Annotated in this window: 56 protein-coding genes and 1 other RNA gene (2 of these 57 cut by a window edge); 24 read left to right on the top strand and 33 right to left on the bottom strand. The window is 43.4% G+C overall.

The features are described from left to right. The 10 genes from ACYQ0H_RS08035 to ACYQ0H_RS07990 all read left to right on the top strand — a co-directional run. Window positions 1-833 carry the final stretch of an FtsK/SpoIIIE family DNA translocase gene (locus ACYQ0H_RS08035; RefSeq protein ID WP_459812326.1) on the top strand. 1,750 nt of this gene lie to the left of the window's left edge, so the window shows 833 of its 2,583 coding nt (coding positions 1,751-2,583); the start codon falls outside the window, past its left edge; the stop codon is at window positions 831-833. A gap of 80 nt (window positions 834-913) precedes the next feature. Next, window positions 914-1,864 carry a ComEC/Rec2 family competence protein gene (locus ACYQ0H_RS08030; RefSeq protein WP_459812325.1) on the top strand — a complete coding sequence of 317 codons (951 nt, stop codon included), beginning with the start codon at window positions 914-916 and terminating at the stop codon, window positions 1,862-1,864. Between the two features lie 36 nt (window positions 1,865-1,900). After that, window positions 1,901-2,110, top strand: coding sequence for a DUF3006 domain-containing protein (locus tag ACYQ0H_RS08025; protein WP_459812324.1), 210 nt, complete (start codon window positions 1,901-1,903; stop codon window positions 2,108-2,110). A 55-nt stretch (window positions 2,111-2,165) separates the two neighbouring features. Beyond that, a complete protein-coding gene (locus ACYQ0H_RS08020; protein ID WP_459812323.1) occupies window positions 2,166-3,020 on the top strand; it encodes a MurR/RpiR family transcriptional regulator in 855 nt (284 codons plus the stop codon). Window positions 3,021-3,089: 69 nt separating this feature from the next. Next, entirely contained in the window at window positions 3,090-4,313 is a 1,224-nt protein-coding gene (locus ACYQ0H_RS08015; RefSeq protein ID WP_459812322.1) for a BaiN/RdsA family NAD(P)/FAD-dependent oxidoreductase, read from the top strand. A 27-nt stretch (window positions 4,314-4,340) separates the two neighbouring features. Continuing rightward, window positions 4,341-5,693, top strand: coding sequence for a (d)CMP kinase (cmk, locus tag ACYQ0H_RS08010; RefSeq protein WP_459812320.1), 1,353 nt, complete (start codon window positions 4,341-4,343; stop codon window positions 5,691-5,693). Continuing rightward, entirely contained in the window at window positions 5,694-7,658 is a 1,965-nt protein-coding gene (locus tag ACYQ0H_RS08005) for a bifunctional 4-hydroxy-3-methylbut-2-enyl diphosphate reductase/30S ribosomal protein S1 (protein ID WP_459812319.1), read from the top strand. It abuts the gene before it with no gap. 276 nt (window positions 7,659-7,934) lie between these two features. Then, entirely contained in the window at window positions 7,935-10,133 is a 2,199-nt protein-coding gene (locus ACYQ0H_RS08000) for a transglycosylase domain-containing protein (RefSeq protein WP_459812318.1), read from the top strand. Between the two features lie 71 nt (window positions 10,134-10,204). Next, window positions 10,205-11,320, top strand: a complete 1,116-nt coding sequence (locus ACYQ0H_RS07995) for a THUMP domain-containing class I SAM-dependent RNA methyltransferase (RefSeq protein WP_459812317.1) — start codon at window positions 10,205-10,207, stop codon at window positions 11,318-11,320. A 28-nt stretch (window positions 11,321-11,348) separates the two neighbouring features. Then, the gene (locus tag ACYQ0H_RS07990; RefSeq protein WP_459812316.1) at window positions 11,349-12,017 is read left to right on the top strand and encodes an HAD family hydrolase; all 669 of its coding nucleotides are present in this window, start codon (window positions 11,349-11,351) and stop codon (window positions 12,015-12,017) included. Window positions 12,018-12,093: 76 nt separating this feature from the next. Here the strand turns inward: ACYQ0H_RS07990 and asnB are convergent, their stop codons facing one another. Further along, window positions 12,094-13,941, bottom strand: a complete 1,848-nt coding sequence (asnB, locus tag ACYQ0H_RS07985) for an asparagine synthase (glutamine-hydrolyzing) (protein WP_459812315.1) — start codon at window positions 13,939-13,941, stop codon at window positions 12,094-12,096. Window positions 13,942-14,229: 288 nt separating this feature from the next. Between asnB and ACYQ0H_RS07980 the strand changes: the two genes are divergently transcribed. Continuing rightward, complete coding sequence (locus ACYQ0H_RS07980) at window positions 14,230-14,442, top strand: hypothetical protein (protein WP_459812314.1); 213 nt, start codon at window positions 14,230-14,232, stop codon at window positions 14,440-14,442. 65 nt (window positions 14,443-14,507) lie between these two features. On the opposite strand, the gene nrdG is transcribed toward ACYQ0H_RS07980, so the two are convergent. From nrdG to ACYQ0H_RS07965, 3 genes are all read right to left on the bottom strand, one after another. Then, complete coding sequence (nrdG, locus tag ACYQ0H_RS07975) at window positions 14,508-15,023, bottom strand: anaerobic ribonucleoside-triphosphate reductase activating protein (protein WP_459812313.1); 516 nt, start codon at window positions 15,021-15,023, stop codon at window positions 14,508-14,510. A 149-nt stretch (window positions 15,024-15,172) separates the two neighbouring features. Continuing rightward, window positions 15,173-17,428, bottom strand: coding sequence for an anaerobic ribonucleoside triphosphate reductase (locus ACYQ0H_RS07970; protein ID WP_459812312.1), 2,256 nt, complete (start codon window positions 17,426-17,428; stop codon window positions 15,173-15,175). A 624-nt stretch (window positions 17,429-18,052) separates the two neighbouring features. Continuing rightward, window positions 18,053-20,734, bottom strand: coding sequence for a cation-translocating P-type ATPase (locus ACYQ0H_RS07965; protein WP_459812311.1), 2,682 nt, complete (start codon window positions 20,732-20,734; stop codon window positions 18,053-18,055). A gap of 246 nt (window positions 20,735-20,980) precedes the next feature. On the opposite strand from ACYQ0H_RS07965, the gene ACYQ0H_RS07960 reads away from it, so the two are divergent. After that, entirely contained in the window at window positions 20,981-22,330 is a 1,350-nt protein-coding gene (locus ACYQ0H_RS07960) for a citrate/2-methylcitrate synthase (RefSeq protein WP_459812310.1), read from the top strand. 67 nt (window positions 22,331-22,397) lie between these two features. Here the strand turns inward: ACYQ0H_RS07960 and ACYQ0H_RS07955 are convergent, their stop codons facing one another. From ACYQ0H_RS07955 to ACYQ0H_RS07925, 7 genes are all read right to left on the bottom strand, one after another. Next, a complete protein-coding gene (locus tag ACYQ0H_RS07955) occupies window positions 22,398-23,141 on the bottom strand; it encodes a YebC/PmpR family DNA-binding transcriptional regulator (RefSeq protein ID WP_459812309.1) in 744 nt (247 codons plus the stop codon). Window positions 23,142-23,211: 70 nt separating this feature from the next. After that, window positions 23,212-23,610 carry a Mini-ribonuclease 3 gene (locus ACYQ0H_RS07950; protein WP_459812308.1) on the bottom strand — a complete coding sequence of 133 codons (399 nt, stop codon included), beginning with the start codon at window positions 23,608-23,610 and terminating at the stop codon, window positions 23,212-23,214. A 22-nt stretch (window positions 23,611-23,632) separates the two neighbouring features. Further along, window positions 23,633-24,910, bottom strand: coding sequence for a GTPase ObgE (obgE, locus tag ACYQ0H_RS07945; protein ID WP_459812307.1), 1,278 nt, complete (start codon window positions 24,908-24,910; stop codon window positions 23,633-23,635). A 216-nt stretch (window positions 24,911-25,126) separates the two neighbouring features. After that, window positions 25,127-25,408 (bottom strand): 50S ribosomal protein L27, encoded by a 282-nt coding sequence (gene rpmA, locus ACYQ0H_RS07940; RefSeq protein ID WP_459812306.1) that lies wholly within the window; start codon window positions 25,406-25,408, stop codon window positions 25,127-25,129. A 36-nt stretch (window positions 25,409-25,444) separates the two neighbouring features. Further along, window positions 25,445-25,765, bottom strand: coding sequence for a ribosomal-processing cysteine protease Prp (locus ACYQ0H_RS07935; RefSeq protein WP_459812305.1), 321 nt, complete (start codon window positions 25,763-25,765; stop codon window positions 25,445-25,447). 3 nt (window positions 25,766-25,768) lie between these two features. Beyond that, the gene (gene rplU / locus ACYQ0H_RS07930) at window positions 25,769-26,080 is read right to left on the bottom strand and encodes a 50S ribosomal protein L21 (RefSeq protein ID WP_459812304.1); all 312 of its coding nucleotides are present in this window, start codon (window positions 26,078-26,080) and stop codon (window positions 25,769-25,771) included. Between the two features lie 168 nt (window positions 26,081-26,248). Next, window positions 26,249-26,542 carry a helix-turn-helix domain-containing protein gene (locus ACYQ0H_RS07925; protein ID WP_459812303.1) on the bottom strand — a complete coding sequence of 98 codons (294 nt, stop codon included), beginning with the start codon at window positions 26,540-26,542 and terminating at the stop codon, window positions 26,249-26,251. A 302-nt stretch (window positions 26,543-26,844) separates the two neighbouring features. On the opposite strand from ACYQ0H_RS07925, the gene ACYQ0H_RS07920 reads away from it, so the two are divergent. Then, complete coding sequence (locus ACYQ0H_RS07920) at window positions 26,845-27,027, top strand: hypothetical protein (RefSeq protein ID WP_459812302.1); 183 nt, start codon at window positions 26,845-26,847, stop codon at window positions 27,025-27,027. Window positions 27,028-27,070: 43 nt separating this feature from the next. On the opposite strand, the gene glpK is transcribed toward ACYQ0H_RS07920, so the two are convergent. The 3 genes from glpK to ACYQ0H_RS07905 are packed head-to-tail and all read right to left on the bottom strand — an operon-like array spanning window position 27,071 to window position 31,071. Continuing rightward, window positions 27,071-28,558, bottom strand: a complete 1,488-nt coding sequence (glpK, locus tag ACYQ0H_RS07915; protein ID WP_459812301.1) for a glycerol kinase GlpK — start codon at window positions 28,556-28,558, stop codon at window positions 27,071-27,073. A gap of 42 nt (window positions 28,559-28,600) precedes the next feature. Beyond that, complete coding sequence (gene radA / locus ACYQ0H_RS07910) at window positions 28,601-29,977, bottom strand: DNA repair protein RadA (protein ID WP_459812300.1); 1,377 nt, start codon at window positions 29,975-29,977, stop codon at window positions 28,601-28,603. Between the two features lie 59 nt (window positions 29,978-30,036). Further along, entirely contained in the window at window positions 30,037-31,071 is a 1,035-nt protein-coding gene (locus ACYQ0H_RS07905) for a glycoside hydrolase family 5 protein (protein ID WP_459812299.1), read from the bottom strand. 214 nt (window positions 31,072-31,285) lie between these two features. Between ACYQ0H_RS07905 and ACYQ0H_RS07900 the strand changes: the two genes are divergently transcribed. The 3 genes from ACYQ0H_RS07900 (at window position 31,286) to xylB (ending at window position 33,808) form a co-directional block, all read left to right on the top strand. Next, the gene (locus tag ACYQ0H_RS07900; protein ID WP_459812298.1) at window positions 31,286-31,477 is read left to right on the top strand and encodes a hypothetical protein; all 192 of its coding nucleotides are present in this window, start codon (window positions 31,286-31,288) and stop codon (window positions 31,475-31,477) included. Window positions 31,478-31,492: 15 nt separating this feature from the next. After that, window positions 31,493-32,101: a flavin reductase gene (locus ACYQ0H_RS07895; protein WP_459812297.1), complete on the top strand. Its 609-nt coding sequence runs from the start codon at window positions 31,493-31,495 to the stop codon at window positions 32,099-32,101. 183 nt (window positions 32,102-32,284) lie between these two features. After that, window positions 32,285-33,808 carry a xylulokinase gene (xylB, locus tag ACYQ0H_RS07890; RefSeq protein WP_459812295.1) on the top strand — a complete coding sequence of 508 codons (1,524 nt, stop codon included), beginning with the start codon at window positions 32,285-32,287 and terminating at the stop codon, window positions 33,806-33,808. A 169-nt stretch (window positions 33,809-33,977) separates the two neighbouring features. Here xylB and spoVG read toward each other — a convergent pair whose 3' ends face one another. Further along, entirely contained in the window at window positions 33,978-34,280 is a 303-nt protein-coding gene (spoVG, locus tag ACYQ0H_RS07885; RefSeq protein WP_459812294.1) for a septation regulator SpoVG, read from the bottom strand. Between the two features lie 247 nt (window positions 34,281-34,527). Here spoVG and murC point away from each other — a divergent pair, with 247 nt between their 5' ends. From murC to ACYQ0H_RS07870, 3 genes are read left to right on the top strand one after another with little or no spacing between them, the layout of a single operon-like run. After that, window positions 34,528-35,949 (top strand): UDP-N-acetylmuramate--L-alanine ligase, encoded by a 1,422-nt coding sequence (gene murC, locus ACYQ0H_RS07880; protein ID WP_459812293.1) that lies wholly within the window; start codon window positions 34,528-34,530, stop codon window positions 35,947-35,949. A 58-nt stretch (window positions 35,950-36,007) separates the two neighbouring features. Then, window positions 36,008-36,592 (top strand): transcriptional repressor LexA, encoded by a 585-nt coding sequence (gene lexA, locus ACYQ0H_RS07875; protein WP_459812292.1) that lies wholly within the window; start codon window positions 36,008-36,010, stop codon window positions 36,590-36,592. A gap of 13 nt (window positions 36,593-36,605) precedes the next feature. After that, window positions 36,606-37,214 carry a zinc-ribbon domain-containing protein gene (locus tag ACYQ0H_RS07870; protein ID WP_459812291.1) on the top strand — a complete coding sequence of 203 codons (609 nt, stop codon included), beginning with the start codon at window positions 36,606-36,608 and terminating at the stop codon, window positions 37,212-37,214. Between the two features lie 62 nt (window positions 37,215-37,276). On the opposite strand, the gene ACYQ0H_RS07865 is transcribed toward ACYQ0H_RS07870, so the two are convergent. The 5 genes from ACYQ0H_RS07865 to ACYQ0H_RS07845 form a co-directional block, all read right to left on the bottom strand. Next, window positions 37,277-38,566, bottom strand: a complete 1,290-nt coding sequence (locus ACYQ0H_RS07865) for an aspartate aminotransferase type Ic (RefSeq protein ID WP_459812290.1) — start codon at window positions 38,564-38,566, stop codon at window positions 37,277-37,279. A 218-nt stretch (window positions 38,567-38,784) separates the two neighbouring features. Further along, window positions 38,785-39,501 (bottom strand): LiaF transmembrane domain-containing protein, encoded by a 717-nt coding sequence (locus ACYQ0H_RS07860; RefSeq protein WP_459812289.1) that lies wholly within the window; start codon window positions 39,499-39,501, stop codon window positions 38,785-38,787. Continuing rightward, on the bottom strand, window positions 39,491-39,952 hold the full coding sequence (locus ACYQ0H_RS07855) for a LytTR family DNA-binding domain-containing protein (RefSeq protein ID WP_459812288.1): 462 nt from the start codon (window positions 39,950-39,952) through the stop codon (window positions 39,491-39,493). Before ACYQ0H_RS07855 ends, ACYQ0H_RS07860 begins: the two co-directional genes overlap by 11 nt. Before the next feature lie 152 nt (window positions 39,953-40,104). Continuing rightward, on the bottom strand, window positions 40,105-41,565 hold the full coding sequence (proS, locus tag ACYQ0H_RS07850; protein WP_459812287.1) for a proline--tRNA ligase: 1,461 nt from the start codon (window positions 41,563-41,565) through the stop codon (window positions 40,105-40,107). Beyond that, the gene (locus ACYQ0H_RS07845; protein WP_459812286.1) at window positions 41,537-41,845 is read right to left on the bottom strand and encodes a hypothetical protein; all 309 of its coding nucleotides are present in this window, start codon (window positions 41,843-41,845) and stop codon (window positions 41,537-41,539) included. Before ACYQ0H_RS07845 ends, proS begins: the two co-directional genes overlap by 29 nt. 524 nt (window positions 41,846-42,369) lie before the next feature. On the opposite strand from ACYQ0H_RS07845, the gene ruvX reads away from it, so the two are divergent. Then, window positions 42,370-42,795: a Holliday junction resolvase RuvX gene (ruvX, locus tag ACYQ0H_RS07840; RefSeq protein WP_459812285.1), complete on the top strand. Its 426-nt coding sequence runs from the start codon at window positions 42,370-42,372 to the stop codon at window positions 42,793-42,795. Further along, window positions 42,764-43,654, top strand: coding sequence for a metallophosphoesterase (locus ACYQ0H_RS07835; protein ID WP_459812284.1), 891 nt, complete (start codon window positions 42,764-42,766; stop codon window positions 43,652-43,654). Before ruvX ends, ACYQ0H_RS07835 begins: the two co-directional genes overlap by 32 nt. Here the strand turns inward: ACYQ0H_RS07835 and ACYQ0H_RS07830 are convergent. The 6 genes from ACYQ0H_RS07830 to ACYQ0H_RS07805 all read right to left on the bottom strand — a co-directional run bounded on the left by ACYQ0H_RS07830 (window position 43,618) and on the right by ACYQ0H_RS07805 (window position 46,941). Beyond that, window positions 43,618-44,022 (bottom strand): sulfite exporter TauE/SafE family protein, encoded by a 405-nt coding sequence (locus ACYQ0H_RS07830; RefSeq protein ID WP_459812283.1) that lies wholly within the window; start codon window positions 44,020-44,022, stop codon window positions 43,618-43,620. The genes ACYQ0H_RS07835 and ACYQ0H_RS07830 overlap by 37 nt on opposite strands. Window positions 44,023-44,025: 3 nt before the next feature. Further along, window positions 44,026-44,388, bottom strand: a complete 363-nt coding sequence (locus ACYQ0H_RS07825) for a sulfite exporter TauE/SafE family protein (RefSeq protein ID WP_459812282.1) — start codon at window positions 44,386-44,388, stop codon at window positions 44,026-44,028. Between the two features lie 65 nt (window positions 44,389-44,453). Next, entirely contained in the window at window positions 44,454-44,687 is a 234-nt protein-coding gene (locus ACYQ0H_RS07820; RefSeq protein ID WP_459812281.1) for a KH domain-containing protein, read from the bottom strand. Window positions 44,688-44,793: 106 nt separating this feature from the next. Continuing rightward, complete coding sequence (gene rpsP, locus ACYQ0H_RS07815) at window positions 44,794-45,036, bottom strand: 30S ribosomal protein S16 (protein ID WP_459812280.1); 243 nt, start codon at window positions 45,034-45,036, stop codon at window positions 44,794-44,796. 99 nt (window positions 45,037-45,135) lie between these two features. Beyond that, window positions 45,136-46,512: a signal recognition particle protein gene (gene ffh, locus ACYQ0H_RS07810; protein ID WP_459812279.1), complete on the bottom strand. Its 1,377-nt coding sequence runs from the start codon at window positions 46,510-46,512 to the stop codon at window positions 45,136-45,138. A gap of 36 nt (window positions 46,513-46,548) precedes the next feature. Next, window positions 46,549-46,941, bottom strand: a complete 393-nt coding sequence (locus ACYQ0H_RS07805; RefSeq protein WP_459812278.1) for a putative DNA-binding protein — start codon at window positions 46,939-46,941, stop codon at window positions 46,549-46,551. A gap of 268 nt (window positions 46,942-47,209) precedes the next feature. Between ACYQ0H_RS07805 and ACYQ0H_RS07800 the strand changes: the two genes are divergently transcribed. Then, window positions 47,210-48,181, top strand: a complete 972-nt coding sequence (locus ACYQ0H_RS07800; RefSeq protein WP_459812277.1) for an aldo/keto reductase — start codon at window positions 47,210-47,212, stop codon at window positions 48,179-48,181. A 63-nt stretch (window positions 48,182-48,244) separates the two neighbouring features. Here ACYQ0H_RS07800 and ACYQ0H_RS07795 read toward each other — a convergent pair whose 3' ends face one another. From ACYQ0H_RS07795 to ACYQ0H_RS07785, 3 genes are all read right to left on the bottom strand, one after another. Further along, window positions 48,245-48,754, bottom strand: a complete 510-nt coding sequence (locus ACYQ0H_RS07795) for a GNAT family N-acetyltransferase (protein WP_459812276.1) — start codon at window positions 48,752-48,754, stop codon at window positions 48,245-48,247. A 172-nt stretch (window positions 48,755-48,926) separates the two neighbouring features. After that, a non-coding RNA gene (gene ssrS / locus ACYQ0H_RS07790) (6S RNA) lies at window positions 48,927-49,134 on the bottom strand. A gap of 153 nt (window positions 49,135-49,287) precedes the next feature. Next, window positions 49,288-49,611, bottom strand: a complete 324-nt coding sequence (locus tag ACYQ0H_RS07785; protein ID WP_459812275.1) for a DUF1292 domain-containing protein — start codon at window positions 49,609-49,611, stop codon at window positions 49,288-49,290. Window positions 49,612-51,354: 1,743 nt separating this feature from the next. Between ACYQ0H_RS07785 and ACYQ0H_RS07780 the strand changes: the two genes are divergently transcribed. Continuing rightward, on the top strand, window positions 51,355-52,176 hold the full coding sequence (locus tag ACYQ0H_RS07780) for a cache domain-containing protein (protein ID WP_459812274.1): 822 nt from the start codon (window positions 51,355-51,357) through the stop codon (window positions 52,174-52,176). An 18-nt stretch (window positions 52,177-52,194) separates the two neighbouring features. Then, window positions 52,195-53,574 (top strand): putative bifunctional diguanylate cyclase/phosphodiesterase, encoded by a 1,380-nt coding sequence (locus ACYQ0H_RS07775; RefSeq protein WP_459812273.1) that lies wholly within the window; start codon window positions 52,195-52,197, stop codon window positions 53,572-53,574. 78 nt (window positions 53,575-53,652) lie between these two features. Here the strand turns inward: ACYQ0H_RS07775 and ACYQ0H_RS07770 are convergent, their stop codons facing one another. From ACYQ0H_RS07770 to ACYQ0H_RS07755, 4 genes are all read right to left on the bottom strand, one after another. Continuing rightward, entirely contained in the window at window positions 53,653-54,996 is a 1,344-nt protein-coding gene (locus tag ACYQ0H_RS07770; RefSeq protein ID WP_459812272.1) for an MATE family efflux transporter, read from the bottom strand. Window positions 54,997-55,230: 234 nt separating this feature from the next. Beyond that, a complete protein-coding gene (locus ACYQ0H_RS07765) occupies window positions 55,231-56,202 on the bottom strand; it encodes a glycoside hydrolase family 113 (protein ID WP_459812271.1) in 972 nt (323 codons plus the stop codon). Window positions 56,203-56,284: 82 nt separating this feature from the next. Next, complete coding sequence (locus ACYQ0H_RS07760) at window positions 56,285-57,109, bottom strand: putative RNA methyltransferase (RefSeq protein ID WP_459812270.1); 825 nt, start codon at window positions 57,107-57,109, stop codon at window positions 56,285-56,287. A gap of 162 nt (window positions 57,110-57,271) precedes the next feature. Further along, window positions 57,272-57,323, bottom strand: the 3' end of a protein-coding gene (locus tag ACYQ0H_RS07755; RefSeq protein WP_459812269.1) for a hypothetical protein. The gene runs 224 nt beyond the window's last position; 52 of the gene's 276 nt are visible here — the last part of the coding sequence; the start codon falls outside the window, past its right edge — the gene reads right to left on this strand; it ends in the stop codon at window positions 57,272-57,274.

Below are 57,323 nucleotides of genomic sequence, written 5' to 3'. Positions count from 1 at the left end.
CGTTAAAGGCGGCGGGAGCGCTTGGCTGGGCAGTAAATGAAATGATGAGAAGATATAAGCTTTTTGAGGCTAACGGAACGAAAAATCTTGAGGATTATAATCAGTTTGTTGATGAAAATCCGGAGCTCGAAAGAACAAAGCTTGCTCAGATAGTAATAGTAGTAGACGAATTTGCAGATCTTATGCTTGCGGCAAAATCCGAGGTAGAGGAATCGGTAATGCGTCTTGCACAGCTGGCAAGAGCGGCGGGAATGCATATGCTTATCGCTACTCAGTCGCCCAGAGTAGACGTTCTTACCGGTCTTATCAAAGCCAATATCCCCAGCAGAACTGCGCTTTCGGTATCTAACAATACCGATTCGAGAGTAATACTTGATGAAATAGGAGCTGAAAAGCTTCTCGGCAAGGGAGATATGCTGTATAAGCCGGTAGGTATGCCTAAGCCTCTGCGTATACAGAGCGGCTTTGCTTCTACCGCTGAAATAAGAAATCTTGTTAAGTTTCTTAAAAGTGAGCATAAAACAGAATATAATGAAGAGGTTATTCATGAGGTTGAGCAGAATATTCCTCAGCCTAAAAATAAAGGCGCTGACTGCGACGTTTCTGTCAATACTGACGACGATCTTACCGCTCAGGCTATATCAATAATCGTGGAAACCGGCAATGCGTCTACAGCGTTTTTGCAGAGAAAGCTCAAGCTTGGTTTTCCACGGGCAGCCAGGATAATGGACGAGATTGAAGAAATGGGCATAATAGGTCCTCAGGAAGGCTCTAAGCCGAGAAAAATAAATATTTCCAAGGAAGAATGGCTTGAACGTCAGGCAATGAAATAGAAAACACCGGTTCAATACTGTAGAAACTGCGGCCTTGGAATTTAATGGAGCGAAGGAAAAGCGCAGACGGGAGGTATTTTATGTCTAATACACGCAAACGTAAGAAGTTCGGTCATTCTGCAAACGTGTTCAGACATAAGCTTACGTTTGCTGCGCTGATCGTTACGGCGCTGGCTGCGGCAGCTTTGTTTGTGCTTGACAGGACGGGGGTCTTTACCTACAGCGACTGGAGAATAAAGCTGGGGCTTGAGGAAAAGCCGGCTGTAGTTGAAAACTCGGATACGCAGGTTCATTTTATAGACGTAGGTCAGGGCGACTGCTCACTTGTTATATCAGACGGAAAAACAATGCTCATAGACTGCGGAGACCGCGATGAGGACAATACAGTAATCAAATATCTTCAAAAGCTGGGGATAAAAAAGCTTGACGTAATTATAGCGACTCATCCTCATTCAGATCATATCGGAGAAATGAGTGAAATAATTGACAGCTTTGAAACGGATAAATTCATAATGCCTGAGATCCCAAAGGCTATGACGCCAACTTCAAAGACCTTTGAAAATATGCTAAGTTCCATTAAAAACAGAAAAATGAAAATTACTAAGGCTCAGGACGAAAGTTTTACTTTGGGCAGCGCTGAAGTACAGCTGTTTACGTCTAAGGAGGAGCATAGTGATCTCAATAATTATTCGGTTCTTGTAAAGATAGTTCACGGTGATAACAGCTTTCTTGTTACCGGCGACTGTGAAACTGAGGAAGAAAAGGAAATGCTGGAGCAGGGCTTCGATTTATCGGCAAAGGTGCTGAAAGTCGGACATCACGGCAGTTCTACGTCGTCATCAAGCGGATTTCTTACGGCTGTTTCCCCAAAATATGCTGTGATATCCTGCGGACTGGACAATAAGTACGGTCACCCAAGTGATGAAACTCTGGTAAGACTTGAAAAGTACGCTGAGAATATATACATAACCCGCGACGATAAAACGATAGTTTTTCTTTCCGACGGAAAGGGTCTGTCGCTGACGAAATAAAGTAACAAAGCAATTTTAAATGCCTGGAGAATGAATATGAAGCTTATTATAGACCGCAGGGAGGGCGAAAGCTTTGTCTGCGAGGACAAAATTGGAAATAAAGTAATTATCCCCTGCGTACAGGCTCAAAATGCGGCGGAGGGAGATATTATCGAATACAAAAACGGCGTTTATACCGTTCTTGCGGAAGAAACCGCCGAGCGCCGTAAAAAAATAAACAGGCTGTTGGATTCCCTTTGGGAGTAAGCCGCTTTAATTCAGAAAAAGGGAGGCGAACCCATGCCGACGCATGGGAAAACTTATGAAAAAGGATTTATTTTCGCTGATAGAAGAGCGTCAGCCAAAGCTTTCCAAGGGTCACAAGCTGATAGCGAATTATATACTTGCACATTACGATAAGGCGGCTTTTATGACGGCTCAGAAGCTTGGAAAAACCGTCGGAGTAAGCGAGTCTACGGTCGTCAGATTTGCGTCGGAGCTTGGCTATGACGGTTATCCCGCATTGCAGAGGGCGCTTCAGGATCTTATGAGAAACAGGCTTACGGCAGTTCAGAGAATAGAGGTTACTTCCGACCGAATGAACCGGGACGATGTGCTTGAAAGGGTGCTTAATCTTGATATTGATAAGATACGCCGTACGCTTGAAGAAACGTCAAAGGAGGATTTCAACAGCGCAGTTGACAAAATTATAGCCTGCAATACTATTTATATTCTGGGGGCAAGAAGCGCGGCTCCGCTGGCAAGCTTTCTGAATTATTATTTTACGCTTATCTTTCCCAGAGTTAAGCTTATTAGAAATACAACTACCAGCGAAATGTTCGAGCAGATAATGCATATGGATGAGAAGGATGTTATAATCGGTATCTCATTCCCCAGGTATTCCCGTCAGACCGTAAAGGCTCTTCAGTATGCAAGCAATAAAGGGGCAAGCGTAATAGCAATAACAGATTCGGCTGAATCCCCCCTAGCTCAGTACGCTGATGATCTTCTTCTCGCCAGCAGCGATATGGCTTCCTTTGTGGATTCTCTGGTTGCGCCGCTGAGCCTTATTAACGCACTTATAGCGGCGGTTTCCATAAGCAATGTCGATAAGGTTTCAAAAAGCTTTGAACGTCTGGAGCGTATCTGGGAAGAATATGATGTTTATCAGCCGTAGGCTGTCGGATATAAAAATGGTATTACTGTAAAACTGCAAAGTTCTGATAAACGGCACGGGAGAGATTTAATGTCTGAAATTATTATCATAGGCGGCGGAGCGGCAGGACTTTTCTGCGCCGTTCAGTCGGCATGGCTCGGAAATAAGGTAACTGTTATTGAGCATATGCGAAAGCCCGGAAGAAAGCTTCTTATAACAGGAAAGGGCAGGTGTAACGTTACAAATAACTGCGATACGGAAACGGTAATGAAGAATATTCCCAGAAACCCGAGATTTATGTATTCCTCTCTTTCACGATTTTCGCCGGAGGATACAATGGCGTTTTTTGAATCGCTGGGAGTTGCGCTTAAAACAGAGCGGGGCGGCAGGGTCTTTCCTGAAAGCGATAAGGCGGAGTCTGTTCTGAATGCGCTGATCGGTGCGGCAGGACAGGCGGGCGTAAGGTTTGTTTACGATAACGCATTGGAGCTTATTTCAGAGGATAATGCGGTAAAGGGAGTAAGGTGCGGGGCTTCGGAATATTTTGCGCCTAAGGTAGTTGTAGCTACAGGAGGTATGTCATATCCAATTACAGGCTCTACCGGCGACGGCTATAGGTTTGCGGCTCAGGCAGGGCATAGCGTAACTGAAATTTCTCCGTCTCTTTGTCCTATAGTAACTGAGGAGAGCTACTGCGCAGAAATGATGGGGCTTTCACTCAGAAACTGTATTCTTACTCTTTATGATGTTCAGTCGGAAAAAACATTGTTTTCTGAGCTTGGGGAGCTGCTTTTTACGCATTTTGGCTTGTCAGGTCCTCTTGCACTGTCGGCTTCGGCTCATATGGATAAGATAACTAAGGGAAGATATGCGGTTTCTATAGATTTAAAGCCGGCACTGCCGATTGAAAAGCTTGACGAGCGTATTCTCCGTGATTTCAGCGAATATCCTAATCGAGATTTCGCAAACTCGCTGAAAAAGCTGCTTCCGTCTAAAATGATAGATACGGCGGTTAAGCTCAGCGGTATCGAGCCGTATAAAAAGGTAAACCAGATAACAAAAACGGAGCGAAGGCATTTGGCTGAGCTTCTGAAGGATATGCGTTTTACCGTTAAGTCTCTCAGACCTATCAAAGAGGCGATCATAACAAGGGGCGGAGTTGACGTCAGGGAGGTATCTCCCAAAACTATGGAATCAAAGCTGATAAGCGGTCTGTATTTTATAGGCGAGGTTCTTGATGTTGACGGCCATACGGGAGGCTTTAATCTGCAGATCGCATTTTCAACGGCGTATGCCTGCGCTGCTGATTTATAATGATGTTGTATAACAGGAGGAAAAACGATGGGAATAAATATTGCGCTTGACGGACCGTCCGGAGCAGGGAAATCCACTATTGCAAAAAAGCTTGCTCAAAGGCTTGGATATGTGTATGCTGATACCGGTGCGCTGTACCGTTCTATTGCGTACTGTGTTATTTCAAGGGGAGCGGATACAAAGGATTCAACGCAGGTCTGTCCGCTTTTAAGCGAAACAGATATTAAGCTTTCATATATAAACGGCTCTCAGAGGGTCATACTTAACGGAGAGGATGTTTCGGAGAAGATAAGAACCCCTGAGATATCAATGGGGGCGTCGCAGGTATCCGCCCTGCCCGAGGTAAGAGAGTTTCTTTTTGAGCTTCAGAAAAGCATAGCCGAGGAAAACGATATAATAATGGACGGAAGAGATATAGGTACGGTAGTGCTTCCGAAAGCTGACGTAAAGATATTTCTTACTGCTTCGGCAGAGGAAAGGGCGCAGCGGCGTTTTAAGGAATTGCAGGAAAAGGGCGATCCTTCAACTTATGAACAGGTATTGGAGGATATAAAGCAGCGTGATTATAACGATACTCATCGTGAGATCGCTCCGCTGAAAAAGGCTGAGGACGCAATAGAGGTTGATTCTACCAGTCTTACCCTTGATGAAACGATAGAGGCTATTTATAAAATAGTTACGAAAAAAACAGACGCAAAAAAAAACGGGGAAAAGCCGAAAAAGCATGAACCTAAGGAGATAGCGCAGGTAAGACCGGTAAAGCGCGGCAGAAAGCTCAGCCCTGTCAGAATGTTTTTTTACGGTATTTTAAGACCTGTAGTAAAGCTTATTTTAAAGCTTTGGTTCAGGCTGTCCTATGAGGGTACGGAGAATATTCCTAAGGACGGAAGCAATATATTTGCTTCAAATCACCGCAGCTATACCGATCCGGTATTTATTGCGCTTCCGACGAGAGTTCCGCTTTCTTATATGGCAAAGGAGGAGCTTTTTCATCAGAATGTATTTTTTACAGGTCTTATAAAAGCGTTCGGCGCTTTTCCCGTAACAAGAGGAAAGGGAGATACGGCGGCTATTGATGTTTCCGTTGAAAAGCTTGAAATGGGCAGGAATCTCGTTATATTTCCTGAGGGGACCCGTTCTAAAGACGGAAAGGTAGGAAAGGGCAAGACCGGCGTTGCTCTTATCGCTGCAATAGCTCAGGTTCCGGTTGTTCCGGTAGGAATTAATTTTGAGGGAAAGCTTAGATTCAGAAGAAAGGTAGTTGTTCGGTTCGGCAAGCCTATAAAGCCTGAGGAGCTTGCAGTTAAAACTACAGGCCCCAGGGATCTGAAAACATTGAAAACCAAGATAATGAACGCTATAACCGAGCTGGTATATTAAATGTTAACAAAATGTAAAATTTGCACTGCCAAGACCGCAGGTTTCTGTTTTGGTGTAGACAGAGCCGTAAAAATAGTGTATAATGAATTAGATAACCGAAATAATGTTGTAACTTTAGGTCCTATAATTCATAACAAAAATGTCGTGTCGGATCTTGAGGCAAGGGGCTGCAGATCGGTAGCTCTTGACGAGGTCAGACCGGAGCATACTGTTATTATACGTTCTCACGGAGTAGGAAGGAAAGTTTATGAAAGCCTGTCGCAGCTGGGCTGTACAGTTGTAGATGCAACCTGTCCTTTTGTTGACAGAATACATAAAATTGCCTGTGAAAAATCCGAGAGCGGATATACTGTGCTTATAGCAGGCGACAGCAGTCATCCCGAGGTTATTGGAATAAGGGGTCACTGTATTGGGCCGTCTTTTGTGTTCGCCGGCTGTGAGGACTTTGAAAATTTGGTGAAAACGGAGAATTTACAGTCTGAAAAGGTTGTAATTCTCGCTCAGACGACGTATAATAAAAAGATATGGGGCGAATGCCGCAGATTAGCTGAAAAACTGATTCCGGAAGCGCTTATTTACGATACGATATGCAGCGCGACTGCCGAGCGGCAGAAGGAAGCGGCGGCTATTGCGGAAAAGTCAGACGTGATGATAATCGTCGGAGGGAAAAACAGCTCCAATACCCATAAGCTTAAAGCCGTATGCGAAGAATACTGCCGCTGCTATCTTATAGAGGATGCCGGTGAGCTGGCTGATATAGACTTATCAGGTGCAAATTTTATCGGGATTTCTGCCGGTGCATCGACTCCGGCTTATATAATCAAGGAGGTACAACAAACCATGAGTGAAATGTTGAACAATGAAGAAGAATTTAACTGGGTGGAGGAGATGGAGAATTCTCTTAAGCCAATACATATTGGAAAGAGAGTAACCGGTACTGTGCTTAGTACAAACAACAGTGAAGTTTATGTTGATCTCGGCACAAAGCAGCAGGGCGTTATCCCTGTTTCAGAGCTTACCGACGATCCGTCAAAGTCGGTTGAGGATGTTGTTAAGGTCGGAGATACTATCGATCTTATCGTTCTTAAGACTAACGATCAGGACGGTGTAGTTACCCTCTCCAAAAAGAGAGTAGATGCGGCTCTCGGCTTTGAGAAGATCTGTGCCGCAAAGGAAGAGGATTCGGTTCTTACCGGAACGGTGGCAAATGTTGTCAAGGGCGGAGTGCTTGTTGCTTCTAACGGAGTTAAAGTATTTATCCCTGCATCTCAGGCAGCGCCGAGAAGAGATTATGACCTTAATAATCTGCTAAAGCAGACAGTTAATTTTAAAATACTTGAGGTCAACGAGGGCAAGCAGAGAGCAGTTGGTTCGATCAGAGCCGTTCAGCGCGAGGAGAGAGAGGCGGCTCAGGCTAAGTTCTTTGAAACCGCTAAGGCAGGCGACGTAGTTGAGGGCGAGGTAAAGTCTATCACAGATTACGGCGTATTTGTTGATCTCGGCGGAGTAGACGGTCTTGTCAGAAGAATGGATCTGTCATGGAACAGGATCAAGCATCCTTCGGACGTTGTAAGCGTAGGCGATAAGGTAGAGGTAAAGATAAAGGATATAGATCCCGAAACCAAAAAGGTTTCTCTTGTATACAAGAAGGATTCAGATAATCCATGGGAGATTTTCAAGACAAATTATCAGGTAGGACAGGTAGTAAAGGCTACTATAGTTTCTATCACCTCCTTCGGTGCGTTCGCTCAGATAATCAGCGGAATTGACGGTCTTATCCACATCTCTCAGATAGCCAACCAGAGGGTTGACAACGTTGCGGATATTCTTTCTGTAGGTCAGGAAGTTGACGCTCAGATCACTGAGATCGACCTTGACAAGAAGAGGATCAGCCTTTCAATGAGAGCTTTGCTTACAGACGACGACGCTGATACCGCTGAATATGACGATGAAGCGGACGAGTAAGTCTTTTCGGTCTTAAAAAATTCTTAAAACTCATGGGGGCGAGGTTTCGTCCCCTTTACTTTTTTATTCATATGTGGTATAATAGATTCAGGGTCTGTGACGGTAAAATCAAAGCTGCGGCTTATATTTGCTGCCGGATCTACAGATCGGTTTTGGCACGGCGGGGAATAATGCCGCGCTTTCTGCAAAATATAACAGCGGACAAATTCGGCGTTTGCTTCAGTCGTGCTGTTTCTTATTAAACACAGTTATAATGAACGATGAAAGGTTTGCGTTATGGAAGAGATAAAAAAGACGGCTCCGAAATCCGGCAAAAAGAAGAAAAAAAAGAGTAATCCTGCGGTCAGGGCGCTGAAAATATTCGGTACTCTAGTGCTTTCCTTTATTCTTATAGTAATTATAACCGGCTCTATTTTTGCTACTGCGCTGACGATATACGTTCTGAACTTTACCGATACCGACGATACGGTAAATCTGGATAAGGGCGTAGTTTCAAGCAATATCTCAAGGTTTTTGTATAAGAATCCGGATTATGATGAGGACGATGAGGATTCACAGGAATATCTGCTTTACTATGCGCTGAAAAATCAGCAGAAGAAGGTTCAGTGGGTAGACCTGGAGGATATACCTCAGTACGTTCAGGACGCTTTTGTTTATACTGAGGACGAGCGTTTTTATTCGCATGACGGAGTTGACTTCAAAAGAACCTTTTCGGCTATACTGAAAACGCTTATGGGCTTCCGAGAGGGCGGTTCTACGATAACTCAGCAGACTATTAAGAATATTACCGGTGATGATGACGCTTTGGGAACAGCCGGAGTTGAACGTAAGATACGGGAAATTTTCCGCGCTATAAATGTTGAAAAAGTTTATACGAAGGAGGATATTCTGCAGTCGTATCTAAATATAATCGGACTTACCGACGGAGTTCAGGATATTGTAGGAGTTCAGGCGGCTGCGAATTATTACTTCAGCAAGGATGTATCAGAGCTTACTCTTGCCGAAGCTGCCTGTCTTGCAGGTATGAATAAATCTCCCGTTTACTATAACCCTCTGACGAACAGGGAAAATAACAGGATAAGGCAGAAGTATTGTCTGGATCAGATGCTTGAAAACGGCGCTATTTCTGATAATGAATATGAAGAAGCTATAAATGAGGAGATCGTAGTTACGGGAGATCCTGATTTTTCAAGCGCAACGGTTTATGAGGACGAAACTAAGGATCAGGGACCGACCTCTTATTTTATGGACGAAGCGATAGAAGAGGCAATAAATATAATTTCGGATAAGGCGGGAATAGATACCTCTGAAGCTCAGATAAGACTTTATAACGGCGGATATACTATCTATACTACCGTAGATATAAATATGCAGAAAAAGATAGAGAAGGAAATGCGGGACGTATCTAATTTCCAGAATTACTATCTTGAAAAGGATAACCTGCTTTCAGGATTTATTGCAATGGATTACGAGGGCAATGTTCTGGCGGTAGTCGGAGGACGTGATGAAAAAACCGAATCACGTATCTGGAATAATGCTACAGATGCGTTAAGGTCGCCGGGTTCATGTATAAAGCCGGTAGCCTCCTATGCTCCGGCGCTGGAACAGGATCTTATGACCTGGTCTACTTTCTTTAAAGACGAGCCTATCACTATTAAAGAGGACGGCAAGGATAAAAAATGGCCTGTAAACTATTCGGAGACCGGCGACAGCGAAAACTGGTCGAACAATAATTATTTTACATGGCAGATGCTGATGAAATCACTGAATACCTGTCCGGCTCAGCTTATTGACCAGATGACTCCGGCTTATTCATATAATTTCCTAAAGGAGAAACTTGATTATTCAACGCTTACAGATTCTGACGTAAACTATTCTCCTGTAACGGTCGGCGGTTTTACAAACGGAACGAAGCTTGAAGAGCTGGTAGGCTCGTATATGATCTTCGGAAACGGCGGTAAAAAGTACGAAGCTACCTATATTGCAAAGATAGAGGACGCTGAGGGCAATATAATATATGAGAAGAATGACGGCTATAAGCAGGCAATAAGCGAATCTACCGCTTATGTAATGAATAAGATGATGCAGACGGTAATCTCTCAGCAGGAGGGAACGGGTCGTTATGCGCGCCTTAACAATACGGTAGTTGCAGGAAAAACTGGTACGTCGTCGGATTGGAAGGATCTGTCCTTTGTAGGCTGTACTCCCGACTATGTCAGCGGAGTATGGATCGGCTACGATGAGCAGAAAAAGATCCCGACAAATGAATATCAGAATATCGGCGCTATCTGGAAGAATATTTTTGGAGATATTGCCGAGTCTGAAAAGGATCATGATTTTGAAATGCCCGATACCGTAGTTGAAGCAAAATACTGCACAAAAACAGGAAAACTCGCAAGCGGCAGCTGTTCAAGCACTGCTACAGGATATTACAAGCAGACAAACGTGCCGGAATACTGTGCCGGCGGTCATTGATAAAAAACTCAAGCCTCCGTTTCGGAAATCCGGCGGAGGCTTTGCTGTAACAGCAGAAAGGATATATAAATATGAGTAAGATCAGGCTTTGCTGTCCCTGTCATTTCGGTCTGGAAAGCGTATTGAAATTTGAAATTAATAAAATAGGAGGAGAAAATCTTTGCGTATCTGACGGAAAGATCTCCTTTGACGGAGATTTTAATATCCTTGCAAGGGCAAATCTTCGCCTTTCGACGGCAGAAAGAGTCCTGATTGAGCTTGGAAGCTTTGAAGCCAAAAGCTTTGAGGAGCTTTTTCAGGGAGTAAGGGCGCTGCCGCTGGAGAATTTTATTGGTAAGAACGACGCATTTCCGGTTAAGGGACATTCCCTTAATTCTCAGCTTCACAGCATACCCGATTGTCAGAAAATAATTAAAAAGGCGGCGGTTGAACGTCTTAAATCAAAATACGGCGTTAATTGGTTCGATGAAGACGGGGCGGTTCATCAGCTCCAGTTTTCTATTCACAAGGATATATGCACCATATACCTTGATACAAGCGGAGCAGGACTTCATAAAAGAGGTTACAGGAAAAACAGCAATGCTGCGCCTATTAAGGAAACTCTGGCTGCCGGGATAGTAGATCTTGCGAGAGTAAGAGCTGATTCGGTCGTCTGTGATCCAATGTGCGGTTCGGGAACGTTTCTTATAGAATCAGCTTATAAGGCTTTAAATGTTGCGCCCGGACTGAGGAGACGTTTTGCGGCGCAGAGTTGGGAACAGATATCTCAGGATATATGGCAGCAGGAACGCAGCGACGCTATGGATTCTATTGACAAACAGGGTAAATTTCACGGATTCGGCTTTGATATTGATGAAGAGGCGGTAATACTCACTCTTGAAAACGCAAAGAAGGCCGGAGTAGGATCTAAGCTTGATGTTTCTAGGCAGGATATACTGAAATTTTCTCAGCCGGATAATTCTATTACGCTGTGCAATCCGCCTTACGGTGAAAGAATGTTGGAGTTAAGGGAGGCTGAGGAGCTTTATAAACGGCTTGGCCAGGCGCTTTCTCCCTCTCGTGACAGAGCCTGCTATATAATTTCTCCTCATGAGGATTTTGAAAAGTTTTTCGGCAGACAGGCGGATAAAAAGCGCAAGCTTTATAACGGAATGATAAAGTGTACTCTTTATATGTATTTCAAGTGATCATATTTATGGTTAAAGGAGAGGCTTTATGAGCAGGATAAAAGCGGTAGTATTTGATATGGACGGAGTTTTATTCGATACCGAAAGAATGTATCTTGACGCATGGAAAATACTCGGCGCTGATAAAAACATCAGAGATATCGAGAATACTGCAAAAAAATGCATAGGATTAAGCGTAACCGATACTATAGCTTTGCTGAGGCTTACCTATGGTGAGGATTTTCCTGTTGAGGAATATCACGGTATTATAGATTCTATCGTTAAGGACAGGATAATTAACTGCGGTATGCCGATAAAAAAGGGTGCAAGGGAGATACTTGAATATCTTTACCGTATTGATTTTACCGTAGGACTTGCGTCGTCCACTAAATATTGTAAGATAATCGAGAATCTGGAGCGTGCCGGACTGAGAAAGTATTTTAAGGTTATTATAGGCGGAGATATGATAGCGCACAGCAAGCCTGATCCTGAGATATATCTCGCTGTCTGCAGACAGCTCGGAATTGAGCCGTCTCAGGCTGCAGCTGTTGAGGACAGCAGAAACGGGTTATTATCAGCCAGACAGGCAGGAATGATACCGCTGCTTGTGCCGGATATTGTATCACCTACAGAGGCTATGCTTTCGATGTGTGAAGAATGTTTTGACAGTTTGGCGGAAGTAAAGACTTATCTTGAGAGGGAGATAAGCGGTATTTGAAAACACTGTATTTCTGTCAGATGAAATAAAAATAAGCGGGATATCCGGTATAATTTTCTCCGGTATCCCGCTTTTATTATATTGCTGCAACTGTTTCACTGCCGAAATAGACCTCATACCAAACGAGGAAAGTAAATACTGTCCAGATCTTTCTGGAATAATCGTAATGTCCTGCTTTATGCTCGTCAAGAAGCTCTACAAGCTTTTCTGTATTAAAGAACCTTTCGGCATTTGGCGATGTGAATTTTTTCTTGACAATATTATAGTATTTATCCTCCTTGAGCCATACTCTGATAGGAACGGGGAAGCCCAGCTTTTTCTTATTTGCGGTCTGCGGAGGACAGGCTTTCAATGCGGCTATTCTCATAGCATATTTTGTATTTTCCTTTGTTACTCTGTGCTTTGTCGGTATCTGCTCTGCAAGCGCCATTACTTCTTTGTCAAGGAACGGTACGCGCAGCTCAAGCGAGTGAGCCATGCTCATTTTATCCGCTTTCAGCAGTATATCTCCCGTCATCCAGAGGTGCAGGTCAAGATACTGCATCTGAGTAACTTCGTCACTGTCCTTGCAGCGGTCGTAGAACGGCTTTGTAATAGCTGTGGGTGCAGGGGCGGAGGTTTTTATCTTTAACAGCTCCTTACGTTCCTTTTCGGTAAACATATAGGCGTTGCCGATAAACCGCTCCTGAAGATCCTGTGAACCTCTTATCAGGAAGTTTACTCCATGCTTATGGGGCAGGCGCTGTGCGACAGCTCCTATTCCGCGCCTGATAGGACGTGGGATCCTGTTATATGCCGCCATATCGGCAGGGTTGTGATATATGTTATATCCTCCGAATATCTCGTCAGCGCCCTCGCCGCTCAGTACGACTTTAACCTTCTGCGAAGCAAGCTGACAAACAAAGAAAAGTGCAACAGCCGCAGGGTCGGCAAGAGGTTCGTCCATATGATACTGTATTTTGGCAAAATTACCCCAGTATTCCTCGGGGGAAATAACCTTGGAGTTGTTTTCTTTATGTATATATTTTGAAAATTCCTTTGCGTAGCCTATTTCATTGTATTTTTCATCTTCACCGAAGCCTACGGTAAAGGTTTTGTCAACGTCTGCAACTGCTGCAACATAGCTTGAATCAACTCCGCTTGATAGGAATGAGCCGACCTCTACGTCCGCTATTTTATGCGCTTCGACGGAGTTTTTGAAGGTATCGCTGATTTTATCCACCCATTCGTCAAGATCGGGCTTGTTATCGGGAGTGAATTTTACTTCCCAGTAACGCTTGACCTCCATTTTGCCGTCCTTATATATAAAGTAATGTGCGGCAGGGAGCTTATATACGTTTTTGAAAAAGGTTTCTGAGGTAGGTGAGTACTGGAAGGTAAGATAGTTTTCCAGTGCGGCTTCATTAAGCTCTTTTTTAAAGTGAGGGTGGTCAAGAAAGCTTTTTATCTCGCTGCCCCACATCAGCGTTTCTCCCATCTTTGCATAGTAAACGGGCTTTATTCCGAAGAAATCTCTGGCTCCGAATACCTGATCTTTATTTTTGTCAAAGATAACAAAGCCGAACATACCCCTCAGCTTATTCAGCATATCGGTTCCCCATTCCTCATAACTGTGAACGAGAACCTCAGTATCGGTATGAGTATAAAAGCTGTGTCCCTTTTCAAGCAGCTCGGCTCTTAGATCCTGGTAGTTGTATATTTCACCGTTAAAGGTTATAACGATAGATCTGTCCTCGTTGAAAATAGGCTGGCTTCCTTTATCAGAAAGGTCTATTATCGAAAGCCTGCGGAAGCCCATAGCTACCTGCTCGTCAACATATTTTCCGTCGGAATCAGGTCCGCGGTGCCTTATCCTGTCCATCATTTTTCCTATAACGATCGATGCGTCGTTTATTTTATTTGTAAAGCCAACAAAACCGCACATAAAATAGCCTCATTTCTTTAGTAATCGTTAAAAAAGCATAACGCTGCATTATTTACCGCACAATTATCGCCGTACGGCTATCTATATAATTATACATCAATTTCCCTGGTTTTGCAATAGTATATATTTAAATTTTAAGTAAGCCTCTGTCGGATAAAAAGGAACAAAATAAAAATTTCTATTGCAAGACGGCGGAAAATAAGCTATAATATATATTAGAGAAAAAACCGTATTTTTGTTACTGATTTTATACGGCAAAAAGCAAATTAGTTGAAAGGCGCTGATTTTATGAGCGAGGAAAATAACAATAAGACAAAAAGGTTCAGATACCGTATAGATATTCTGCTCATAGTAAGTTTGTTTATAGTTCTGATAACCTTCTGTGCATATATGATGAATACGGATCTTGAAGAAACGCTTGAAAGTCAGCGTGGTACAGAGATAGTAACTCATGATTACACCTATGACGATTCGTCTGAAGGCTCAGCGGACAGCGATTAAATTCAGCCCCCTGTTTTATTTGTAACAGGGGGCTTCTTTATAGATTATGAAGTTATAAGCATAGTTTATTCTTCCTGTGCAGTAACGGCTTTTCCACATTCCAGAGATTTTTTAACGTCTATAAACCTTTGATTTGCACTGCCGCGGAATTTAAGTTCAAGACTTTTCTGTTCGAGGATAAACGGGCCGTCTATCAGATAATCCACCTCTTTAAGCAGTTCCATGTATCCGTTATCATCATTTGAATTTTCAATAAGATACTCAAAGGTATATCCGGTGTATGCAATAACGTTAAGGGTGTTTCCCTTAAACCTGTGTATTTTCCCAGCAAGCTCGGCTAACGGCCTGCATTGGCAGAACGGCTCGCCTCCGCTGAGAGTTATTCCGTCCAGCATAGGATTTGCGGTAACCCGTTTATATATTTCATCAGTATCTGTTATACTTCCTCCGTTAAAGTCGTGCGTCTGCGGATTGTGGCAGCCGGGACAGCCGTGAGGACAGCCCTGTGTAAATACGGTAAATCGTATTCCCGGGCCGTCAACGATAGAATCTTCCGCAAAGCCTGCTATTCTTAGTTTCATTTCTTTGTTATCCTTTCATATTTTTCAGCGTCATTCAGCAGGGCTTATCAAAATAAAGTTGAGGCTCTGCTTTGTATGGTCATGCCTGTATGATAAATAAGGACGGATCTAAAGCAATCCGTCCGTTTTTAATTCTGTTTTAGCTTTTATCAGCAGCAGTCGGAGGTCTTTATTCTCTGTATTCTTTCTTTGCATATCTTGGAATGTTCGGCTTCGCTTCTTCCGCACATCGGGCATTTATCGCCTATGATTCCTGTATAGCCGCAGACAGGGTCGCGGTCGACAGGGTGATTTATAGCGCCGTAACCTATACCTTGCTCCTTCATGCAGCGGATAACTTTTTCAAATGCAGAAAGATTGGTTGACGGATCTCCGTCAAGCTCAATATAGCTGATATGACCGGCATTTGTAAGTGCGTGATAAGGTGCTTCGATCTTTATCTTTTCAAAGGCGCTGATATTATAATAAACCGGAACGTGGAATGAGTTTGTATAGTAATCCTTGTCGGTAACTCCGGCGATCTCGCCGTAGCGTTTTTTGTCTATTCTTACAAATCTTCCCGAAAGCCCCTCGGCGGGAGTTGCAAGCAGTGAGAAATTAAGACCTGTACGCTTTGTTTCCTCGTCCATTCTTTCACGCATATGAGTTACTATTTCAAGTCCAAGCTCTCTGGCTTCCTCAGATTCACCGTGGTGCTTGCCGATAAGCGATTTAAGAGTTTCAGCAAGTCCGATAAAGCCGACTGACAGTGTTCCGTGCTTCAGTACCTCGGCTACGTCGTCGTTTATGCTGAGCTTTTCGGAGTCTATCCATACTCCCTGTCCCATAAGGAACGGATAGTTTTTGACCTTTTTGGAGCATTGTATCCTGAATCTGTGCATAAGCTGTTCAATACACAGCTCCATCATTTCGTCAAGTCCATCAAAGAATGCGCCTATATTTCCCTGAGCTTTAATTGCAAGACGAGGCAGATTTATAGATGTAAAGGAAAGGTTTCCTCTTCCGGTCACGATTTCTCTTGAAGGGTCGTATGCGTTGCCGATAACTCTGGTTCGGCAGCCCATATAAGCGATTTCCGTATCGGGATTGCCTGGCTTGTAATACTGGAGGTTAAACGGAGCGTCGATAAACGAGAAATTGGGGAAAAGACGCTTAGCAGATACTCTGCACGCAAGCTTGAACAGGTCATAGTTGGGGTCAGTAGGGTTATAATTCACGCCGTCCTTTACCTTGAATATATGTATTGGGAAAATAGGCGTTTCACCGTTGCCAAGTCCGGCCTCCTGAGCAAGCAGGACGTTCTTTATTACCATTCTTCCCTCAATAGAGGTATCCGTTCCGTAATTGATAGATGAAAACGGAGTCTGAGCGCCGGCTCTTGAATTCATGGTGTTAAGGTTATGGATAAGAGCCTCCATTGACTGGTAGGTCGCTCTGTCGGTTTCTTTGACGGACGATTTAAAAGCAAAGCTTTGTATTTTCTTGACCGTAGCAGCGTCGGCAAACGCCGTCAGCAGTTCTGCCTCAGCCTCCTGATAGCCGTTGTCGTTTGCAAGAGTAGGAAAAAGTCCCTTTTCGTTTTCAAGCTTATCAGCAAGCTTTCTTGAGATCTCATAGCTGTCGGTTACACCTGCCATAAGAGAAAGAGCCCGGTGAATATTGTCACGGTAACGGTGGCGGAAGGTTTTCTTTACTCCTTCTGCCATATCAAAATCAAATTTAGGGATAGACTGTCCGCCGTGCTGATCGTTCTGGTTGGACTGTATAGCAATACAGGCAAGTGCGGCGTAGCTTGATATATCGTTAGGAGTTCTGAGATAGCCGTGACCTGTAGAGAAGCCCTTATTAAAAAGCTTTGTCAGATCGATCTGGGTGCAGGTCGTAGTAAGGGTATAGAAATCAAGGTCATGGATATGAATATCGCCTTCCGCATGAGCCTTTGCGTGCTTAGGATCAAGCACATACATTTCATAGAATTCCTTTGCGCCTGCGGATCCGTATTTGAGCATTGTGCCCATTGCCGTATCTCCGTCAATATTGGCGTTTTCACGCTTCAGATCCATTTCCTTTGCCGGCTTGAAAGTAAGATCCTCATAAACCTTCATAAGACGGGTATTCATCTCTCTGGCTCTGGTTCTGGTAGACCTATAAAGAATATATGCTTTTGCAGTAGCGGCGTGGCCTTCTTCAATAAGAACCTTTTCTACGCAGTCCTGAATCTCCTCAACCGTCGGTGAAGTAAGATTCATTCCCATAAGCATATCCGCAACCTTGCCGGCAAGCTCCAAAGCCTCTTCGTAATTGCTGCCGCCTACCGACTGCGCAGCCTTATATATAGCTCCGGCAATCTTTTCTATATTAAACGTTACGTTTCTGCCGTCCCTTTTCTTGATCTTGATTATCATATTCCCTTACCTCCGTATATATAATAGATTCGTCACAGCATTTTTATTGTTCGGTTGATTTAACCATTTAATATTATAAGCTTGATGACAACCACAATATCTTGTGGTCTTTGAACTGCCATAAACAAGTATATAGTATTCTTGACTTATTGTCAAGTGGATAAGTGCCAAAAAAAACGACATACTTTTGTATACACTGCACAAAGCTTGCCTTGGGGAAATTTACCTCTTGATTCAGAATGATTGTTACAGAGGCCGTGTAAAGCTCTGCTGCTTTACAAAATAATTGTCCGAATATTTCTTGTAAAACTATTGGACTTTACAGCATAAAAGGCTTATACAAAATACTTTGCCGTTTTATAAGGAATCTATTAGTGTAAATATATACTAAGAATACACCCCTTTTTTAATCTGATTTTTTGTACAGGTAATATATACGGTGAAAAAATCAATGTATGTAAAGCTTGATAGCTTTATAAATAGCACAACTATTCCAATTTTCATATATGGCATATCAACAATTACACATGATAGCTCTCGTTATAAATTTTAATGTCACATATAAAGACCGTCCCCCCGAACTTGCCGGAAAATGGAACGGTCTTTTATATTATCCGATTTGATTTATGATTTGTAGGTTTTGCGTGAAAGCTTTCCTGCTATTCCTGCTATAATAGGTATTGCTGCGGCGAAGCCGACTGAAATCAGCCAGCCAGAAGCTCCGAGGGGAGCAATTGCGAATATTTTTCCGAGAAATGGAATAAACATACAGCCCCCAAGACAAAGCAGGGATATAAGAACTGAAAAGATAAGGAACGGATTGGAGAAGTATGGTACAGAGAAGAGGGTTTTTTCTTCGCTCTTGCATTCAAAAACATGAATAAGCTGAGAAAGAATAAGCGTTACAAGAGCGCCGGTCCTGGCAGCGTCCAAAGTACAGCCGGCTTTCAGCAAGCAGGTAAATGCGGCAAGAGTACACAAGCCTATCAGAATTCCCCTGATTATTATACGTGAGAGAAGTCCGCCGCTGAAAAAGCTGTCGTTTTCTTTCCTCGGGGGTTTTTTCATAACTGATCTTTCGGACGGTTCAAGACCCAGTGCGACGGCGGGAAGTCCGTCGGTAACAAGATTTACTAGCAGTATCTGAGCCGGAAGAAGCACCAGCGGAAGTCCCATTATTATACCTCCCAGCATAGTAAGGACCTCGCCTATATTGCATGAAATAAGATAGCGCACAAATTTTCTTATATTCTGATAAATAGTGCGTCCCTCTTCTACTGCGCTTACAAGAGTAGCGAAATTATCGTCCATAAGAATACAGTCCGCCGCCTGTTTGGTAACGTCAGTACCGGAGATACCCATTGAAACTCCGATAGAGGCTTCCTTTACAGCCGGGGCGTCGTTAACTCCGTCTCCTGTCATTGCGCAGACATGACCCTTGTCTTTGAAGGCTTTGATTATTCTGAGCTTATGAGCGGGAGTTACTCTGGCGAATACCGCAGTTTTTTCTGCGGCGTCTGACAGCTGGTCATCTGACATTCTGTCCAGCTCATCTCCTGTAAACGCCAGATCGCCTTCTCTCATTATTCCGACTTCCTTAGCCACCGCACAGGCTGTAAGCTTATGGTCGCCGGTTATCATAACCGTTTTTATTCCCGCCTTTTCGCATTCTCTGACCGCTTTTTTTGCTTCCGGACGTGGCGGGTCGGCAAGTCCCATAAGTCCGAGGAATATAGTCTTTCCTCGGTATATCTTTGAGAACGCCATTACTCTCAGTCCGTTTGACGCCATTTCATCGTTTTTTCGGAGTACGGCGGCTTTTTCCTGAGCAGTAAGGGTATTGAGATTCCCTTCAGAATCCGATATTACAAATTCACATTCTTTTATTATTACGTCCGGCGCGCCTTTTTTGTAAATATATTTTTCTCCGGAATGATCCGTACAGGTTACAGACATAAAGCGGGTCTCGCTGTCAAAAGGCTGTTCGTCGATACGCTTGAGCTGAAAGCCTGCGACATCTATTCCGCAGCGTGCGCAGGCGGAAAGAATAGCGGCTTCGGTCGGATCTCCTTCCGCTGAAAATCTGCTGAATACTCTGCCCTGCCTGTTCCGCTTATCATATGACGGGGCTTTTGCCATCTGTGCATTATTGCAGGCTGTTCCGCAAATAAAAAGCTCGCTTAAAACGTGGCTGTCCCAAGCCATAAGCTTCTGACCGTCGGGAGTAAATACGCCCTGTGATTCGCTGTCTGCGCCCAGAGTAAATTCCTCTGTCCTTTCGCCGGCGGTAAATATCTTTTTGACCGTCATTCTGTTCATTGTGACTGTTCCGGTCTTATCAGTGCAGATAACTGTAGCGCAGCCCAGTGTTTCTACTGAATGAAGTCTGTGGACGAGAGCGTTCCTTTTCAGCATTTTCCTTACGGCGATCGCAAGAGCAATAGTGACCGCAGCGGGAAGTCCCTCGGGAATTGCGGCAATTGCAATTGATATACCCGTCATAAGCATATCGAATACTGGCTCGCCTCTTATTACTCCTGCGGCGAATACAAGTATACATACTCCAAGGCATATCAGCGCCAGAGTTCTTCCCAGTTCTCCAAGCTTTTTCTGGAGAGGAGTAGGGTCGCTGTCAATGCTTTCCAGCATTTTTGAAACACGTCCCATCTGGGTAAGACTTCCTGTTGCGGTTATCTCTATCTCGGCGTTGCCTTTGGTGCAGACTGTTCCCATATAGGCTATATAAGGAAGATTCAGCGAAGTAAACTCCCGTTCTCCGAAGTGAGCGCGTTTTTCAGCGGGAACGGCTTCTCCCGTAAGTATTGATTCGTCGCAGGTAAAGCTTCTGCAGTTAACTATTATGCCGTCGGCAGGGATCCTGTCACCTGCTTCAATAACAGCGGTATCTCCGGGAACGAGCTTCGACGCGGGAATTACCTCAAGCCGTCCGTTACGATACACTCTGGCGGTAGGAGCAGTCATTTCTTCCAGTTTTTCAAGGGTCTTTTCACACCGATATTCCTGTATAAATCCCAGTACCGCATTTACGATAACTATTATCATTATAGGTACGGCGTCGGTATATTCCCCCAGCAATACGGATATGACGGTTGCGATAAGCAGAATCATGACCATTATGTCGTGAAACTGGTTTGCAAATATTTTCAGTGCGTTGCTTTTCTTTTTTGCGGCAAGCCGGTTTTCACCGTTTATTTCCAGCAGTCTTTCAGCCTCCTGCTGAGACAGTCCCTTCGGCTTATCCGGCGCGGCTTCGGACAGCGCCTTTTTTTCCAGAACCTCAAGCATTTTATCGGCTCTCCTTTCGTTTTCACAGTTTTTTTATGACAGATTGTCCGTATAGTTAATTGTATTCCGTGATTCAAAAGATATGACAGAAGGAAGAGCGTTAAAAGATATGCCAACTGGCAGCTGCTGAGAGTTTTGCGGCGTATTTATGCGTTTTGCTTGACAATTAACATAAAATGTAGTAAAATAAATATGTTAGCCTGCTGTTAGTTCAGCGAATTTTTTATGAAAGCGAGATGAAAGATCATGATAAATGATTCAGCGAGGAATCTGCTTTACAAGCAGTTTGTTGCAAATAATTCAATAGACCCTAAATACTATGATAAGTATGTAGTAAAAAGAGGCCTGAGAAATTCAGACGGAACCGGCGTTATCGCGGGTCTTACGAATATCTGCAATGTACACGGATACGTTGTGAACGAGGGAGAGAAATCTCCTATTGACGGTCAGCTGATTTATCGTGGTTATAATATAAATGATATTGTAAATAATGCGGTAGCAGAAAATCGTTTCGGATATGAAGAGGTAGTTTATCTTCTGCTGATGGGAGATCTTCCGAATAGGGAGGAGCTTAAAGCGTTCAATGAGATAATGTCTGAAAACCGCGCTCTTCCGCCTAGCTTTTTTGAGGATATGATACTTAAAGCGCCGTCTAAGAATATAATGAATAAAATGGCACGTTCTATCCTTGCCCTTTATTCCTATGACGATAATCCCGAGAACCGCAGTCCGGAATATGAAATGGCTACGGCTATATCTATTATTTCAAAGCTTCCGAATATTATGGTATCGGCTTATCAGGTAAAGAGGAGGACATTTGACGGAGAAAGCATGATAATGCATCCGCTTATCGCTTCTCATTCAACTGCCGAAATGATCCTGTCCGCTTTAAGACCTGACAGGCAGTTTACCGACGAGGAAGCCAAGCTGCTTGATCTCATGCTTATTCTTCACGCTGAGCACGGCGGAGGAAATAACTCTACATTTTCCTGCAGGGTGCTTACGTCTTCGGGAACAGATCCTTATTCGGCTTATTCGGCGGCTATCGGTTCGCTGAAAGGTCCGCGTCACGGCGGAGCAAATATAAAAGTAGATCAGATGCAGGAATGTATAAAGGAAAACGTAAATAACTGGGACGACGAGGGCGAGGTCGCAGATTTCCTGAGAAAGATACTCAGAAAGGAAGCTTACGATAAAACGGGTCTTATTTACGGAATGGGTCATGCTGTCTATACTCTTTCGGACCCGAGAGCGGTAATACTTAAAGCCAACGCTAAAAAGCTTGCTGAGGGAACTGAGTTTGAACGTGAATTCAGACTGCTTGAAACTGTAGAAAGAATAACCCCTCATCTTTTTGCAGAGGTAAAGGGCGACGAAAAGGTAATGTGCGCTAATGTAGATATGTATTCCGGACTTGTATACAGAATGCTGGGAATACCCCAGGATCTGTTTACTCCGCTGTTTGCCGTATCAAGAATGGCGGGCTGGTGCGCACACCGCTTTGAAGAGCTTGTAACAGGCAAGAGGATAATACGCCCGGCATACAAGGCTGTAAAATCCGAATGCGAATATGTACCTATAGATCAAAGAGATTAATAAAATTAAAAATCCTGCCGGTTTTATTCCTGAATTTTCCGGCAGGATTTTTTTATATGCTTTAATTTCAGTCTTCGTCCGTCTCGTCGGGCATATCCCAGTTGTGATATACGTTCTGAACATCGTCGTTGTCCTCAAGATGTTCCAGAAGAAGATTCATTTTTCTGATCGCTTCTTCGTCAGTCAGGGTTGTATAGCTTGAAGGTACCTTTTCGGTTTCAGCGGACAGAATCTTGTAGCCCATAGATGAAAGCGCTTCGTTTATAGAATGAACATCGGCGGGTTTGCAGGTGATCTCAATAACGTCATTTTCAATATTGAAATCGTCCGCTCCTGCTTCCATGCAGTCCTCCATTATCTTGTCCTCATCTGCTCCGTTATTTTCTAGAATTATCGTTCCCTGAGTTGAGAACATAAATGAAACGCAGCCGCTGGTTCCAAGATTTCCTCCGAACTTATCAAAGTAATGGCGTATATCTCCTGCGGTACGGTTCTTATTATCGGTAAGACATTCGACAATTACAGCAACTCCGCTGGGGCCGTACCCTTCGTATACCATTTCTTCGTAGTTGTTTTTCTCTCCGTCACCCGCCGCTTTTTTGATTATCCTGTCGATATTATCGTTAGGAACATTGTTTGCCTTTGCTTTAGCTATAAGGTCGCGGAGCTTTGAATTATTGGCAGGGTCGGGACCGCCCTCCTTTACAACAACAGTCATTTCACGGCCGATTTTGGTAAAGATCTTTGCTTTTACGCTGTCTGTAGCCTCTTTTTTTCTTTTGATATTCGCCCATTTAGAATGTCCTGACATATGTATTCAACTCCTTTAATAAATTAGTGTACGTTTTAATGTACCGGTATTTTTGCTATGAAGGTTTTGCTCAGATAAGCTTTTCACCTGTATCCCATACTGTATTAAAAAGCTCAGCTATCCTGTCGCTTCTGCCGGTAAGATGAAGATATCCGAAAAGGCATTCAAGTCCTGTAGCCGCCCTGTATTCGCTTACCGTTGAATGCTTCGGAGCGTTTATTCCGTTAGAATTTCTTCCCCGTTTAAGAATATCCTCTTCTTCCTCAGACAGCAGGGAATTATCAAGCAGATATTTTACTGCATTTGCCTGAAACTCGGCGCATACTCTTCTGACTGCAAGGTCGTGAAGCTTTTTTGCGGGCATATTTGCTGTAAGCATAAGTCTTTCGCGGCAAAGCTGTTCAAATACTGCGTCGCCCATAAAAGCGAGGGCGAGAGGAGAAAACTGCCTTGCTTCCTGTGATGTCAAATTTAAAGCACCTCCGCCCTGCTTAATTTACGAATTCAAACTCAAAGTCAAATATAGAAACTGTATCGCCTTCCTGGATCCCCATTTCGAGCAGCTTGTCAATTATACCGCTGGTTCTCAGAACTCTCTGGAAATACTGAAGCGAGGAATAGTCCTCCATATTTACCGAGCGGAGTATATCCCAAAGCCAGTCTGCTTCTACGAAATATATACCCTCCTCAGTTGTTACCTTGAAATCGTTTCTGGAGAGCAGTTTATCATCAAGCTCCTCCTGAGTAAGCGGCTGCGCTTCAAACTGCTTTACAGGCGGAAGCTGCTGAAGTCTTTCCCAGACTCCGTAGATAAGCTCCTTAGTGCCGGAGGTCGTGGCTGCGGAAATTTCATAAAAGGGAAGTCCGGCGTTTTCAACATAATCTCTGAATCTCTTTATCTGCTTTGGGTCAGCCATGTCAGATTTGTTAGCCGCTACTATCTGCGGCGCTTCGGCAAGCTCTTCTGAAAAGCCTGCAAGCTCACGGTTTATTGCTTCAAAATCTTCAATAGGATCTCTTCCCTCGATACCTGATACGTCTACTACATGAACTATTAGTCTGCACCGTTCTACATGACGCAGAAATTCATGCCCTAATCCAACGCCCTCGCTTGCACCCTCAATAAGTCCGGGAATATCAGCCATTACAAAGGATTTTCCCTCTTCTATCTTTACTACTCCAAGAACAGGCGTCAGGGTAGTAAAGTGGTAATTTGCGATCTTTGGCTTAGCCGCTGATACAACTGAAATAAGCGTTGATTTTCCCACATTCGGAAAGCCGACAAGACCTACGTCAGCAATCAGCTTCAGCTCCAGCATTACTTCGTATTCGTCGCCTCTGAAGCCGGGTTTGGCAAATCTGGGGATCTGTCTTGTAGGAGTTGCAAAGTGAGTATTTCCCCGTCCTCCTTTGCCGCCCTTTGCAATTATTACAGGCTCGTCGCAGGACATATCTGCAAGTATTCTTCCTGTAGCGGCTTCTCTTACGACCGTTCCTCTGGGAACTTTTATTACAAGGTCGGGAGCGTTTTTGCCCGTGCAGTTTTTGGAAGAGCCGTTCTGACCCTTTTCCGCAGTATATTTCTTTTTGTATCTGAAATCAATAAGGTTGGAAATATTGTCGTCTACCTTGAAAACAATGTCGCCGCCCTTACCTCCGTCGCCGCCGTCGGGACCGCCTGCGGCTACATATTTTTCACGGTGAAAGGAAACGCAGCCGTCTCCTCCGTCACCAGCCTTAATATAAATTTTTGCCTCGTCGACAAACATTCCTATCTCTCCTTAATGCCGCAATCAGTTTTTATAATTATGATTCTCCGGATCATGCTCAATTATCCTGTCAGATTCTTCAATAGGATCGTCGGTCTCTCTTTTTATGCCGTCCCTCCGGATTTAATGACAGACTCACAAGCTTTCGTGCTTTATACAAAAAATCCCTAAGCCATTCCGCTTCAGGAGAGGCTCAGGGTTTTAGAGCTTTAGCAATTAAGCCTGTGGATAAACTGAAACCTTCTTACGGTCTCTTCCCATTCTTTCAAACTTTACAATGCCGTCCGACATAGCGAACAGAGTATCGTCTGAACCGCGGCCTACGTTTTCGCCCGGGTGGATATGAGTTCCTCTCTGGCGAACGAGAATGTTGCCGGCGAGAACGAACTGTCCGTCAGCTCTCTTTACTCCGAGTCTTTTTGACTCTGAATCACGGCCGTTCTTTGTAGAACCCATTCCCTTTTTATGTGCAAAAAACTGCATGGAAATTTTGATCATTATAATTACACCTCCGTCATGTAATCCTTAGGGAGGCTATTCGTTGATAACCTTTACCCTGATACAGCCCTGATACTCGTCCGAAAGAAAGTACAGATGCGTCAGCAGTCCAAGCAGAACCCTGTCGCCGTATTCCTTTTCATCTGAGATCAGTTTCAGATTAATTTCGTTTTCTTCAACGCTTACGTCGGCTTTTACTTTAAAAGCTTCAGTAACCGTATTTGCTGTCATCATAACAGCTGAGGACACGCTTGCGCAGGCAATATCATGTCCGTAATCCGCCATTCCTGCGTGACCCGTGATACGGAATCCCGTAAGTTTGTCGGAACCGTTTCTGTAAAAATCGGCGCAGATCATAGCTTAAGCGTTTATCGCTTCGATCTGAACCTGAGTATACGGCTGTCTGTGACCCATTTTTCTCTTTTCGCCCTTTTTAGGCTTATAAGTGAAAACAGTGATCTTCTTGGATTTTCCGTTCTTGAGTACCTTAGCGGAAACTGTAGCTCCGTCAACATAAGGAGCGCCGACGTTAAGTCCGTCCTCTCTGCATACTGCGATAACCTTGTCAAAGGTAACGGTATCCTCTGCGTTTACGTCAAGCTTCTCAATAAAAACAACGTCTCCGACGTTTACCTGATACTGCTTTCCGCCTGTTTCAATTACTGCGTACATCTTTAAATGCACCTGCCTTTTCATATAAAACTCGCTGCGTCCGGTGCGCAGAATATTTCACTGCGTCTTAAAGTGCCGGAAACAAGCGGCTTATATATCATATCATATTTAAGCCTCAAAGTCAAGAAAAGTGTTTTTTAAGATTTGCAGTTTACAAAAAGTTTACATTTACTTGCCTATAGAGTTTATAAATTCGGCAAGTTTCTGCTGCTGTTCGGTGTTTAATTTATTTAAGGCGGTCTTTAGAACCGGATCAATACCGTCGTTTTCCTCAGAGAAGAATTCAGAAAGCGATACGTTAAGAACGTCACAGAAATAAGACAGTGTTTCTACTGTCGGATTGCGCTGTCCGAGCTCGATCTGTCTGAGATGGCTTTGAGATATACCTGCAAGATTTGCCAGCTTATTTACAGATAATCCGGCGTCCTCCCGCAGCTGGGTAATCCTGCGTGCAACGTTCATTTATAATCATCCTTTTTTATCCGTTAACTAATGTAACTAATGAAAAACGGTAGCAAAAAGCACAAAACTCGTTGCCGATCAGTTCCTGAGCCTTGTGCTTTAATTATTATAATATTTTATTATATGATTTATTACATTTATACACTTGACATTTTATACTAATAGTGATAATATAACTTAGACTAAATAAAAAACGGAGGTGTGCTACGCTGAAAAATGTAGGAAGATACTGCGAAAACGGCGATAGCTGTGAAGAGAAAAAAAGCGGCGTTCATAATAAGCGCTTTTTCAGAAGGTTCATTATGCTTGCAGCGCTTGACGCCGCGGCTATTCTTATTTTCGCCGCAGCAATGATATATTCGGTAAAGGCGGGATTTAATGCGGCGGCTGCAATCGTTTCTGCGGTAAGCGCAATAGTGATCCCGCTTCTGACAATGCTGCTGCTGTTATCAGCCGAACAAAATAACAATAAACGCAATAAATAAAAGCTGTCGGACAGAAAACCATATCCGACAGCTTTATTTATATTTACCGGCGGTCAGGGAGAACTCTTCTGACAGCGTTATTCCAGCCTTTGAGCAGGTCTTTTCTGACGGCGTCCTCCATAGACGGACGGAATTCGTCCAGATTTCCCGACAGCGAAAGCAGCTCGTCGGTATCCGTCCAGATCCCTGCACCGAGTCCTGCAAGATAAGCCGCTCCGGTAGCAGTGGATTCCACATTCTTCGGACGGGTTATAGTTCTTCCAAGAATATCTGCTTGAAACTGCATAAGAAAGTTGTTTGCGCAAGCTCCTCCATCGGCCTTTATTACGTTAAGCGCTTTTGTATCCTCCTCCATAGCGTTGAGTACATCGACGGTTTGGTATGCGATAGCCTCAAGGCATGCTCGGACGATATGAGCCTTTTCCGAACCTCGTGTCAGTCCCAGTATAGCCCCTCTTGCCGACGGCTCCCAGTAAGGAGCTCCAAGTCCGGTAAATGCAGGAACAACATAAACTCCGTTTGTACTGCTGACGCTTTTGGCAATTGCTTCGGTCTCGGCAGCGGAGCTGATTATTCCCAGCTCGTCACGCAGCCATTTTACAACCGCTCCTGAAACAAAAACCGAACCCTCCAGCGCATAGGTAACGTTTCCGTTCAAGCCCCAGGCAATTGTAGTCAGCAGTCCGTTTGACGATCTTACAGGCGTTTTTCCTGTATTCATAAGAAGAAAGCCGCCTGTTCCGTAGGTGTTTTTTACGTCGCCCTCAATAAAGCAGCACTGACCAAACAAGGCTGCCTGCTGATCTCCTGCACAGCCGGTTATCGGAATTTCAGTTCCGAATATTTCTCTGCGGCATATACCTATTTTTCCGCTGGAAGGAACAGCCTTGGGCATAAGCGCTGAAGGGATACCGAGAAGTCCCATTATTTCCTTGTCCCATTGCAGAGTGTGAATATTGAACAGCATAGTTCGGGAAGCGTTGGTATAATCGGTGCAGTGGACAAGACCTCCTGTAAGGTTCCAGATAAGCCAGCTGTCTACTGTTCCGAAAAGCAGTTCGCCTTTTTCTGCCTTTTCCCTCGCTCCGTCAACATTGTCCAGTATCCACTTTATTTTTGTTGCGGAAAAGTAGGGATCGATCAGAAGTCCTGTTTTATCCTGAAAAAACTTTTCGAGTCCTTGATTTTTATAACCTTCGCATATATCCGCTGTTCGCCTGCATTGCCAAACGACAGCATTATATACAGGCTTTCCGGTATTTTTATCCCAGATGATAGTTGTTTCACGCTGATTTGTTATTCCTATAGCGGCTATGCTTTCAGGGTCGGTGCCGGTATTTTTAATTACGTTTCCTGCCGCTTGGATCTGAGAGTTAAGAATATCTTCAGGATCATGCTCTACCCAGCCGTTTCCTGTAAATATTTGTTTATATTCTATCTGCTCGATACCGCAGATCTCGGCTTTTTCATTGTACAGCACCGCTCTTGACGAGGTAGTGCCCTGGTCGAGGGAAAGTATATATCTGCCCATAACAACAGTCCTCCTTTGTTTGCCACGGAAATTTCTCTGCGGCTATACTGCGCTGAATGCGTCCCGTACAGAACGTGCACCAATGATCTTCATGCTGTATGAGCTGGTATCTATGCCTTTCAGCGACTGAGCGGGAAGAATACATTTTTCAAAACCCATGCGCTCAGCCTCAGAGATCCGCTGGGAGGCGTGAGAGATATTTCTAAGTTCTCCGCCCAGGCCTATTTCTCCGAATGCTATGGTTTTATCGCTTACGGTCTTATCCCTCAGGCTTGAATACAGCGCAAGAGCTATTGAAAGGTCGGCGGCAGGCTCGTCAAGCCTGAACCCTCCTACAATATTTATATATACGTCAAGTCCGCCGAAGAAAAAGCCCAGACGTTTTTCAAGCACGGCTATTATGATTGCCATTCTGTTGTAATCAAAGCCTGTAGACGTTCTTCTCGGAACTGCGAAGCCGCTTTTTGTTACAAGCGCCTGAACTTCAGCCATTATAGGTCTTGAGCCTTCCATTATACAGGCGACGCAGCAGCCTGAAACGTCGGTAGGTCTTCCCGAGAGCAGCATCATTGACGGATTGTCAACCTCCGCCAGACCCTTGTCTATCATCTCGAATACGCCGATCTCATTAGTTGAGCCGAAGCGGTTTTTTACAGCTCTGAGGATACGGTATGAAAGATTCCTCTGACCCTCGAAATACAGTACGCAGTCTACGATATGCTCCATTACCTTAGGTCCGGCGATCGCTCCGTCTTTATTGACATGACCGACAATAAAAAACGGTATCTCCTCCGATTTTGCGGTACGCATAAAAAGATTGGTACATTCTCTTACCTGAGTGACCGAGCCTTGTGCAGAGGAAAGAGAGCTTATGCTCATTGTCTGTATCGAATCTATAATTACTATTTCAGGCTTTTCTTTTATAATAACGTCGCATATCGCTTCGCAGTCGGTTTCGGCCAGCAGGTATAGATTGCCGCTGTCAACTCCCAGTCTTTGCGCTCTGAGCTTTATCTGCCTGGCGGATTCCTCTCCGGAAACATATAAAATAGTATGCTCCTCTCCCAGATACTCACATATCTGAAGCAGCATAGTAGATTTTCCTATACCGGGTTCTCCGCCGAGAAGCACCAGACTTCCTTTAACAAGCCCTCCTCCGAGAACTCTGTCAAGCTCTTTTAGTCCGGTCTTGTATCTGATCTCGTCAAAGCTTGCGTCAACGTCGCTAATATTATGTATGCTGTCCGACAGATCTCTTGACGAGCGGGAAGAGCCTTTGGAGGCGGAGCCGTTTCTTGCAGATGTCTGAATTGTTTCCTCAAAGGTGTTCCATTCGCCGCAGCCGGGACATTTCCCGTTCCATTTAGAAGATTCGTAGCCGCACTGCGAGCATATATATACGCTTTTGGTTTTTGCCATATAAAAGACTATGCCTGTATCTCCCTACAGACATATACTCCTTTCATTGCTTTGTTGTGTCAGAGCAGTTTTATTATCTCATCTCGTACCGGCTCCATACGGGCGTCTGAAATACCAAAGTCCATTTCCTTGTATGTCCATGCCGCTCTTCCGATACCTTTTTTCTCAAAAACTGCGTTGATAGCCTTGTACCAGTTTACTGTGCTCTGCAGATCGGCTTTGTTTATTACTCCGTATTCACCGCAGTAAAGCCTGACGTTCCTTTCCTCGGCAAGTTTGATTCCATCTGCAAAGCAGGCTTCAAAGTAATTCTCGTCTAAATTTTCGACTCTTGTTATATCTCCTGTAAAAAGCTGACCGGGTATATATTCGTTAACAGCGTTAATATAGTTTTCCGCCTGATCTGGGAATACTATGCGGACGCTTTCCGGCAGCTTTCCGAGACTGCCTGCCCAGTAAGCGTGCTGATGTGTAAACAGGATAGGGCCGTAGCAGTGAAAATTATATACGATGTTTTCATCTCTCGGCGGTCTGAGGTCTTTAAGCGCGTCTATGCTGTTGTTCCAGTAGCCGCCGACCAGTATAGTTACATCCTGGGATATTTTTCTGATCCTTTCAATTACCTCAGAGGAGATATTGTTCCACGTTTCGGAATAAGACTGGTCGGTAACCTCGTTGAGAAGCTCAAAGGCAAGCCGCTGACTGTATCCGGAGTATCGTTGCGCAAGCTCTTCCCACAGGCGGTAAAATCTTTCCTGAAGTTTTGTATCGTCAAAAAAAGTGTTTTTTCCGCTTTCGGAATCGAAGGCATAGCCTGCGGTCTTATGCAGGTCAAGTATCATGTTCAGACCGTATTTGCCGCACCAGCCGACAGCTCGGTCAAGATGGGCAAAGCCGGATTCCTTAAATTCTCCGTCATCTGTTTCCACAAGCTGGTAGTCTATAGGTATTCTTACATGATCCAGATCCCATTTTGAAATTTCCCTGAAGTCGTCCTCGGTAATGAAGCTGCTGAAACGCTCCTCTGAATAATCGCACTGTGAAAACCAGCCGCCGAGATTTATGCCTTTTTGATATCCGTCCCATTTTTTCATTTCTGCACACCGTTCCTTTCAAAAAAATCCGGGTTGAAATCAACCCCCGTTATTGTTTCAATAATTATAGCACATGCGATCCCTTTTTACAAGACGGTACATTGTATTTCTTTATTAAAAAATATATAAATTTTATTCGGCTGCTTGCTATTTTTAAGAAAGTATCGTATAATGATTATGGGGAATTGCGGCATAATAAAACGGAGGTGAGCGTATGCAGAAGGTTTTTTATATATCCAAAAATTCGGATAGATATGAAAACAGAAGCGATATGTCAGCTCCCGATCTGGATAGGTTTCAGAGAGTGGAGCAGCTGAACGGCCTTTTGGAGAAGGGCTGGTCTATCAAGGATTTCAAGACGGATAATGACGACGTATTTTTTGTACTTGAAAAATACGATAATTGATTGGAGGCTGGAACTGTGGATATTACTGCAATGTTTAAAATTTCATACGGCTTGTATGTTCTTACCGCTGCCTGCGGAGGTTTTTCAAACGGCTGTATTATAAATACTCTGTCACAGGTAACCGATAAGCCGAACCGTGTATCGGTAACGGTAAATAAGAGCAATTATACTCACTATCTGATAAGTCAGAGCCGAAGATTCAACGTTTCCGTTATAGATGAAAGCGCAGATTTTTCTCTGTTTCAGAATTTCGGTTTTTCCAGTGGAAGATGGGAGAATAAGTTTCGGAGATTTACGTCGGTAAGAGCGGAAAACAATATACCCTATATTGCCGAAAATACCTGTGCGTATATGTGCTGTAGGGTAGTCAGCAGCGTTGATCTAGGAACTCATACTATTTTTATAGCCGAGGTTACCGACTGCAGCAATCTTTCGGATAAGCCTCCCATGACTTATTCGTATTATCATGCCAAGGTCAAGCCAAAGCCGGCGGTAAAGGCAGAAAAGGGCAGGGAACGCTGGGTCTGCAATATCTGCGGTTATATCTATGAGGGACATCTGCCTGAGGACTTTGTCTGTCCTGTTTGCAAGCACGGGGCGCAGGATTTTTCACTTGTAAAATAATTGAACTAACAGCGCTAAGATCTGATACTGCCGAGTATTGAAAAGGCGTAAGCGGCGGAAAAGGAGCAAATTAAAAATATGATCCTTTCCGTCGGTTTTTTGCTCTCGGGACTTGAAATTGCGGAAAGAATATAGTATAATCAGTTGTAATCGTTTAATTTAATCATAAAGGAGTAGAAACATATGGCTTATGTAATCGGAGTTGACTGCGGAACAAGCGGAACAAAGACCGTTTTGTTCGATGAAAAGGGAGCGGTTATCGTTTCAAAAACGATCGAGTATCCAATGTATCAGCCTAAAAACGGCTATGCAGAGCAGGATCCTGCCGACTGGGCGGACGCTATGCTTAATACAATAAAGGCGGTTATGGCTGAAAGCGGCGTTGCTAAGGAGGACGTAAAGGGTATCGGTATTTCGGGACAGATGCACGGTCTGGTAATGCTTGACGCAGATAACAGAGTATTGAGAAGATCAATTATCTGGTGCGATCAGCGTACTGCTGCAGAGGTCGCTGAAATGAATCAGAAGCTGGGCGAAAAGAAGCTTATTGAGATCACTGCCAATCCTGCCCTGACAGGCTGGACAGCCGCCAAGATCCTTTGGGTCAAAAACAACGAGCCTGATATTTACGAAAAGTGCCGTCATATTCTTCTGCCTAAGGACTATTTGAGATTTATTCTTACGGGCGAATATGCTACCGAGGTTTCGGACGCTTCCGGTATGCAGCTTCTCGACGTAGCAAACCGCTGCTGGTCTAAGGAGGTATGCGATACTCTCGGAATCGATATGTCAATGTTGGGCAGGGTTTATGAATCATGTGAGGTCACAGGTACTCTTACTAAAAAAATTGCTGAGAAGGTCGGTCTTTGCGAGGGTACTATAGTTGTCGGCGGTGCAGGCGATAACGCTGCTGCCGCTGTCGGAACAGGTGTATGCGAGGACGGAAAAGCGTTTACTACGATCGGTACGTCGGGCGTTGTTTTTGCTCATACTTCTGAAATTTCTATTGACCCTAAGGGCAGAGTACATACCTGCTGTGCGGCTGTTCCGAATTCATGGCATGTTATGGGCGTTACTCAGGGCGCAGGACTTTCGCTGAAATGGTTCAGAGATAATTTCTGCAATGCCGAAAAGGAAACTGCAAAATATATGGGCGTTGACGAGTATTATCTTATGGATAAAGAGGCTATGACTGTTCCTGTCGGTGCAAACAGACTTCTCTATCTGCCTTATCTTATGGGAGAAAGAACCCCTCACCTCGATCCAGACGCAAGGGGAGTTTTCTTCGGACTTTCCGCTATGCATACTAAAAAGGATATGCTGAGAGCCGTTCTTGAGGGTGTTTCATATTCCCTCAGGGATTGCGTTGAGGTGTTCAGGGAAATGAATATAAATGTTTCCGATATGATGGCCTGCGGAGGCGGCGGAAGCTCACCGCTGTGGCGTTCAATGCTTGCCGACCTTTACAACTGTCCGGTTAAGACTGCGGCATCTAAGGAAGGTCCTGCACTCGGCGCTGCTCTGCTAGCGCTGACCGGAGCAGGCGTTTATTCCAGCGTTCCTGAGGCTTGTAATGCTGTTGTCAGAACGGATAAGATACAGCAGCCGAACGCTGAAAACGTACCTGAGTATGAAAAATATTACCAGCTTTACAGAGAGATATATCCTGCTCTGAAGGCACAGTTTGCCGAACTTGCTCAGCTGTAACAGCGAAAAGCGGTATACGGTATAATATCCAATACTGTCCCTATGCTGTTATTTGAGTCAAAGCTTTGAAATGCAAAAAAACAGACGTCATGGTCTCTCCTCCCGCGCTGCTGTACGGAAGTGAAAACAAGACGTCTGTTTTTTATTATCGGCAGAAATACCGAGTACGCTATTTGATCTCGCGGTTTTCCTCCGAGATACTTTCGGCGGACTGGCGGTCGACCTCCATTCGGTATGCAGATAATATCTGCTGTTCTATGCTTTCTCTAGCGTCTGAGGTTATGGGGTGAACAATATCCCTAAACATTCCCGAATCGTCACGCCGGCTGGGCATTGCAACAAATAAGCGTTCCTCGCCCTGAACTACTTTGATGTCATGTACGGCGAGAACTCCGTCGACGGTTATGCTGATTATACCTCTCAGCTTACCCTCTGTCATCAGTCTTCTGACTTTGATTTCAGTAATATCCATAGCTTTTGTCCTTTCCTGCTGTTTAATTATTTCAGGCAGATAAATATGCTTACAGAAAAATTTTTGCCCGAAAACAAAAAAATATTCAAAAAGGGGTTTATTTTTTCTTAAAAATGTACTATAATAGAAATATAGAAAAAACGTATATTCTTATTCACGGTTAAAAAGTAAGAATACGTTTAAAATAATAACTTATGAAACGGAGGCAAGTCCGCAGGGATCATACTCTCTGACGGGCGCTTAGATAATGATTTCCGATAAGATACTGAGATCAGTCCGCCGTGTGCATTTTATCGGCATAGGCGGTTCGGGTATGTATCCGCTGGTTCAGATACTTTACGCCAAGGGTTACAATATCAGCGGCTCAGATAATAACGAAACCGAGACCCTTGAAGCAGTGAGAAAAATGGGGATAACCGTTTTCTTAGGGCAAAGGGCTGAAAATATTGAGGGAGCGGAGCTTATAGTTTATACCGCCGCTATAATGGACGATAATCCCGAACTGATAGCCGCAAAGAACAGCGGTGCATATGTCTGCGAAAGGGCGGAGCTGCTGGGTCTTGTTACCGGCTGGTACAAGAACGCAGTGTGCGTTTCAGGAACTCACGGCAAGACTACTACCTCGTCTATGCTTACACAGATCTTTGTGGAGGAGGGCGTAGACCTTTCCTGCGTAATAGGCGGAAAGCTTCCCAGTATCGGAGGTTCGGGACGCTGCGGTAAAAGCGATATAATGGTCTGCGAGGCATGTGAGTTTGAGGATCATTTCCTAAAGCTTCACCCGGATATAGCGGTAATACTGAACGTTGATGAGGATCATCTGGAGTATTTTAAAAACCTTGACAATATAAAAAGGTCGTTCAGGGAGTTTGCCGAAAAGGCTGAAAAAGCGGTAATTGCCAACGGCGACGACGAAAATACAATGAGTTCGCTTGAAGGGATCCGTAAGGAGCTGATAACCTTCGGCTTTGACCGTAAAAATGATTATTCAGCGGAAATTATTTCAAGGAAAGGCTTATGCACACGCTTCGATCTGTATGTCAGGGGTGAAAGACAGGGCGGATATGAGATCCATGTTCCGGGAGATCATAACGTTCTGAATGCTCTTGCGGCAGCGGCAGCGGCAAGCTGCTGCGGGGTTTCCTATGAGGGAATAGCTCAGGGGCTTAAAACCTTTTCAGGTGCAGTAAGGCGTTTTGAAAAGATAGCCGAAATAGGCGGGGTCACGATAGTAGACGACTATGCTCATCATCCGCAGGAAATAAGCTGTACTTTAAAAGCGGCAAAAGCTCTTGATTTCAAAAGAGTATGGGCGGTATTCCAGCCGTTTACGTTTTCAAGGACCAAGCTTTTGCTTAACGATTTTGCCGACGCACTGTCAATCGCCGACAAGGCTGTTATTACGGATATTATGGGAAGCCGTGAAAAGAATACCTACGGTATTTATACGGAGGATCTGGCGTCTAAGATAGACGGAGCAGTATGGTTTGAAACTCCGCATGAGATCGTCGACAGACAGACGGCAGAGCAGAAGGACTTTAATTTCGGTCAGGCGGTAGATTATCTTGCCGAAAACGTAAAGCCGGGAGATTTGGTAATAACTCTGGGCTGCGGAGATGTCTATAAGGCGGCTAAAAGGCTTGCCGAAAAGCTTAGGGAACAGCAATAAAAAGGAAGAATAAATACTAGTTTTAAAGCGGCGTACCGCTTGGAAAGGAACGGCATTTATGAAATTAACGGAAAATGAAAGAAAAGTATTTGAGTTTATCAAACAGAGGCTTGAGGAGGGTTACCCTCCTACAGTGCGTGAAATATGCGCTCAGTTCGGCTTTAAATCTACCTCAACGGCTCACAGGTATATTGCGTCGCTGACAGAAAAAGGACTGCTTGAAAAGGGAGCGAACCAGAACCGCGCGATAAAGCTTGTAGGAAGACAGGGTACAATGGTACCGCTCGTAGGAACGGTAACGGCAGGAATGCCTATTACGGCTATTGAGGACATTACCGATTACATAAGCTTTCAGCCGGCAAAGAGATACGCAAATCCGCTGTTTGCCCTTAAAGTCAGAGGAGAGTCGATGATAAACGCTGCTATTCTTGACGGAGATATAGTTATTGCGGAGCAGGCGGCGGTTGTGGAAAACGGCGATATTGCGGTATGTCTTGTTGACGGCGAAAGCGCAACAGTTAAAAGGTTTTATAAAGAAAACGGACATTACAGACTTCAGCCTGAAAACGACGCTATGGAGCCTATTATAGCCGATGAGGTTTCTATTCTCGGCAAGGTCGTAGCTGTTATCAGATATATATAAAGAGGTTTCTGCTATGGGTAGAATATGTCAGTCCTGCCATGCGAGAATAGACGACGGAATGAAAATATGCCCTAACTGCGGCAGGATAGTGCCGTCGGAAAGAAAGGAATATGATGCCGCAGGCCGTCAGCCTGCACCAAAGAGGGTTTATGAGCACCCTAAGCGACAAGCTGCTCAGCCATGTGCGGCTAAAATTTCATCTGAGGAACGCAGAGAACATCGTCAGGGCGGTCATTCTGAAAAAGGACGCAGGAAGAAAAGCTCCAAGCTGAGGCTGTTATTCAGGCTTATAAAAGCCGCAGTAATAATACTTGCCGTTTACGCTGTGATTTTTGCGGTTCAGGTTTTCAGGATAAGACATTCGTCTTACGATTTTTCATTGGATATGAAAATGAGCCGTGATAATTACGGCGAGGCGTTTGACGAATACTTTGAGTCGGGCAGCTGGTCGTATAATCCGTTTACTTTTACCGCAAGTTATAAGGGCGAAAATTCCCGTAATGAAGAGTATGAGATAGAATTCAAGGCGCTTTTCAGCGTAAGTGTAAGGTCTGTTGATATTGACGGAGAGTCGGTAAAGAAAACCGATCTTGAAACTAAAATAATGGGAATGTTTATTTAACTTCCGTAAATAAAAAGCAGCCGTGTTTTAATACTAAACACGGCTGCTTTTTTATGTTTATATTATTTTATTTCTGCCAGAAGCTTTTCGGCGCTTGCAAGCTTAACGGCGCAGACAAAGATCTTCATAGCTTCCTCAAGCTCCTGAACCGGAGGAAATGTAGGAGCAATTCTGATATTGCTGTCATGAGGATCCTTTCCGTAGGGATAGGTAGCGCCGGCTGGAGTAAGGACTACTCCTGCGTCCTTGCAAAGACCGACAACACGTTTTGCACAGCCGTCCAAGGTGTCAAAGCTGATGAAATAGCCGCCGTTAGGCTTGTGCCAGGTTCCTATTCCAAGGGGCTTTATTTCTTCCTCAAGCTCGTTAAGCACGACCTTGAAACGCGGTGCGATAATTGCACGGTGCTTCTCCATATGCGCCATAAGTCCGTCGTAGCTGCCGAAGAATTTTGCGTGGCGGAGCTGATTTATCTTATCGTAGCCGATAGTCTGAACGGTCATAAGCGATTTGATATAGCCGACGTTTTTCTTTGAAGCCGCCATTACAGCAATTCCGCCGCCTGCAAAGGTTATCTTTGAGGTTGAAGCGAACATATATACCATATCGTCGTTTCCTGCCTTTTTGCACTCGTCAAGTATATTGAGCAGCTTATCGGGGGTTTCGGTAAGATGGTGGATACAGTAAGCGTTATCCCAGAAAATCCTGAAATCTCCCGCCTTGGGTTTGAGCCTTGCAAAGCGTCTTACAACCTCATCGGAATAGGTTATACCGGTAGGATTCGAGTACATTGGAACGCACCAGATACCCTTGATCGTATCGTCCTCTGAAACAAGCTTTTCGATCATGTCCATATCGGGTCCGTTCTCACCCAGAGGGATCGGTATCATTTCGATCCCGAAGCTTTCGCAGATAGCGAAGTGTCTGTCATAGCCGGGAGCGGGGCAAAGCCATTTGATCTTTTCATAGTCCTTCCAAGGTTTCTGGATCCCGTCAACGCCGAAGATGATACATCTTGCGATCATATCGTACATTATGTTAAGGCTTGAATTTCCGCAGACGATAAGCTCGTCGTTTGAAACGCCCAGCATAGCGGAAAAAAGATTCTTAGCGTCAATAATTCCGTCAAGTCCGCCGTAGTTGCGGCAGTCTGTTCCGTCGGAAGCCTTGTAATCAGCGTCGTAGCTGTTTACAGCGGCAAGCATTTGCATTGCAAGGTCAAGCTGTCCGGAAGAAGGCTTTCCTCTAGCCATATTGAGAGAAAGTCCTTTCTCCTTATAGCCGTCGTATTCAGCCTGTGCGTCGGCTCTGAACTTTTCCAGCTGTTCCTTATTCATTTCAGATAGCAGCATAACAAAATCCTCCATACCATATATAAATTATGATCTGTATAATATTTCACCTTGTATTATTGTATACCTTTACAAACAATTTTGCAAGTTGTTTTTGATAATCCTGCAAAAAATCATGATATTATACATATCAAGCTGATTTTAAATAATGGAAATGGGCAATATTCATAATAGGGATTCGTGTTGTTCACAGTTTAAGCGCTGAAGTCGGAAGCGTTTCAGACATAATGGACAGTAAGACCTCCGAAGCTTATTCTGCCTTTGACTATAAGCGCTTTTTCTTCGCCGCTTTGCATTCTTACGCCCTTTTCCTCTATTCCTCCTATATAAAAATTCGCCTGATTTATAATTTGCCAGGTCTTGGGAATATAAATATCGACTCCGGCAAAATCAACATTGAGATCAAGCTCCGCCGAGTTTCCGTCTATAACTGCATTGTCAAAATACAGCTTGATTCCTGCGAAACGGCTGATGACGTTTACCTTTTTTAAGCATTCCGAATTGATATATCTTATGCAGCCGCCGAACTTTGCGCCGATATTAATTTCGCTTTCGTCTGAAACATCGCTGCTGACGTTATTAAACTTGTTTTCCGGAATAGCGTTAATATTGCCGTACTTATTATACCATTTATGTCTTTTTGGAAAAAGCAGCGATAAGCCTATGCTTAGGAAAAGGGCAATTCCCAGAACAGGCCAAGGCGTAAGCTTTTCAATTCCAAGCTGTTTGTCAAACAGTATCGCTATAACCGCAAGAGGAAACAAAACTCCTGAAAAGCTGGCATACCTTATACTTTTTACTATCAGCGGAATCAAAAGAAGCGTAAGAATAAGACTTACAATGCTTACTCCTGCCAACAGGCCGAGAGCGTTCAATATTAAAAGAACGGCTGACAAAATAAAAAATGTTCCCCAGAAATAACTTCTATTCTTCATAATTTCTCCTTTCGCTTATGCGGATCCTCAAAGCCTTGTAGTAATTTCTGGATACATATACCTGCTTATGAGAATACCTGAATTTGACTAGACTGGATGAGGCAAGGTTCTTTTCGATCGAATAAATATGATTAATATTCAGAATTGTGGATTTTGAGGCTCTTATGAACTGACTGGGGAGTATTTCCTCCAGCTCGTACAGCTTATGCTTTATCTGAAAAACATCGGTTTGTGTATGAGCGTCTATTCCTTTGCCAGAGGTTTCAAAAAACAGAATACTGTCAAGCGGCATAAAGTATTCGGTCTGTTTTTTGTAAAATACCATCTTCAGTCCGTCCGAAATACAGCTTATCGTCTTCTGAAGCTCCCTGATATTTTCATTCAGCTCTCTGCATTTAATAACGACCTCGTCCTCCTCAAAGCTTTTGTCTATAACAATTCTGATCTTCACCTTACCGCCTCCTGTAATTTCATTATATATTTTTTTCTCAGCTATGTAAATAAGAATAAAGCGACAGGGGGAAAATTGAAACTGACAGGTAATATTATTACAGTAAACGCCGTTTCAGACCGCAGATACGATCTGAAACGGCGCAGCGTTCTTTAATAGGCCTTGCCCCAAAGCACCATTTTCTTTGCAGGTTTTCCGCAGCATACGCATTTGTCTGAAATCTCATGCTGCTCAAAGGGAATACATCTTGAACCGACTCCGGTAATTTCCTTTACCTTGTCCTCGCATTCCTCGCTTCCGCACCACATAGCTTCAACAAAGCCGTCGCCCTTTTCCTCCAGCGCCGCTTTGATCTCGTCCATTGTCATACACTGATAAGTTTTGCTTCTGCGGTTAGCCAGAGCGTTTTCAAGCATTCCCTGAGGAATTTTCTTTTCAAGCATTTCCTTTACTTCGGTCAGGAGAGTTTCGTACATATTTTCAAGGGATACGGTTTTCTTTTCCCCGTTATATCTTGCAGCGGTCACACACTGATCATTTTCAATATCCTTAGGCCCTATTTCAATTCTCAGCGGAACGCCTTTCATTTCGTACTCGGCGAATTTCCAGCCGGGAGAATTGTCGGAATCGTCAAGCTTAACTCTTATGCCGTTTGCTTTCAGCTTTTCGTAAATTTCATTTGCCTTGTCAAGAACGCCCTCCTTATGCTGTGCAATAGGAACAATAACTGCCTGAACAGGAGCAACGGCAGGAGGAAGAACAAGTCCGCTGTCGTCGCCGTGAGTCATTATTACCGCGCCGATAAGACGGGTAGTAACGCCCCATGAGGTCTGATGAGGGTATGCAAGCTTGTTTTCCTTATTGGCGTATTGGATCTCAAAGGCCTTTGCAAATCCGTCGCCGAAATAATGAGAGGTACCTGCCTGAAGAGCCTTGCCGTCGTGCATAAGCGCTTCTATCGCATATGTAGCCTCCGCTCCGGCAAATTTATCCGAGTCGGTCTTTCTGCCCTTGACAACAGGCATTGCCAGATATTTTTCGCAGAAATCAGCGTAAACGTTGAGCATACGCTCGGTTTCCTCTATCGCTTCCTCTGCTGTGGCATGAATAGTATGCCCCTCCTGCCATAAAAATTCTCTTGAACGCAGGAACGGACGGGTAGTCTTTTCCCATCTCACAACAGAAACCCACTGGTTGTATAGCTTAGGCAGATCTCTGTAGGAATGAACTATATTTGCGTAATGCTCGCAGAAAAGAGTTTCAGAGGTAGGACGTACGCACAGACGCTCCTCCAGCTTTTCGCTTCCGCCGTGGGTTACCCAGGCGACCTCGGGAGCAAAGCCCTCAACATGATCCTTTTCCTTATTCAGGAGGCTTTCGGGAATAAACATCGGCATACATACGTTTTCATGCCCCGTTTCCTTGAACATTGAATCCAGTATCTTCTGGATATTTTCCCAGATAGCATAGCCGTAGGGACGGATCACCATACATCCCTTAACGCTTGTATACTCTACAAGCTCCGCTTTCTTGCATATATCGGTATACCATTTAGCAAAATCCTCGTCCATTGAGGTAATAGCTTCAACCTTTTTTTCGTTTTTCTTTGCCATGTTTAAAATCAACTCCATATATATCAGTATTATAAATTTTGTAGTTTAGATCGTAATCCTCTTTCTGAGAATCGTACGGCCCTTTGACTTCGGGTGGTTCGTTGTTGTCGGAAAGCTTTTTATCGTCCACCCTTTCGGGACTGGGATCTGCGGGAGGGTGATTTTTTTCATAAAGCTTTGCGATTTTAGGCGTAAGCAGTGCGCAGAGTGCGATCACCGCCATTATTATAACGACGCCGAAGCCTAGCTTAAGCAGCAGCTCCAAAAGTTCTTTATTCACTGTGAGCCCTCCTTCATCTATGTTTATATTTACTTAAAACATTATAGCACCTCCTGAAAAAAATTGCAATAGATACAGCTTTGATTTTTAACGTTTGAACAGACGAATAAATCTGAGTTGTCTTTTACTGTGCGGCGAGAAACAGACATAAGATCATTTCCGTATTTTAATTTCTGACGTTAAATTGATTCAAAACGGCAAGAAAAATATCCTATTACTATTTGTCCCTCGGCGGCTTTCGGACGCTTCATAAAACATACCCCCTCACTAATAGGCGAAAAATGGGCAAAAGTTGCATGCAAATGTGCAACTATGAATGAAAAAGTTTTTTGTTAAAACAAAATTTGTATAGTGTTACAAATTAAATACTGTATTTTTGTATATTACGCACAAAACAAATAGAATTTATTTGCTGTAAATATATGTAATAAAATTTGCTGTTTGACTTTGAAATTGCTTTGTGATATAATAATCTTAAATTTGTTTGTACGGATAAAAACTGATTTTTAAGGAGAATTACTGATATGAAGATCATGGCGGTTGATTACGGAGATGTAAGGACGGGTCTGGCGGTTTGCGACAGAACTGAGTTTCTGGCTTCTCCGATAGGTACTATAGAAGAGCGCAGCGCTCAGGTGCTTGCAATGAAAATAGCGCATATGGCTAAGCAGTACGAGGTAGGCGAGATAGTTGTAGGTCTGCCTGTAAATATGAACGGTTCGTTTGGTCCAAGAGCGGAGAAGTGCCGGAATTTTGCTGATATTTTAAATGAGCTTACGGAGGTTCCTGTAAATATGTGGGACGAGCGTTCTACGACGGTTACGGCTCATCAGATTTTAAATCAGACAAATGTAAGAGGAAAGAACAGAAAGGCAGTCGTTGATACTGTTGCCGCTGTAGTTATTCTGGAGGGTTATCTTGAATACAGAAGAAAGAACAAAAACAGCTGAGAAAAAGCCTGTCAGCAGGCGTAAAAAAATTCTGCTTGCTGCAATTGCAGTAATTGCAGCGGCATCGGCAGCCGAACTGTTTCGTTCAAATTACTGTATTGAAACGGAAAAGTTTGTTTTCAGAAGCGAAAGCGTTCCTGAGGGCTTTGACGGAGCAAAAATCGTACAGCTTTCGGATTATCATAATCACGGAGGCGGCTATGACGACAGGCTTATTGAAAAAATAAAAGAGCAGGAGCCTGATTATATTTTTATTACAGGAGATATTGCCGACGCTCTGCGTACCGATATTGACAAGGCAAACGTTTTTTTGGAAAAAGTATCTAAAATAACAGACTGCTATCTTGTATGGGGAAATCATGATTACAATATAACCGATGCGCAGCGGGAGAAAATGGCGGAATGCTGTACGGAAAACGGCATAACAGTCCTTGAAAACGAGTATACGGTTGTCGAGCGGGACGGAGATAAAATGCTTCTGGTCGGAACTGTAAGCGGAACTGACAGCAGCTTTGTTCAGGCTATGCTTGAGGATTATCCGAATGAAAAAATGTTTACGGTCTGGCTTCATCATTATCCTGAGGATTTTCATGATATTGCGGCTATATCTAAGGAAGCTGGAAGTCAGGCAGACCTTTTGTTTACCGGACACGCTCACGGAGGACTTATCGGATTTCCTGCCGGAAACTTCGGGTTATATGCGCCGGGGCAGGGTTTTTTCCCTGAATATACCTCGGGCGTTTACGAGTACAGCGGAACGGAAATGATAGTTAGCAGGGGAGTCGGAAACAGCGGCTATACAAAACGTTTTCTTGATCCCTTTCATCTTGCAGTATGCACATTGGAGTCTGAGGAATGAGTCTCAGGCTTTTCTTTTTTTGAGAAGAACTCTTTTATACCTGCGAGTATGACGAATGCTCCGAATATTTTTTTAAGAAGAGAGCTGTCCATTGAGTTTGCCATAAGGCTGAAAATTATAACAAAAGCCGTTCCTGTAATAATAACGGGGACGATTTTTTTCCATTCGACCATTTTGTGTTTTGTATGAAAATAAAGCGAAACTGCGGCTATAGGAATAAAGAACACCAGATTCAGACCCTGAGCCTGAATCTGAGGAACGCCGGCGAAAAGGGTAAGATATATAATAAGTATCATTCCTCCGCCAAGTCCCAGTGAAGCAAAAATTCCCGTTGCAAAGGACACTGCTGCAATAGTGATCCAGTTCATAGGCTATCCTTTCATAAGACGTATTCCGAATATGATCATTACCGCTCCGAAAATGCGTTTCAAAGCCGTACCGGAAAGCTTCATAAGGAGCTTTGAGCCGACGAAAACACCTAAAAGTCCGAAGGGTATAAACTTCCATGACTGTGCAAGGTCTATAGAGCCTTTGGAAAAGTAGATTATTCCGCTTACAACGCTCAGGGGAAGAGTAACGGCTATAGAGGTAGCATGAGCTTTTTTGGTTTCTGTTCCCCCTTGTTCCAGCATTGGTACAGTAATAATCCCTCCGCCTGAACCGAAAAGTCCGTTTGCAGCGCCCGAAAGCGCTCCGACTATATACAGATAAATATTCTTCATATATTTTTTCATAAAAAATCACCTTTTACTAGTATCAGTAAAAGGCGATGATTTATTCATTATGCTTATTAAGAAGCCTAGTCGATCTCAACCATTATCTTCTGGTTGATCCGTGAGCAGCCGGCTCTCATAACAGTACGGATCGCCTTGGCGATCCTGCCCTGCTTGCCGATAACTCTGCCCATATCCTCAGGAGCAACATGAAGATGATATACAACTATACCTTCCTCATTAGGCTCGTCAACCTGAACCTCGACCGCGTCCTTGTTTTCAACAAGCTCGCATACAATAGTCTTTAAAAGCTTATCCATAATTATTTCCTCGATCCTCCCACAGAAATCCGGCGGAATTGCCCCCGCCGATAAAACGGCAAGGCTGGCGGTGGGATAGGTGCCCTGCCGGTTTTAGCGCCGTCGATCAGATAGTGCCGTTTTTCTTTAGAAGAGATTTAACGGTATCTGTAGGCTGTGCGCCTTTTTCGATCCATGACTTAGCCTTTTCCTCGTCTACTTTAAGAACCGTCGGCTCTTTAGTAGGATCGTAGTATCCGATCTCCTCGATGAAACGTCCGTCTCTCGGGTATCTTGAATCAGCTACTACTATACGATAGAAAGGAGCTTTCTTAGCGCCCATTCTTCTCAGTCTGATTTTTACTGCCATTGTATATTCACCTCCGCAGTTAACATAATTTATATCAACGCTTTCGCACTGATCAACTGAATTGAACTTAAGGTCATTTAATTTACATTTTAATTTCCGCTACATCGGAAGTCCTGTGCCGTTTCCGCCTAGTCCTTTAAGCAGAGCCGCTCTGTTCTTTCTGGACTTCTTGCCGTGAAGGTTTCCGCCCAGACCGAATTGCTTCATCATTTTCTGCATCTGCTCAAACTGCTTTAAAAGCTGATTTATATCGGATACCTGAGTTCCGCTTCCGGCGGCGATCCTTCTTTTTCGTTTAGGGTCGATTATCGACGGCTTTTCTCTTTCCTTTTTGGTCATTGAGTTTATCATAGCTTCCGTCTTTTTAAGCTGAGTTTCGCCCTGTTCAAGCTGCTCGTCCTTTATATTTCCTGCGCCGGGGATTAGCTTCATAAGGGATCTGATCGAACCCATTTTCTGTATCTGTTTCATCTGATCCAGCAGATCGTTAAGATCGAAGCCCTTTTCTTTTACCTTTTTTGCAAGCTTTTCGGCGTCCTTTTCATCTACAGTCTGAGTAGCCTTTTCGATAAGCGTAAGCATATCGCCCATTCCAAGTATTCTCGAAGCCATTCTTTCGGGGTGGAAAGGCTCAAATTCGTCAAGCTTTTCTCCCATACCTACAAATTTGATAGGCTTACCTGTTACTGAAAGCACTGAAAGCGCTGCACCGCCTCTGGTATCGGAATCAAGCTTTGTAAGTATTACGGAGTCGATACCCAGGGCCTCGTCAAAGCTGGAGGCTACCTTTACGGCGTCCTGACCGATCATAGCGTCTACTACAAGCATTATCTCGTTTGGCTCGGCGATCTTCTTTATATCTTTAAGCTCATTCATAAGCTCCTCGTCGATATGCAGACGTCCCGCCGTATCTATAATTACAAGATCGTTTCCGTGATCCTTTGCGTGCTTAATTCCCTCTCTGGCGATCTTTCTGGGGTCTATCTGTCCCATTTCAAAAACCGGTACCTCGGCACGCTCGCCTACTACTTTGAGCTGCTCTATAGCCGCAGGCCTGTAAACGTCGCAGGCTATAAGCAACGGACGCTTTCCCTGAGCTCTGAAATGCTTCGCCAGCTTTGCGGCGTGGGTCGTCTTACCTGAACCCTGAAGTCCGCACATCATAATTATGCAAGGCGGCTTATTGGGAAAGTTTATTTTGGAGTTAGCCTCCCCCATAAGCTTTATAAGCTCTTCGTTTACTATTTTTATTACCTGCTGCCCAGGAGTAAGGCTTTTCAGCACATCTTCTCCGACGCTTCGCTCGGTAACGTTAGCAATAAATTCTTTAACTACCTTATAGCTGACGTCAGCTTCAAGCAGCGCCATTTTGACCTCGCGCATAGCTTCCTTTACGTCAGCCTCGGAAAGTCTTCCTCTGGATTTAAGACGCTTGAATACGCCTCCCAGCTTTTCGGAAAGTCCTTCAAATGCCATGAAAACACCTCTTCTTCAGCATTTATATATCAAATATTATTCTTCAAGATATTTTGAATTATCGTATTCGGCAAGCTTGGAATCAAGCTCTTCCAGCAGTATAATTGTCTTATCCGCAATATTTTTTCCGAACGAAACCTTTTTGCATTCCTCAAAAATATCCAGAGCCATACGCTTAAATTCATCAAGCTGTTTTTTATACTGCTCCTGCTGCTCCGAAAGTCCGAGAACCTTTTCAAAGCTAAGCAAAGCCTCTTCGCCGCGCTTTATGGAATCGTGAACTCCCTGCCTGGATATCTCATACTGCTGAGCAATTTCGGCAAGGGAAAGATCGTCGTTGTAATAAAGTTCAAGAACATCACGCTGCTTTTCAGTAAGCAGTTCTCCGTATAAATCAAGAAGTATGCTCATATTAAGATCTTTATTCACAGACGTTCCTCCGTTCCATGTTTTATGTAAAGCAAAACCGCTTTACATATTATATATCAAGTTCTGCGACTTGTCAAGCGCTTTTTCAAAAATAATATTTTTTTAACAAATATCACTTGAAATAGACTGTCGGGCTGTGATAACATTATTAATATTGAATAACATATCAATATAGTTTATTAAATTCGGGGAGAGGTTTGAATTAATATTTCAAGCTTCCGTTTTTTGAGTTTTACAGGTCAAAAATTCAGATTGGAAGGTGTTTTCAGTGTTTTCTTTTGAAATAAAAAACAGCCGATACGCAATAAAGCTTCCGGCGCTTACTCTGGGTACGGCGAATTTTGAAAGGCAGGATAACGACGAGGCTTATTTCAGGCTTCTTGACAGATATATCGAGCTAGGCGGCTCGTGTATTGATACGGCGAGGGTCTACTGCTCGTGGCTTGAGGGGGGTATGGATTCAAGCGAGTCGGTTATAGGAAGATGGCTTAGGTCACGCGGCTGCCGTGATAAGGTAATCATCTCAACTAAGGGCGGACATCCTCAGCTTGATGATATGTCATCTTCAAGACTTGATCCGGAATCGCTGCGCTGCGATCTTAACAGAAGTCTGGATTGTCTTGGAACTGACTATGCCGACATTTATTTTCTGCACAGGGATGACGAAAGGATCCCGGTTTCCGAGATAATGCCGATTCTGAACGAGTTTGTTCAGAGCGGAAAGGTTCATTTTATCGGAGCTTCCAACTGGACTACGAACCGTATCGAAGCGGCTAACCAATACGCGGAGGCTCACGGTATGGAGCCTTTCAGGGTAAGTCAGATCAATTACAGCCTTGCTCATTCCAGTACCGATACTTTCGGCGATCCTACGCTTGTGTGTATGAATATGTGGGAATACAACTGGTACAGAAAACATAATTTTCCGGTAATGGCGTTTACTCCGCAGGCAAAAGGCTTTTTTGCAAAGTTTGCGAAAGGGGATCTGTCAGCGGCAAAGCTGCCTGAAGGACAGTTTACAAGCACCGCCAATCTGGCAAGGCTCGCCAGAGTAAAGGAGCTGAGTATTAAGACCGGAGATTCGCCTGCTGTTGTTCCGCTCGGCTATCTTAACAGTCAGCCTTTCTTTGTATCTTCGGTATTTGCAGTATCAAAGCTATGGCAGCTGGAGGAGGATATGTCGGCTCAGGATCTGAGATACGACGTAAGAACGGTAGCGTTTCTTGAGAATATTCTGTGATCAGAAATAAAAGCTCTGCGGTCTGGAAGCCGAAGAGCTTTTTGCGTATATATTGTATGAAAATTATCGGGTTATTTCATAGCACCTGACTTCACATAGCTCGTCAGAGCCAAACTTTTTTTGTGTCATACAGTTCCTAACATATTTCATACCGCATTTCTCCATTACCTTGCCCGATGCCGGGTTATCAGAACAATGACAAGCGCCTATTTTATCAAATCCTAATAAGAAAAGCTCGTCTATTACAGCCTTTACCGCTTCGGTCATTATGCCCATACCCCAATACTCATACGACAATACATAACCTATTTCAGGCACACCGTCAGAGTTTGTTCCAACCAGGTCAATATTTCCTATAGGCTCGTCAGAACCTTTTAGCGTAATAGCCCAGCTGTATTCAGCGTCAACACACATTTTCAAAAAAGCTTCAGTTTCTTTAATATTTTTATGAGGATGCCAACGGCGGCAATATTTAGAAACACGGCAGTCGCTTGCCCAGTTTTGATATATAGCCTCTGCGTCACCATCTCGAAACGGACGCAGGATAAGTCTGACCGTATATATCTTATTCACAAATAATTACCTCCAGTCTCAGATATATTCTTTCGTTATTATTTAATATAACAAGGATAACAGCGAAAGTCAATACCGTCCATAAACGAAAAGACGCTTTTTGTAAATTTACAAAAAGCGTCTTAAAATTTCTATATTATGCTCCGCAGATCTTCGGAGCAATCGGCTTCAAATAATTACCGCCTTGCCGTCGCCCAGCGAATAAAACCCGCACTCAGCAGGTGGGTACCAGCCCTAGGTTTCGCGCTCCCTTCGTCCGTTGCCCGAAGCAGCCGAAGCGGTCCGGGTCGGGAGGTCTGCAATCCGCTTTCGGAGCGAGGTTCCCTTATATAATGTGTTGGATTATAAAAACTGTGCTTGCTCGTACAAGGCAGTGTACTGTTTTGTTTTCTGAATATAGTATAGCACATTGCCGCAGAAATATCAATAGGTAATTTTGTGCAAAAATCAGTTAAAAAATTGTACAGCATACCGATTGACAAGGCATTTTCATATTATAAAGGCCGCACAGTTATATGCGGCTTTATCGCTTATTATGAGAATGAAGAGCTTTCTTCGTCATCATCGTCGTCAAACTCAAACATTTCCTCTATCCGCTTCATGAAAATATTGCCTATCTTTTCATACTCTTCGTCATCGTCGATAGAAACCATAATTTCCTCATCGCCGTCAAAATCGGATTTCAGTATCACGACCTCGCCGTCGTCGCCGAGAGTTTCCTCGGGATTTTCATAATAGGGAGTCAGGGCGAAATATTTTTCGCCTTCGTATTCCATAGCGTCGAGCATTTCAAAAACCTGCTCGTTTCCTTCCTCGTCCTCCAGAGTATAAAGATCAGGGGTATATTCTTGAGCCATATCGTACCTCCGCTCCGGCTGTAAATTTCATACCGGTTTTGTTTTATTGTATGTTTAAACTGCGTATTTATGCGGTTCTGAGTAAGAAATATAACTTCTTTTCAGCACTGCAACATATTTATTATACTACTATTGGCAATGAAAGTCAAGCAGATAATGTAAAGGTAATATTAAATAAATTAATCTCAGATTTTTTGAAAAAAACTATTGACAATGCACAAAAACTGTGGTATAGTATAGTCAAGGAAAAGGAAAGAACATAAAAGAAAACCTCAAAAACAAATCTTGAAAATGAAGACAGACGATATGTCGAGAGGGATGCCGATTGAATATCAGGAGTTTGTTTTCATCAGGATCTCACAGGTCAACGTCTGAAGCTGAATTAGTCCGACAAGAGGGATCTGACAGCGATTAAGGCAGAGGTTCAGGCGGCTGAAGCGGGGGATTTCTTAAAATGAATGTTCCGAGTACCTTGTAATCGAAGCGGCGGCGGAGAAATATCAGGCAGATCACATCATACAGCAGTTTCAGCAGGATTTGCAGGATACCGATGTTCAGCTTAATAATGATTTGAAAGGAGCGAGTCCCATGGACGCAGTAGAGATCGGCCAGAGTATCCCGAGACTCGGCAGAATCTGATAATCAAAGAGTAACAACTCAGGTGTAAAGACTGATAAACTCAAACCGGTAAAAGTGGTTATGAAATATAGATTCGAGAGTTTCGCGGTAAATTGACAAATAAGTTTATACAAGTTTGGATACTCTGCAATTACAATTTAATAATTCAGATATTTTGAAAGGAGAAACTATTATGATTTTCTCTAAGAGGTTTCTGAATAAATTTTAGTTAGGAGTGTTTCCAATGCACAGTTCAGGTTTTTTAAGGGTCTTCTGAAATAACTTGAAAGAGTGAGTCCAATGTAAACTTTAGCTTAAACAGTTATCAAACTGCATATTTGATAGTAAGGGTACTTTATATGATTAAAGAGTGCTTTGAAATAAGACTGAATATCTGAAAGACGGGAGTGAGTCCGCCCAAGAATTTAAGTTGATTTGAAGGATATGCTGATAATCGGCGGATGCCGGTATAATAAAGTTTCTACAGGAGTGGTGCAGTATGATCAAGACTTGCACAAGGCGCTTGAATATTTAAAAGATTGGAGTGAGTCCGCCAGAAACTTTAGTTTGATTCTGATATTTGTTCCTTTTGGAATTTAATTTATACGAAAGGTATGAGTCCGATGGTATAAGTGATTTGTGAGTGAGATCAAAATTACTGAAAGGTGTAATTCCAATGGTTTAGGTATAAGCTGTATGGCTTTAGGTAAATGACCGGATGAAGCAGATTCGGTTGGCTGAAGCGGCAAGGTAAATAATGTGTTTTAAAATAGCCGCATTTATTTTTATATTGCTGTTCAAGACTTAACAAAGTTGGAGTGAATCCGATGTACTGAGTAGTATAACAGTGTTTAAGTAAAGCCATTTTTATTAAATATTGTATAATAAGGAGAACAGGTTGTCAGCTTGTTCTCCTTTTAAATTATGTAATGTATAAACATTTATCATTAATATACATATAATGTATAGCGGTGTGAAGAACTTTATGTCGCATTTTAAAATATTTTAAAAATAATCAGCGGAGGAAAAGGATTTCTATTGATTTTATTAAAAAAATGTGTTAAAATGTTATCAACGAAAAGGAAATATTGGGTTTATTTGTAATCCTTTGTTGGAGGATTGAGTATGAGTAAAAGAACATTGGCCAGCGTAAAAGTCGGCGTATTGATATGTCTGGTAATAATAGGCGCTCTTGTTTTATATGCCCATATGCTTAAAAGAGAGCTTAATAACGACGTTAAAAATACTCTTAAAGAGGTTGCCGAGCAAAGCGTTAAAACGATATATAATGAGGTCGATTCGGAATATAATCTTATTCGTGCTATGGCTCATCACCTGACAAGCTACGGGGAATTTGATATTGAAAGAAATGTTAACACAATAAAGGAAATAACTGGCAGTTACCCGTTTAAGCGTATGGGTATAATAATGCCTGACGGTAGTGCTTATACTACTGACGATATAAAAATGAATCTTAAAGACAGGGAATACTACGAAAGCGTATTTCAAGGAGAAACTGTATTGTCCGACCGCCTGTCTGATAAAGCGGGCGGAGCCGGAATAACCGTATACGCTACACCGATATATGAAAACGATAAGGTTGCGGCGGTTTTATTTGCCACTTATTCTATAGAGAGCTTCAGAAATCTTATGTCTGTCAATACGTTTGACGGAGAAGGTTATTCTTATATAGTAAATCAGAACGGAAATACTGTAGTAGATTCGAGTCATCCTACAAGCTTTAAGGGAATGAAAAATATATTTGAAGCAATGATGATAGCGGATCCTGAAAATTCTGAATGCAGCAGGGAACTGAAAAGCAGTATGAATAACGGCGACTCCGGATATATTATTTTTTCAAATAAGGTAGATAAATATCTTTATTATACTCCCCTCGGCGTAAATGACTGGTATCTAATGAATGTGGTTCCGACTTCAGTGGCATAGCGCAGCGTAAGAATTGTAATGAATGTAACGTATATTCTGTGTGTTATAGTTGCCGGAATGTCAGTTTTGTTTATGCTTTATCTTGCCAGAAGCAATAAGAAGAAACGAGAGATGTTTGACAGGATATTGTATGTTGATCAGCTTACGGGAGGTATGTCATATACTAAGTTTTCTATAGAGGCAAAACTGAGCCTCATGAAAAATGATAAAAATGCAGCTTATGCGGTTTTTGATCTTGATAACTTCAAGCTTATCGGAGAGGTTTACGGAAACGACCGCGGAGATGAGATATTAAGATATGTTTACAGGATAATAGAGAAATGCGCCAGCAGCGACAGTCTGTATGCAAGGCGTACGGCTGATAGGTTTGTGCTGCTGCTATATTATGATACAAGAGAGGAGCTTAATGAGCGGCTGTTGAATTTATGCCGTACGCTTCAAAAGGAGCAGCCTGATATGGAGGGCGGGTATATTATAAAGCCTTCTATCGGAGTTTATCTTATAGAAAATCATAATGAGGATATTCAGCGTATGCAGAACCTCGCGTCGATCGCAAGAGCTTCCATAAAGCATAAGTACGATGAATTTATTTCTTATTACAAGGATATTTACCGTGATACGATGCTTTATAACAAGAAGCTTGAAAACCAGATGGAGATCGCGGATAAGAATCATGAATTCGTTCCGTTTTTCCAGCCTAAGTATAATACGATAACTCAGAAGATAACAGGTGCGGAAGCGCTTATAAGATGGATAAAACCGGACGGTACTGTTGTTTCTCCGTCGGTATTTATACCTCTTGCCGAAAGCAACAGCTTTGTTGTAAAGCTGGACAGGCAGATGTTTGAAATGGTATGCAGCAGGCAAAAACAGCTTATTGACGAGGGTTATAAGCCCGTTCCGATCTCGGTAAATCTGTCAAGACAGGTTCTCTATGATAAAACGTTTATAGATATTTATGAGGAAATAATGAAAAAATACGGAGTTACGACTGATCTGGTCGAGCTCGAGATCACTGAAAGTGCGCTGTTTGAAAATCAGGACGAATTTAAAAGCATTATAGACGAGCTTCATAAGCGTGGGTTTAAAATACTGATGGACGATTTCGGCGTAGGCTATTCTTCTATGATGATGCTTAAATCGATCCATATAGATAAAATGAAGCTGGATAAAAGCTTTGTAGACGATTATAACGATAAGCGCGGCAGCAAGATTATTGTAAGCGTTATCGAGCTTGCAAGATCGCTTAATATTCCGGTAACAGCCGAGGGAGTAGAAACAGGCGAGCAGTATGAGTTTTTCAAAAAGCTCAACTGCGATTCCATACAGGGCTATTATTTTGCCAAGCCAATGCCCTTTGAGGAATACCGGGATAGACTTTCGGAATTTAAAATATAAAAAAGCACGGCTGACGGTAATAGTCCTTTAATTTGGACTTATATGTAACCAGCCGTGTTTTTATTTTTACTCAGCTTTTTAATTATAAGGATATCTCTTTTTAAGATATTTGATCTTAAAAAAGTAAACTACTGTTAAAAGGACAGCAGCGGCGATCCATGCAATAGGGGAGGCGTAGCATACGGCGTTGAAGCCGAATTTACCGACAAATCCGAAGGCAACGACTGAACGCGCTATAAGCTCTGTTACTCCGGCAAGCATAGGAAGAAAGCTGAAGCTAAGACCCTGGAGCAGGTTTCTGAAAATAAACAGTACGCCAAGCGTAGGATAGAATATGCATTGAGTTCTCAGGAAATGCGAAGCGTTCTGAAGAATTGAAGTTTCGGAGGAATCGACGAAAAGATAGCATATATATACTCCGAAGAAAAATATGATCAGAGCAGCGGCTGCACAGTAAATCATCTGAACAATAAAGCTCTGCTTTACTCCCTTTACTATTCTGTCGACCCGCTGTGCGCCTAAATTCTGACCGCCGTAGGTTGCCATTGTTACTCCTAGGGTTTCCATAGGCTGGGTCACAAGCATTTGGACTTTGCTTCCCGCTGTTGTAGCGGCAACGATCCCTGAACCAAGGGAGTTAACGGCCCTTTGCAGTATTATAGAGCCTACCGCTGTAATTGAAAACTGCAGCGCCATAGGAACGCCAACCTTGAGAAGTCTTGAAACGCAGGCAGTATCCCATCTGACTTCCTGCCTGTCAAAGTATAGGATATCAAGATTTTTCTTCATATAGATAAAACAAAGGATTCCGGAAATTAGCTGTGAGATAACAGTTGCATATGCAACTCCCGAAACGCCTAGCTTGAAAACAAGAACAAAAACAAGGTCGAGCACAATATTAAGCCCCGAGGCTATCGTAAGATATTTAAGGGGAGTTTTGCTGTCACCCAAGGCTCTTGAAATGCTTGCAAGTATGTTATAGAAGATTGTTACAGGTATGCCTGCGAAAACTATTATTATGTACCGGTATGCATCGTCGAAAATATCCGATGGTGTATTCATAAGTTTAAGCAGGTCTTTGGTCAGCAGCATTGTGGCAGCGGTAAGCGCCGCTCCGAAAATAATGCAGAGATATGCGGTATTAGCTACATATTTTCTCATTTTAACGTAATCGCCAGCTCCGAAGAACTGAGCAACAGGTATTGAAAAGCCGCTGCATATTCCTGTCGCAAAGCCTATTACAAGAAAGTATACCGACCCTACTGATCCGACTGCGGCAAGAGCATTTACTCCGACATAGCGTCCGACCACTATAGTATCGACCATGCTGTAAAACTGCTGAAAAAGGTTTCCGAAAATCATTGGGATACAGAAAGCAAGTATAAGATTCAAAGGCTTTCCTTTAGTCATATCACGAACCATAGAGCCTCTCCTTTCATAGGTTTAATATATTCTTATTTTTGGCACAAGGTATATTTTAAGTCTTAAAGTATAATAAGTCAATGTATTTTGTGTTAATAATTAAAATAAGGATTTTGCACTGCCAAATCTGAAAAAAACAGGCTTTTTTGTGCAGTCTGTACTGAAATACGAATGGAAATACAGAAGATAAAAAACTGATATCGGGAATTGATCCTGATATCAGTTTGCTGTATATTATCTGGCTTTAGAGTACCAGCTTTTCAGTACCTGTTCAGCCTTTTTTCCGTATATGGTAAAGTCTCGGTTTTCCTTTGCCTTTTCGATAGGAGGAAGCGCGGCTTTCCAGTCCCACCAGAAGTAGCCGCAGAACCATTCCTTGTCCCAGGTAGCAGTCATTGCCGCCTCATAAAAATCCGCCTGTTCCTGCTCATCTGAAGGCATTTCAGGTCTGTTGTGGAAATCCCACGGATACTGAGAGCAGCCTTGTTCGTTTCTTACTCCAATTTCAGCGAACATTATAGGCTTTCCGTAATGCTTATGCGCCTTTTCCAGGATCTTTGTACGTCTTTCAAATTCTTCTGTCATATGCGCAAGACTGCGGTCTATCCCGTCGGTGACCGGATAATATCCGGAAATACCGATAACGTCCACGTCATACAGCCAATCGAACCTCAGCTCGTCGCCGTGATTTATATTATGCATAATTATTCCGCCGTATACCTTCCGAACCTCGGCTATCATTTTACGGCATCTTTCAGACTGCTTGTCCATTCCCGCCATTTCACAGCCGGTGCAAAGCATTTCACAGCCTGTTTTCTGTGCAAGCTCAGCGTAGTGAAGCATAAAGGCGGTATATGATTTGAACCATTTGTCCCAGTATTCGGGATTTTCGGGAGGAAAGTCGATCCTTGCCCTCCATGATCTGTCAAAACAGTTCACCATAGGCTTCAGACAGATCTTAAGCCCCAGAGCTCTTGCTTTATTTATAGCAAAAAGCAGGTCGGAGTCAGTCTGAGTCCTTTCGTAGTCGCTGAATATCCTTGTGTCTGCAAAGCTCTCCTGCCATGCGTTAACGGGAATACATATCCAGTCAAGACCGTTTGAAGCCAGTCTTTCCATAGACCTTTCCGCCGCCTCGGTCTGCATCATTCCGCTGGGAGAAAAGAACCCCCAGGTATATCCCTTACAGAATAAATTCTTGTTCATGTAAAAACCCTGCGCCGATACCTGCGGCACAGAGCAGCACCCTCTTTCATATTTATTTTAAGCAAAGCTGTAATAGTCCGATTTACTTTTTACGGTATGTTTCTATAAGAAAACTGCATTCGGTTTCAAGACTTTCCAAAGCAAAAAGACGGTTTTTTGCATCCTCACGAGTTTTATAAAAATAAGGAGTCATAGTAAAAAGATTCCGTATATCCTCGTTTGTTTCAAGAGTTACCGTATAGGTAAGCTCGGTTTCGTCTGCTTTTACAAAATTTCTTAATCCGTAAACGTTGGGTCTGTTTTCATACGGTTTCTCGTAAAGTACGCTTTTAAGTCCGTATAAATGCCTTGCCGCAGGTGAAACTATAACCAGAGCTCCTCCTTTTTTCAGCACTCTTGCATATTCGTCGTTGGATACGGGAGCAAAGGTACACACGATAAGATCGGCATAAAGACTGCAAAATGGAAGCCTGAATGATGACGCCGCAGCAAATGAAGCATTTTTAATACCGTTTGATCTGCATCTTGTCATACAGTGAGCCGCGGCGGTCTTGGATATATCTATACCGTAAACCTCCGCATTTTCAGCTTCTTCTGCATATACGGCGGTATAGTAGCCTTCTCCGCAGCCGCTGTCTATAATTATCGGCTTAGTTATCCCGTTAAGCAGGGCTTTGATTATTTCTGCGGTTTTCAGCGCCAGCGGCTTATAGTAATCTTTATCGAGAAAATCGCTTCTTGCCTTAACCATAAGCGGATTGTCGCCTGCTTTCTTCGGATTCATTCCTTTTGTTGTAAGCAGATTTACATAACCGTTTTTGGCAATATCAAAGCAGTGACCGTTTTTACAGCGGTAGGAGCTTTTGTCCGGCTTAAGGCTCTTTCCGCATACGGGGCATATATACATTTTGACTCAAAGCTCCTTCTTTTCCGCAGTTTTTCAGTATGCTGTAAATTACTATGTATTATAGCATACATGATCGTAACATACAAGAGCAAAACGTTACTAAAGTAAGAAAAAAGTATGCCGGTTCACAAAAAAATAAACTCCCGTATCTAAACGGAAGTTTTAATCGTCAGTATGCTTATTTGCGGCGTTTATGTAGCAGCTGTAATCGTAT

This window comes from Hominimerdicola intestinalis, from assembly GCF_054655215.1.
Note: the sequence above shows the minus strand (reverse complement) of the source record. Positions and strands in the feature narration are given on the sequence as shown.

What these genes read in the sequence shown, in the direction of transcription:
- ACYQ0H_RS08015 (WP_459812322.1), top strand. Translation starts at nt 3,090, where the DNA reads ATGTCTGAAATTATTATCATAGGCGGCGGAGCGGCAGGACTTTTCTGC.
- ACYQ0H_RS07970 (WP_459812312.1), bottom strand. Translation starts at nt 17,428, where the DNA reads ATGATAATCAAGATCAAGAAAAGGGACGGCAGAAACGTAACGTTTAAT.
- spoVG (WP_459812294.1), bottom strand. Translation starts at nt 34,280, where the DNA reads ATGGATATTACTGAAATCAAAGTCAGAAGACTGATGACAGAGGGTAAG.
- ACYQ0H_RS08005 (WP_459812319.1), top strand. Translation starts at nt 5,694, where the DNA reads ATGTTAACAAAATGTAAAATTTGCACTGCCAAGACCGCAGGTTTCTGT.
- ACYQ0H_RS07960 (WP_459812310.1), top strand. Translation starts at nt 20,981, where the DNA reads ATGATAAATGATTCAGCGAGGAATCTGCTTTACAAGCAGTTTGTTGCA.
- ACYQ0H_RS07830 (WP_459812283.1), bottom strand. Translation starts at nt 44,022, where the DNA reads ATGAACTGGATCACTATTGCAGCAGTGTCCTTTGCAACGGGAATTTTT.
- ACYQ0H_RS07900 (WP_459812298.1), top strand. Translation starts at nt 31,286, where the DNA reads ATGCAGAAGGTTTTTTATATATCCAAAAATTCGGATAGATATGAAAAC.
- ACYQ0H_RS07765 (WP_459812271.1), bottom strand. Translation starts at nt 56,202, where the DNA reads ATGAACAAGAATTTATTCTGTAAGGGATATACCTGGGGGTTCTTTTCT.
- ACYQ0H_RS07820 (WP_459812281.1), bottom strand. Translation starts at nt 44,687, where the DNA reads ATGGATAAGCTTTTAAAGACTATTGTATGCGAGCTTGTTGAAAACAAG.
- ACYQ0H_RS07935 (WP_459812305.1), bottom strand. Translation starts at nt 25,765, where the DNA reads ATGATCTGCGCCGATTTTTACAGAAACGGTTCCGACAAACTTACGGGA.
- ACYQ0H_RS07760 (WP_459812270.1), bottom strand. Translation starts at nt 57,109, where the DNA reads ATGTATATATGCCCCGTATGCGGAAAGAGCCTTAAGCCGGACAAAAGC.
- ACYQ0H_RS07980 (WP_459812314.1), top strand. Translation starts at nt 14,230, where the DNA reads ATGAGCGAGGAAAATAACAATAAGACAAAAAGGTTCAGATACCGTATA.
- ACYQ0H_RS07905 (WP_459812299.1), bottom strand. Translation starts at nt 31,071, where the DNA reads ATGAAAAAATGGGACGGATATCAAAAAGGCATAAATCTCGGCGGCTGG.
- ACYQ0H_RS07925 (WP_459812303.1), bottom strand. Translation starts at nt 26,542, where the DNA reads ATGAACGTTGCACGCAGGATTACCCAGCTGCGGGAGGACGCCGGATTA.
- glpK (WP_459812301.1), bottom strand. Translation starts at nt 28,558, where the DNA reads ATGGGCAGATATATACTTTCCCTCGACCAGGGCACTACCTCGTCAAGA.
- rplU (WP_459812304.1), bottom strand. Translation starts at nt 26,080, where the DNA reads ATGTACGCAGTAATTGAAACAGGCGGAAAGCAGTATCAGGTAAACGTC.
- rpmA (WP_459812306.1), bottom strand. Translation starts at nt 25,408, where the DNA reads ATGATCAAAATTTCCATGCAGTTTTTTGCACATAAAAAGGGAATGGGT.
- ACYQ0H_RS07990 (WP_459812316.1), top strand. Translation starts at nt 11,349, where the DNA reads ATGAGCAGGATAAAAGCGGTAGTATTTGATATGGACGGAGTTTTATTC.
- radA (WP_459812300.1), bottom strand. Translation starts at nt 29,977, where the DNA reads ATGGCAAAAACCAAAAGCGTATATATATGCTCGCAGTGCGGCTACGAA.
- lexA (WP_459812292.1), top strand. Translation starts at nt 36,008, where the DNA reads ATGAAATTAACGGAAAATGAAAGAAAAGTATTTGAGTTTATCAAACAG.
- ACYQ0H_RS08020 (WP_459812323.1), top strand. Translation starts at nt 2,166, where the DNA reads ATGAAAAAGGATTTATTTTCGCTGATAGAAGAGCGTCAGCCAAAGCTT.
- ACYQ0H_RS07785 (WP_459812275.1), bottom strand. Translation starts at nt 49,611, where the DNA reads ATGGCTCAAGAATATACCCCTGATCTTTATACTCTGGAGGACGAGGAA.
- ACYQ0H_RS07780 (WP_459812274.1), top strand. Translation starts at nt 51,355, where the DNA reads ATGAGTAAAAGAACATTGGCCAGCGTAAAAGTCGGCGTATTGATATGT.
- cmk (WP_459812320.1), top strand. Translation starts at nt 4,341, where the DNA reads ATGGGAATAAATATTGCGCTTGACGGACCGTCCGGAGCAGGGAAATCC.
- ACYQ0H_RS07770 (WP_459812272.1), bottom strand. Translation starts at nt 54,996, where the DNA reads ATGGTTCGTGATATGACTAAAGGAAAGCCTTTGAATCTTATACTTGCT.
- xylB (WP_459812295.1), top strand. Translation starts at nt 32,285, where the DNA reads ATGGCTTATGTAATCGGAGTTGACTGCGGAACAAGCGGAACAAAGACC.
- obgE (WP_459812307.1), bottom strand. Translation starts at nt 24,910, where the DNA reads ATGTTTGTCGACGAGGCAAAAATTTATATTAAGGCTGGTGACGGAGGA.
- asnB (WP_459812315.1), bottom strand. Translation starts at nt 13,941, where the DNA reads ATGTGCGGTTTTGTTGGCTTTACAAATAAAATAAACGACGCATCGATC.
- ACYQ0H_RS08025 (WP_459812324.1), top strand. Translation starts at nt 1,901, where the DNA reads ATGAAGCTTATTATAGACCGCAGGGAGGGCGAAAGCTTTGTCTGCGAG.
- ACYQ0H_RS07865 (WP_459812290.1), bottom strand. Translation starts at nt 38,566, where the DNA reads ATGCTGCTATCTGAAATGAATAAGGAACAGCTGGAAAAGTTCAGAGCC.
- proS (WP_459812287.1), bottom strand. Translation starts at nt 41,565, where the DNA reads ATGGCAAAGAAAAACGAAAAAAAGGTTGAAGCTATTACCTCAATGGAC.
- ffh (WP_459812279.1), bottom strand. Translation starts at nt 46,512, where the DNA reads ATGGCATTTGAAGGACTTTCCGAAAAGCTGGGAGGCGTATTCAAGCGT.
- ACYQ0H_RS07870 (WP_459812291.1), top strand. Translation starts at nt 36,606, where the DNA reads ATGGGTAGAATATGTCAGTCCTGCCATGCGAGAATAGACGACGGAATG.
- nrdG (WP_459812313.1), bottom strand. Translation starts at nt 15,023, where the DNA reads ATGAAACTAAGAATAGCAGGCTTTGCGGAAGATTCTATCGTTGACGGC.
- ACYQ0H_RS07920 (WP_459812302.1), top strand. Translation starts at nt 26,845, where the DNA reads ATGCTTGCAGCGCTTGACGCCGCGGCTATTCTTATTTTCGCCGCAGCA.
- ACYQ0H_RS07825 (WP_459812282.1), bottom strand. Translation starts at nt 44,388, where the DNA reads ATGAAAAAATATATGAAGAATATTTATCTGTATATAGTCGGAGCGCTT.
- ACYQ0H_RS07860 (WP_459812289.1), bottom strand. Translation starts at nt 39,501, where the DNA reads ATGAAGAATAGAAGTTATTTCTGGGGAACATTTTTTATTTTGTCAGCC.
- ACYQ0H_RS07775 (WP_459812273.1), top strand. Translation starts at nt 52,195, where the DNA reads ATGAATGTAACGTATATTCTGTGTGTTATAGTTGCCGGAATGTCAGTT.
- ruvX (WP_459812285.1), top strand. Translation starts at nt 42,370, where the DNA reads ATGAAGATCATGGCGGTTGATTACGGAGATGTAAGGACGGGTCTGGCG.
- ACYQ0H_RS08000 (WP_459812318.1), top strand. Translation starts at nt 7,935, where the DNA reads ATGGAAGAGATAAAAAAGACGGCTCCGAAATCCGGCAAAAAGAAGAAA.
- ACYQ0H_RS08030 (WP_459812325.1), top strand. Translation starts at nt 914, where the DNA reads ATGTCTAATACACGCAAACGTAAGAAGTTCGGTCATTCTGCAAACGTG.
- ACYQ0H_RS07965 (WP_459812311.1), bottom strand. Translation starts at nt 20,734, where the DNA reads ATGCTTGAGGTTCTGGAAAAAAAGGCGCTGTCCGAAGCCGCGCCGGAT.
- rpsP (WP_459812280.1), bottom strand. Translation starts at nt 45,036, where the DNA reads ATGGCAGTAAAAATCAGACTGAGAAGAATGGGCGCTAAGAAAGCTCCT.
- ACYQ0H_RS07995 (WP_459812317.1), top strand. Translation starts at nt 10,205, where the DNA reads ATGAGTAAGATCAGGCTTTGCTGTCCCTGTCATTTCGGTCTGGAAAGC.
- ACYQ0H_RS07955 (WP_459812309.1), bottom strand. Translation starts at nt 23,141, where the DNA reads ATGTCAGGACATTCTAAATGGGCGAATATCAAAAGAAAAAAAGAGGCT.
- murC (WP_459812293.1), top strand. Translation starts at nt 34,528, where the DNA reads ATGATTTCCGATAAGATACTGAGATCAGTCCGCCGTGTGCATTTTATC.